General features: G+C 67.4%; 55 protein-coding genes (2 of these 55 running past the window's edge). 36 read left to right on the top strand and 19 right to left on the bottom strand.

Annotated features, from left to right (window positions below; genetic code table 11):
• A protein-coding gene (locus tag F0U60_RS07475) for a S46 family peptidase (protein WP_395815862.1) crosses the window boundary here: on the bottom strand, positions 1–1,199 show its 5' portion. 796 nt of this gene lie to the left of the window's left edge; only the first 1,199 of its 1,995 coding nucleotides appear in the window; the start codon lies at positions 1,197–1,199; its stop codon lies beyond the left edge, outside the window.
• 199 nt (positions 1,200–1,398) lie between these two features.
• Between F0U60_RS07475 and F0U60_RS07470 the strand changes: the two genes are divergently transcribed.
• From F0U60_RS07470 to F0U60_RS07430, 9 genes are all read left to right on the top strand, one after another.
• The gene (locus F0U60_RS07470) at positions 1,399–2,535 is read left to right on the top strand and encodes an esterase/lipase family protein (protein WP_395815860.1); all 1,137 of its coding nucleotides are present in this window, start codon (positions 1,399–1,401) and stop codon (positions 2,533–2,535) included.
• Between the two features lie 36 nt (positions 2,536–2,571).
• A complete protein-coding gene (locus F0U60_RS07465) occupies positions 2,572–3,303 on the top strand; it encodes an esterase/lipase family protein (protein ID WP_395815858.1) in 732 nt (243 codons plus the stop codon).
• A gap of 156 nt (positions 3,304–3,459) precedes the next feature.
• Positions 3,460–4,014, top strand: coding sequence for a DNA starvation/stationary phase protection protein Dps (dps, locus tag F0U60_RS07460; protein ID WP_395815856.1), 555 nt, complete (start codon positions 3,460–3,462; stop codon positions 4,012–4,014).
• A gap of 85 nt (positions 4,015–4,099) precedes the next feature.
• Positions 4,100–4,963 (top strand): SDR family oxidoreductase, encoded by an 864-nt coding sequence (locus F0U60_RS07455; protein ID WP_395815854.1) that lies wholly within the window; start codon positions 4,100–4,102, stop codon positions 4,961–4,963.
• Positions 4,964–5,056: 93 nt separating this feature from the next.
• The gene (locus F0U60_RS07450; protein WP_395815852.1) at positions 5,057–10,444 is read left to right on the top strand and encodes an AAA family ATPase; all 5,388 of its coding nucleotides are present in this window, start codon (positions 5,057–5,059) and stop codon (positions 10,442–10,444) included.
• Positions 10,445–10,539: 95 nt separating this feature from the next.
• The gene (locus tag F0U60_RS07445; protein WP_395815850.1) at positions 10,540–11,016 is read left to right on the top strand and encodes a hypothetical protein; all 477 of its coding nucleotides are present in this window, start codon (positions 10,540–10,542) and stop codon (positions 11,014–11,016) included.
• Positions 11,013–11,561: an inorganic diphosphatase gene (locus F0U60_RS07440; protein ID WP_395815848.1), complete on the top strand. Its 549-nt coding sequence runs from the start codon at positions 11,013–11,015 to the stop codon at positions 11,559–11,561. The genes F0U60_RS07445 and F0U60_RS07440 overlap by 4 nt, the downstream gene beginning before the upstream one ends.
• A gap of 15 nt (positions 11,562–11,576) precedes the next feature.
• Positions 11,577–12,467 carry a CHAD domain-containing protein gene (locus tag F0U60_RS07435; protein ID WP_395815846.1) on the top strand — a complete coding sequence of 297 codons (891 nt, stop codon included), beginning with the start codon at positions 11,577–11,579 and terminating at the stop codon, positions 12,465–12,467.
• 149 nt (positions 12,468–12,616) lie between these two features.
• The gene (locus tag F0U60_RS07430; protein WP_395815844.1) at positions 12,617–13,867 is read left to right on the top strand and encodes an Hsp70 family protein; all 1,251 of its coding nucleotides are present in this window, start codon (positions 12,617–12,619) and stop codon (positions 13,865–13,867) included.
• Between the two features lie 12 nt (positions 13,868–13,879).
• On the opposite strand, the gene F0U60_RS07425 is transcribed toward F0U60_RS07430, so the two are convergent.
• The 3 genes from F0U60_RS07425 to def all read right to left on the bottom strand — a co-directional run bounded on the left by F0U60_RS07425 (position 13,880) and on the right by def (position 17,411).
• Positions 13,880–15,304 (bottom strand): hypothetical protein, encoded by a 1,425-nt coding sequence (locus F0U60_RS07425; protein ID WP_395815842.1) that lies wholly within the window; start codon positions 15,302–15,304, stop codon positions 13,880–13,882.
• Positions 15,305–15,435: 131 nt separating this feature from the next.
• On the bottom strand, positions 15,436–16,671 hold the full coding sequence (locus F0U60_RS07420; protein WP_395815840.1) for a cellulase family glycosylhydrolase: 1,236 nt from the start codon (positions 16,669–16,671) through the stop codon (positions 15,436–15,438).
• 149 nt (positions 16,672–16,820) lie between these two features.
• Entirely contained in the window at positions 16,821–17,411 is a 591-nt protein-coding gene (gene def / locus F0U60_RS07415; RefSeq protein WP_395815838.1) for a peptide deformylase, read from the bottom strand.
• A gap of 60 nt (positions 17,412–17,471) precedes the next feature.
• On the opposite strand from def, the gene F0U60_RS07410 reads away from it, so the two are divergent.
• On the top strand, positions 17,472–18,494 hold the full coding sequence (locus tag F0U60_RS07410) for a M28 family peptidase (RefSeq protein ID WP_395815836.1): 1,023 nt from the start codon (positions 17,472–17,474) through the stop codon (positions 18,492–18,494).
• 58 nt (positions 18,495–18,552) lie between these two features.
• Positions 18,553–18,969 (top strand): SRPBCC domain-containing protein, encoded by a 417-nt coding sequence (locus tag F0U60_RS07405; RefSeq protein WP_395815834.1) that lies wholly within the window; start codon positions 18,553–18,555, stop codon positions 18,967–18,969.
• A gap of 4 nt (positions 18,970–18,973) precedes the next feature.
• Here the strand turns inward: F0U60_RS07405 and F0U60_RS07400 are convergent, their stop codons facing one another.
• Positions 18,974–19,339, bottom strand: a complete 366-nt coding sequence (locus F0U60_RS07400; protein ID WP_395815832.1) for a helix-turn-helix domain-containing protein — start codon at positions 19,337–19,339, stop codon at positions 18,974–18,976.
• Between the two features lie 157 nt (positions 19,340–19,496).
• On the opposite strand from F0U60_RS07400, the gene F0U60_RS07395 reads away from it, so the two are divergent.
• Positions 19,497–20,708 carry a cyclic nucleotide-binding domain-containing protein gene (locus F0U60_RS07395; protein WP_395815830.1) on the top strand — a complete coding sequence of 404 codons (1,212 nt, stop codon included), beginning with the start codon at positions 19,497–19,499 and terminating at the stop codon, positions 20,706–20,708.
• A 15-nt stretch (positions 20,709–20,723) separates the two neighbouring features.
• On the opposite strand, the gene F0U60_RS07390 is transcribed toward F0U60_RS07395, so the two are convergent.
• Positions 20,724–21,323, bottom strand: coding sequence for a chalcone isomerase family protein (locus tag F0U60_RS07390; protein ID WP_395815828.1), 600 nt, complete (start codon positions 21,321–21,323; stop codon positions 20,724–20,726).
• 140 nt (positions 21,324–21,463) lie between these two features.
• Here F0U60_RS07390 and F0U60_RS07385 point away from each other — a divergent pair, with 140 nt between their 5' ends.
• The 6 genes from F0U60_RS07385 to F0U60_RS07360 all read left to right on the top strand — a co-directional run bounded on the left by F0U60_RS07385 (position 21,464) and on the right by F0U60_RS07360 (position 27,541).
• The gene (locus tag F0U60_RS07385; RefSeq protein WP_395815826.1) at positions 21,464–22,828 is read left to right on the top strand and encodes an erythromycin esterase family protein; all 1,365 of its coding nucleotides are present in this window, start codon (positions 21,464–21,466) and stop codon (positions 22,826–22,828) included.
• A 46-nt stretch (positions 22,829–22,874) separates the two neighbouring features.
• Positions 22,875–23,651, top strand: coding sequence for an alpha/beta fold hydrolase (locus F0U60_RS07380; RefSeq protein WP_395815824.1), 777 nt, complete (start codon positions 22,875–22,877; stop codon positions 23,649–23,651).
• Between the two features lie 32 nt (positions 23,652–23,683).
• Complete coding sequence (locus F0U60_RS07375; RefSeq protein ID WP_395815822.1) at positions 23,684–24,436, top strand: ZIP family metal transporter; 753 nt, start codon at positions 23,684–23,686, stop codon at positions 24,434–24,436.
• A gap of 70 nt (positions 24,437–24,506) precedes the next feature.
• Complete coding sequence (locus F0U60_RS07370; RefSeq protein WP_395825118.1) at positions 24,507–25,370, top strand: hypothetical protein; 864 nt, start codon at positions 24,507–24,509, stop codon at positions 25,368–25,370.
• 41 nt (positions 25,371–25,411) lie between these two features.
• Positions 25,412–26,686, top strand: a complete 1,275-nt coding sequence (locus tag F0U60_RS07365) for an alpha/beta hydrolase family protein (RefSeq protein WP_395815820.1) — start codon at positions 25,412–25,414, stop codon at positions 26,684–26,686.
• A 63-nt stretch (positions 26,687–26,749) separates the two neighbouring features.
• Positions 26,750–27,541, top strand: coding sequence for a hypothetical protein (locus tag F0U60_RS07360; RefSeq protein ID WP_395815818.1), 792 nt, complete (start codon positions 26,750–26,752; stop codon positions 27,539–27,541).
• Positions 27,542–27,546: 5 nt separating this feature from the next.
• Here the strand turns inward: F0U60_RS07360 and F0U60_RS07355 are convergent, their stop codons facing one another.
• Positions 27,547–27,996, bottom strand: coding sequence for a nuclear transport factor 2 family protein (locus F0U60_RS07355; RefSeq protein WP_395815816.1), 450 nt, complete (start codon positions 27,994–27,996; stop codon positions 27,547–27,549).
• A 163-nt stretch (positions 27,997–28,159) separates the two neighbouring features.
• Between F0U60_RS07355 and F0U60_RS07350 the strand changes: the two genes are divergently transcribed.
• Both F0U60_RS07350 and F0U60_RS07345 read left to right on the top strand, forming a co-directional pair.
• Entirely contained in the window at positions 28,160–29,794 is a 1,635-nt protein-coding gene (locus tag F0U60_RS07350; RefSeq protein ID WP_395815814.1) for a sigma 54-interacting transcriptional regulator, read from the top strand.
• A 114-nt stretch (positions 29,795–29,908) separates the two neighbouring features.
• Entirely contained in the window at positions 29,909–30,136 is a 228-nt protein-coding gene (locus F0U60_RS07345; RefSeq protein ID WP_395815812.1) for a hypothetical protein, read from the top strand.
• 64 nt (positions 30,137–30,200) lie between these two features.
• Here F0U60_RS07345 and F0U60_RS07340 read toward each other — a convergent pair whose 3' ends face one another.
• Positions 30,201–31,304: a succinylglutamate desuccinylase/aspartoacylase family protein gene (locus F0U60_RS07340; protein WP_395815810.1), complete on the bottom strand. Its 1,104-nt coding sequence runs from the start codon at positions 31,302–31,304 to the stop codon at positions 30,201–30,203.
• Between the two features lie 249 nt (positions 31,305–31,553).
• On the opposite strand from F0U60_RS07340, the gene F0U60_RS07335 reads away from it, so the two are divergent.
• From F0U60_RS07335 to F0U60_RS07310, 6 genes are all read left to right on the top strand, one after another.
• On the top strand, positions 31,554–31,985 hold the full coding sequence (locus F0U60_RS07335) for a carboxymuconolactone decarboxylase family protein (RefSeq protein ID WP_395815808.1): 432 nt from the start codon (positions 31,554–31,556) through the stop codon (positions 31,983–31,985).
• A gap of 1 nt (position 31,986) precedes the next feature.
• Positions 31,987–32,874, top strand: coding sequence for an RNA polymerase sigma factor SigJ (sigJ, locus tag F0U60_RS07330; RefSeq protein ID WP_395815806.1), 888 nt, complete (start codon positions 31,987–31,989; stop codon positions 32,872–32,874).
• A 2-nt stretch (positions 32,875–32,876) separates the two neighbouring features.
• On the top strand, positions 32,877–33,293 hold the full coding sequence (locus tag F0U60_RS07325; RefSeq protein WP_395815804.1) for a RidA family protein: 417 nt from the start codon (positions 32,877–32,879) through the stop codon (positions 33,291–33,293).
• Positions 33,294–33,348: 55 nt separating this feature from the next.
• Complete coding sequence (locus F0U60_RS07320; protein ID WP_395815802.1) at positions 33,349–35,952, top strand: hypothetical protein; 2,604 nt, start codon at positions 33,349–33,351, stop codon at positions 35,950–35,952.
• 95 nt (positions 35,953–36,047) lie between these two features.
• Positions 36,048–36,479: a hypothetical protein gene (locus tag F0U60_RS07315; protein WP_395815800.1), complete on the top strand. Its 432-nt coding sequence runs from the start codon at positions 36,048–36,050 to the stop codon at positions 36,477–36,479.
• Between the two features lie 123 nt (positions 36,480–36,602).
• A complete protein-coding gene (locus F0U60_RS07310; protein WP_395815798.1) occupies positions 36,603–37,058 on the top strand; it encodes a hypothetical protein in 456 nt (151 codons plus the stop codon).
• A gap of 223 nt (positions 37,059–37,281) precedes the next feature.
• On the opposite strand, the gene F0U60_RS07305 is transcribed toward F0U60_RS07310, so the two are convergent.
• From F0U60_RS07305 to F0U60_RS07290, 4 genes are all read right to left on the bottom strand, one after another.
• Positions 37,282–37,896 (bottom strand): PH domain-containing protein, encoded by a 615-nt coding sequence (locus F0U60_RS07305; protein WP_395815796.1) that lies wholly within the window; start codon positions 37,894–37,896, stop codon positions 37,282–37,284.
• Between the two features lie 139 nt (positions 37,897–38,035).
• Complete coding sequence (locus tag F0U60_RS07300) at positions 38,036–38,980, bottom strand: TolB family protein (protein ID WP_395815794.1); 945 nt, start codon at positions 38,978–38,980, stop codon at positions 38,036–38,038.
• 163 nt (positions 38,981–39,143) lie between these two features.
• On the bottom strand, positions 39,144–39,941 hold the full coding sequence (locus tag F0U60_RS07295; RefSeq protein ID WP_395815792.1) for a LytR/AlgR family response regulator transcription factor: 798 nt from the start codon (positions 39,939–39,941) through the stop codon (positions 39,144–39,146).
• A complete protein-coding gene (locus F0U60_RS07290) occupies positions 39,938–41,074 on the bottom strand; it encodes a sensor histidine kinase (RefSeq protein ID WP_395815790.1) in 1,137 nt (378 codons plus the stop codon). The genes F0U60_RS07295 and F0U60_RS07290 overlap by 4 nt, the downstream gene beginning before the upstream one ends.
• Before the next feature lie 319 nt (positions 41,075–41,393).
• Here F0U60_RS07290 and F0U60_RS07285 point away from each other — a divergent pair, with 319 nt between their 5' ends.
• The 6 genes from F0U60_RS07285 to F0U60_RS07260 all read left to right on the top strand — a co-directional run bounded on the left by F0U60_RS07285 (position 41,394) and on the right by F0U60_RS07260 (position 46,571).
• The gene (locus tag F0U60_RS07285; RefSeq protein WP_395815788.1) at positions 41,394–42,416 is read left to right on the top strand and encodes an aldo/keto reductase; all 1,023 of its coding nucleotides are present in this window, start codon (positions 41,394–41,396) and stop codon (positions 42,414–42,416) included.
• A gap of 86 nt (positions 42,417–42,502) precedes the next feature.
• The gene (locus F0U60_RS07280) at positions 42,503–42,862 is read left to right on the top strand and encodes an ArsR/SmtB family transcription factor (RefSeq protein ID WP_395815786.1); all 360 of its coding nucleotides are present in this window, start codon (positions 42,503–42,505) and stop codon (positions 42,860–42,862) included.
• Complete coding sequence (locus F0U60_RS07275; RefSeq protein ID WP_395815784.1) at positions 42,859–43,677, top strand: SRPBCC domain-containing protein; 819 nt, start codon at positions 42,859–42,861, stop codon at positions 43,675–43,677. The genes F0U60_RS07280 and F0U60_RS07275 overlap by 4 nt, the downstream gene beginning before the upstream one ends.
• A gap of 240 nt (positions 43,678–43,917) precedes the next feature.
• Positions 43,918–44,388, top strand: coding sequence for an Lrp/AsnC family transcriptional regulator (locus tag F0U60_RS07270; protein ID WP_395815782.1), 471 nt, complete (start codon positions 43,918–43,920; stop codon positions 44,386–44,388).
• Positions 44,389–44,390: 2 nt separating this feature from the next.
• Positions 44,391–45,599 (top strand): PLP-dependent aminotransferase family protein, encoded by a 1,209-nt coding sequence (locus F0U60_RS07265; protein WP_395815780.1) that lies wholly within the window; start codon positions 44,391–44,393, stop codon positions 45,597–45,599.
• Between the two features lie 84 nt (positions 45,600–45,683).
• The gene (locus F0U60_RS07260; RefSeq protein ID WP_395815778.1) at positions 45,684–46,571 is read left to right on the top strand and encodes a RimK family alpha-L-glutamate ligase; all 888 of its coding nucleotides are present in this window, start codon (positions 45,684–45,686) and stop codon (positions 46,569–46,571) included.
• Positions 46,572–46,577: 6 nt separating this feature from the next.
• On the opposite strand, the gene F0U60_RS07255 is transcribed toward F0U60_RS07260, so the two are convergent.
• The 3 genes from F0U60_RS07255 to F0U60_RS07245 form a co-directional block, all read right to left on the bottom strand.
• Positions 46,578–47,831: a proline dehydrogenase family protein gene (locus tag F0U60_RS07255; protein WP_395815776.1), complete on the bottom strand. Its 1,254-nt coding sequence runs from the start codon at positions 47,829–47,831 to the stop codon at positions 46,578–46,580.
• A 172-nt stretch (positions 47,832–48,003) separates the two neighbouring features.
• Positions 48,004–48,291, bottom strand: coding sequence for a hypothetical protein (locus tag F0U60_RS07250; protein ID WP_395815774.1), 288 nt, complete (start codon positions 48,289–48,291; stop codon positions 48,004–48,006).
• 77 nt (positions 48,292–48,368) lie between these two features.
• Positions 48,369–48,602, bottom strand: coding sequence for a hypothetical protein (locus F0U60_RS07245; protein WP_395815772.1), 234 nt, complete (start codon positions 48,600–48,602; stop codon positions 48,369–48,371).
• A 208-nt stretch (positions 48,603–48,810) separates the two neighbouring features.
• Here F0U60_RS07245 and F0U60_RS07240 point away from each other — a divergent pair, with 208 nt between their 5' ends.
• On the top strand, positions 48,811–49,026 hold the full coding sequence (locus tag F0U60_RS07240) for a hypothetical protein (RefSeq protein WP_395815770.1): 216 nt from the start codon (positions 48,811–48,813) through the stop codon (positions 49,024–49,026).
• 89 nt (positions 49,027–49,115) lie between these two features.
• On the opposite strand, the gene F0U60_RS07235 is transcribed toward F0U60_RS07240, so the two are convergent.
• Positions 49,116–50,018 (bottom strand): AEC family transporter, encoded by a 903-nt coding sequence (locus F0U60_RS07235; protein WP_395815768.1) that lies wholly within the window; start codon positions 50,016–50,018, stop codon positions 49,116–49,118.
• A gap of 199 nt (positions 50,019–50,217) precedes the next feature.
• On the opposite strand from F0U60_RS07235, the gene F0U60_RS07230 reads away from it, so the two are divergent.
• Both F0U60_RS07230 and F0U60_RS07225 read left to right on the top strand, forming a co-directional pair.
• A complete protein-coding gene (locus F0U60_RS07230) occupies positions 50,218–51,138 on the top strand; it encodes a hypothetical protein (protein WP_395815766.1) in 921 nt (306 codons plus the stop codon).
• 252 nt (positions 51,139–51,390) lie between these two features.
• Positions 51,391–52,434, top strand: a complete 1,044-nt coding sequence (locus F0U60_RS07225) for an ATPase (RefSeq protein WP_395815764.1) — start codon at positions 51,391–51,393, stop codon at positions 52,432–52,434.
• On the opposite strand, the gene F0U60_RS07220 is transcribed toward F0U60_RS07225, so the two are convergent.
• The 3 genes from F0U60_RS07220 to F0U60_RS07210 all read right to left on the bottom strand — a co-directional run bounded on the left by F0U60_RS07220 (position 52,422) and on the right by F0U60_RS07210 (position 54,464).
• Positions 52,422–53,390 (bottom strand): hypothetical protein, encoded by a 969-nt coding sequence (locus tag F0U60_RS07220; protein ID WP_395815762.1) that lies wholly within the window; start codon positions 53,388–53,390, stop codon positions 52,422–52,424. The two genes, F0U60_RS07225 and F0U60_RS07220, sit on opposite strands and share 13 nt — an antisense overlap.
• A 39-nt stretch (positions 53,391–53,429) precedes the next feature.
• Positions 53,430–53,882, bottom strand: coding sequence for an ABA4-like family protein (locus F0U60_RS07215; RefSeq protein ID WP_395815760.1), 453 nt, complete (start codon positions 53,880–53,882; stop codon positions 53,430–53,432).
• 156 nt (positions 53,883–54,038) lie between these two features.
• On the bottom strand, positions 54,039–54,464 hold the full coding sequence (locus tag F0U60_RS07210; protein ID WP_395815758.1) for a hypothetical protein: 426 nt from the start codon (positions 54,462–54,464) through the stop codon (positions 54,039–54,041).
• A 158-nt stretch (positions 54,465–54,622) separates the two neighbouring features.
• Between F0U60_RS07210 and F0U60_RS07205 the strand changes: the two genes are divergently transcribed.
• Positions 54,623–55,759, top strand: partial view of an MDR family MFS transporter gene (locus tag F0U60_RS07205; protein ID WP_395815756.1) — the 5' portion only. It continues 123 nt past the right edge of the window; the window shows 1,137 of its 1,260 coding nt (coding positions 1–1,137); its start codon is at positions 54,623–54,625; its stop codon lies beyond the right edge, outside the window.

Here is a 55,759-nt window from a genome sequence, read left to right as displayed (position 1 = left end):
CGAAGCAGCTGCTGGCGCAGCGCCGGGAGCTGACCCTCGGTGTACTCGCGCAACCGCTCCGTGTTGGGCTTGGGCCGCTCGTCGGCCGCGCGCACGAGGTGTCGTGCGATGTCGAAGAGCTCCGAGGCGAAGCCGTAACCGACCTCTTCCAGCCGGTACTCGGCCACCAGGGGGCGGTAGGCGTCCAAGGCGCGGGCGATGGCATCCCAGGCACCCGCGTGCTCCTTCAGCTTCGGGTCCGCGGCCACCTTGGCGCGCAGCTCCGCCTCGGCCTTGCGCTTGCTGGCGAGCAGCGAGGGCTCGGCCAGGGCCTGATGCCGCCCCCTCAGCCCCTTCAGCGCGTTCTCCACCGAGCGAAGCCTGGCGCGCGTGGTGCGGAAGCGCTCCGGCGAGGAGGAGGCGTACTCGCGCAACAGGCCCCGCCGCTCCGCCATGTAGAGCAGCGAGAACGGGAGCGACACGTCCCGCTCGAACTCCAGCTGCGCCACGGTGCTCTGGCGGTCCGTGGCACCCGGGTGGCCGGAGACGAAGACCAGGTCCCCCTCCTTCGCACCGTCCTTCGCCCAGGGCAGGTAGTCCTCGGTCTTCAGCGGCTGGCCGTTGGCGTCCCACACACGCAGGAAGGCCGCATCCAGACCGAAGCGCGGGAAGTTGAAGTTGTCCGGGTCCCCACCGAAGGCGGCCATGGAGAACTCGGGCGCGAAGGCCAGGCGCACGTCCTGGAAGCGGCGGTACTTGTAGAGCTGGTACTTGCCGCCGTTGAAGAGCGTCACCACATCACAGCGCAGCTCTGGCCCGGTGGCACACTCGCTCTCGATCTTCGACATCTCCGCCTTGAGGGCGGTGTTGAAGGCAGGGCCGCTCAGGCCCTTGGTGACGCCCTGGAGGCGCGCGGTGACGTCCGTCATCGCCACGAGCTGGTTGGCCTCCACCTTGGGACAGCGCAGCTCGTCCTTCAGCTCCTTCGCGAGGAAGCCGGTGGCCAGGTAGTCACGCTTGGAGGAGGACAGGTCCTGCACGCAGGAGCGAATGCAGTGGTGGTTGGTCATCACCAGGCCATCCGGCGACACGAAGCTCGCCGAGCACCCGCCCGCCAGCCGGACCGAGGACAGCCGCATGCGATCCAACCAGGCCTGCGAGGGCTCGAAGCCGTAGGCGGCCTTCACGGCCTCGCGGGGAAAGGCGTCATAGGTCCACATGCCCTCCTCCGCGGCGGCGGGAAGGGTCCAAAGGAAACCAAGAGCAAGCAATCGTCGCACGAGCGAGCATTCCTTCCGGTTTTGAGGAGAAAGGCGGGTGCCCGTTCTTGCCTGGGAGTGAAGCGACGTCAACCCGAGCGGACGGAAGGATGCACGTGGGGCTTGAGTTGGAAGCCGAGACCCCGGAAGGTTGGGAAGAATGGCGACGAAGCACCACATCTATTTGGTCCCCGGCTTCTTCGGCTTCGCCAACCTGGGAGAGCTGCTCTACTTCGGGCACGTGCGCGACTACTTCGTGGCGGAGATGGCGCGCCGCGGCGTGGAAGTTGAGGTGGTCCAGGTGCTCTCGCACCCCACCGGCTCCATCCGGACGCGCGCAGCAGATCTCTTCAAGGCCATCGAGGCCAGCGGAGCCAAGGACGACGACGGCCCCATCCACCTCATCGGCCACTCCACGGGAGGACTGGACTCGAGACTCTTCGTCAGTCCGAATGTCTCGCTGGGTGAAGGCATCGACGTGGAGCCCTACGCCCGCCGGGTGCGTACGGTGGTGACGGTGTCCACCCCGCATGCGGGCACGCCGCTGGCGTCCTTCTTCCTGGGACTCTTCGGGCAGAAGCTGCTGCAGCTGCTGTCGCTCTTCACCGTGTACGTGCTGCGCTTCGGGCGACTGCCGCTGACGGTGGCCTTCCGGCTCGGGAGCCTGCTGACGCGCTGGGACGAGCAGCTCGGGTTCCGCCCCACCATCCTGGACCAGCTCTTCGAGCAGCTCCTGGGAGACTTCTCCGTCGAGCGCCGGGAGGAGCTGGTCCGCTTCCTGGGCGACGTGGGCAACGACGCCTCGCTCGTCCCCCAGCTCACGCCCGAGGGCATCGACCTCTTCAACGCGAGCACCCATGATCGACCCGGGGTGCGCTACGGCTCGGTCATCACCCAGGCCCGGCCGCCGTCGTTCCGCGCACGCTTGAGCGCGGGGCTGGACCCCTACGCCCAGCTCACACACACCGTGTACTCGTTCCTCTACGGGCGTACCCAGAACATGCCCCTCACGGCGATTCCCCTGCACACGCCGGCGCAGATGGCGGCGCTGGTGGAGGCCTACGGGGCGATGCCGGGCCCGCAGGCGTGTGATGGCATCGTCCCGACGCGCTCACAGGTGTACGGGCGGGTGCTAGCGGCGGTCCGCGCGGACCACCTGGACGCCATCGGCCACTTCGACCAGCCAGCGCACCGGCCCCCGCACGTGGACTGGCTCATCTCGGGCTCCGGTTTCCGCCGGCTCCAGTTCGAGCGCCTGTGGAGCACGGTGGTGGATTTCGTCCTGCTGGAGACCTGATACACAACGGGCCCAGCCGTCGACCTGGAGTCCCGCATGTCCCCCTCTCTCCGTGACCTCACTCCGCCTGCTCGCCGGGCTTCGCGGGCGCTCGTGCTGGCGCTGCTCGCTGTCGTGACGGGCTGTGCCAGCGTGCCCGAGGCCCGTCCCACGCCACAGCCTGAGCACGTGCCCGTGCTGTTCGTGCACGGCACCGACGAAACACCGGGCTCCTTCTTCGCGATGAGGGATGCGTTCGAGGAGGCGGGGTGGCCGAAGGAGCGACTCCACGCGGTGCGGCTGCACCCCAACAACGGCCAGCTGCCCATCGAGGTCATGGCCTATCAGATCCGCCGCGCGGCGGAGGGCCTGCGCAAGCGCACCGGCGCCGAGCGCATCGACGTGGTGGCGTTCAGCCAGGGGACGCTGTCCTCGCGCTACTGGATGCAGGAGCTGGGAGGCCAGCCCCGCGTGCGTCGCTTCGTCTCCATCTCCGGGCCGCACCACGGCACGAGGGCGGCATACCTGAAAGCGGACCCCGCACTGGTCCAGATGCGCCCGGACAGCGACTTCCTGCGCGAGCTGAACCGCCGCGAGAACCCGTTCGGCGACACCGAGGTCTTCTCCTTCTGGACGCCGCTCGACAGCACCGTGGTCCCCGCCGACAGCGCGCGCCTGCCCGGCGCCACCGAGCGCACCTTCTTCGTACTCGCGCACCAGCTGATGCTGACCAACCCGGCTGTCATCTCCGCGACCGTGGAGGCGCTGGCGAAGAACTCGCCCCCGTAGCCCGCAGCAAGGGCTTGGTTGGTTGGCCCCTATCCTGCCTGGGCCCGCCGGTCCTTCGGGCGGACCCGCCCCGGGTTGGCGCGAGCCCCATTCGTCCCCACCGTCTACGACGAGACTGCCCACGGTCCTGCCGTGCGGAACCATGACGAGGGACGTATGACCACGAAGTTCCCCAGCCATATCAACCTGGCACGAGAAGTCCGCGAGGAGCTCGTCGAGCTGCTCAACACCTGCCTGGCCACTGCGATCGACCTGCACTGGCAGGTGAAGCAGGCCCACTGGAACATCCGTGGCCGCGACTTCATCAGCCGCCACGAGCTCTTCGACGATATCGCCGACCATGTGCGCAAGCATGCCGATGACTTCGCCGAGCGCGCAGGCAACTTGGGCGGCTACGCCGAGGGCACCATCCGTCTGGCCGCCAAGAACAGCGAGCTCGAGGAGTACGACCTGAACGCGGTGAACGGCGATGACCACGTCCGTGCGCTCGTGGACCGCGTCTCCAACTACGCCTCCGTCGTTCGCGCGGGCATCGCTCGCTGCGACGAGGTGGAAGAACCGGTCACCTCGGATCTGCTCACCCGCATCCTCGGCGAGGTGGAGCAGGACCTGTGGTTCCTGGAGAGCCACCTGTACGGCTCGGCCACTACCGGACGCGAGGAGGTCGCTCCCTCCATCATCCGCGAGGATCGCCCCTCCCCTATCGCCTGACCCGCTCCCGGCCCGCTCGCCCCAGCATGCGCGCGGACCTCCCGGCGGATTATAGAGGGCCCTCGTTTCTGGAGGGCCATATCGGATGACGTCGGGATACATGCAAGAGAAGGTCTGCCTCATCACTGGAGCAACCTCGGGGCTCGGGCTGGAGTCGGCACGAGCGCTCGCGAGCCAGGGGGCCACGGTGGTGCTCTCTGGACGTGACAAGGGCCGCGGCGAGGCCGCGCTCGCGGAGGTGCGCCGTACCGTCCCCAACGCGAAGCTGGACCTGATGCTCGCGGATCTCACGTCCCTCACCTCCGTGCGCAAGCTCGCGGAGGACTTCCAACGCAAGTACTCGCGGCTGGACGTGCTGCTCAACAACGCGGGCCTCATCATCGATCGGCGCAAGGTCACGCCGGACGGCTTCGAGGCCACCTTCGCCACCAACCACCTCGCGCACTTCCTGCTGACGAACCTGCTCCTGGACCTGCTCAAGTCCAGCGGCGCCTCCCGCGTGGTGAACGTCTCCTCAGAGGCCCACCGCATGGGCTCGCTCAACTTCCTGGATGACCTGCAGGCCGAGCGGGGCGGCTACAGCGGCACGCGGGCTTACGGCAATTCGAAGCTGGCCAACATCCTCTTCACGCGGGGTTTGAAGCGGCGGCTGGAAGGCACGAAGGTGACCACCAACAGCCTGCACCCAGGCGTCGTACGCTCCGGCTTCGGTCTCAACTCCGAGGGCCTCTTCAAACACCTGGTGAAGCTGGCCGCGCCCTTCATGCTGTCAGCCGAGGACGGCGCACGTACTTCCGTGTACCTGGCCGCCTCGCCCGAGGTGGAGGGCGTCAGCGGCAGGTACTTCATCAAGAGGAAGGTGGCGAAGGAATCCAAGGCCGCCCAGAGCGACGAGGCCGCGGAGAAGCTCTGGCAGAAGAGCACCGAGCTGACGGGAGTGGGAAGATGATCGACCTGTAAATGTTCACCTCTCCCAACGGGTGAAGAGCGCGGTGGTACCATCGCTGTCTTCGCCGCTCGAGCGCTGGGGGAGCAAGGGCCGATGAATCCAATCGCGGGGTATTCAGTCAGGGAGACGCTGTTCACCAGCGCGAAATCGCTTATCTATCGAGCGACCCGAACTGCCGATGCGCGGCCGGTCATCCTCAAGGTCCTGAACACGGAGTTCCCCAGCACCGAGCAGGTTGCCCGGCTTCATCGCGAGTACCGGCTGACGCGGGAGCTCGCGATGGAAGGCATCATCGAGGTTCTCGCCCTGGAGCGGTTCGGCACGAGCGTGGCGATCGTTCTCGAGGACTTCGGCGCGGAGTCCCTGGTCCGCATCCTGAAGGGCCGCCCCATGGAGCTCCCGCGCTTCCTGGAGCTGGCGCTTCGGCTCGCGGAGTTCCTGGGGCGTGTCCACCGGCGCCATGTCATTCACAAGGACATCAACCCCTCCAACATCATCTGGAACCCGAGCACCGACGAGCTCAAGCTCATCGACTTCGGTATCGCGACAGAGCTGTCTCACGAGGCACCAGCTGTCTTTGGCCCGAAGGGGCTCGAAGGCTCACTCCCCTATGTGTCCCCGGAAGCGACGGGCCGCATGAACCGGTCCATCGACTACCGCACCGACTTCTACTCGCTTGGGGTCACATTCTATGAGCTCCTCACCGGGCAGCTCCCCTTCACGGCGACCGATCCGATGGAGCTCGTGCACTGCCACATCGCCCGTGTGCCGGTGCCCCCACGCGAGCTCGTGCCTGGAATTCCGGCCGTCGTTTCCGACATCGTGCTGCGCCTGATGTCGAAGCGGGCAGAGGACCGCTACCAGAGTGCCTTCACGCTCGTCAGGGACCTCCGGCGATGTCTCGAGGAGCTGCGGGCAACGGGCACCATCTCCTCCTTCGAGCTCGGGCGCGGAGACATCTCCGAGCGCTTGCAGCTCCCGCAGAAACTCTACGGGCGCCAGCGCGAGAGCGAACAGCTCCTCGCGATCTTCGATCGTGTGGCCGAAGGCAGGGCGGAGCTCGTCCTCGTGGCCGGCTACTCGGGCATCGGGAAAAGCGCGCTCGTCCACGAGGTGCACAGGCCGATCGCCAAACGCCGTGGATACTTCATCTCTGGCAAGTTCGATCAGCTCAGCCGGAACATCCCCTATGAATCCCTCATCCAGGCCATCCAGGAGCTCGTCCGGCAGCTCCTCTCCGAGCCCGCGGAGCGGCTCGCACACTGGAGGGAGAAGCTCCTGGACGCGTTGGGCCCGAATGCCTCGGTGATCATCGATGTGATCTCCGAGGTGGAGTTCATCGTCGGGCCGCAGCCAAAAGCTCCCGAGCTGCCCCCCCTCGAAGCGCAGAACCGCTTCAGACGTGTCTTCGAGAGGTTCGTCCGCACCTTCGCGGGGCCGGAACACCCGCTCGTGGTGTTCCTCGACGATCTCCAGTGGGCCGACCTGCCGTCCCTCGAGCTGCTCGAGCAGCTCCTGACCGACGCGAGCATGAAGCACCTGCTCCTGATCGGCGCCTATCGCGACAACGAAATCGACGCGGCGCATCCACTCTTCGCGACACTCGCGGGACTGGACAGCGCCGGCGCAATCACGAGCACGATCTCCCTGGGTCCGCTCGAACGAGCGCACTGCATCGAGTTCCTGGCCGACACGCTGAACCGCGCTCCCGCGGACGTCGAGCCGCTCGCGGACATCTGCCTTCGGAAGACGGCTGGCAACCCCTTCTTCATGGGTCAGTTCCTGCTCTCCCTCTACAAGGAGGGGATGATCCGCTTCGACAGCCAGGCGGGCGGCTGGACGTGGGACATGGACCGGATCCCTCACTCTCCGATGACCGACAACGTCGTCGCGCTGATGGAGTCGAAAATCCAAAAGCTTCCGGAGGAAGCCCAGCGCGTCATCAAGCTGGCGGCCTGTATTGGGAATACCTTCGAATTGAAGACCCTTGCCCTCGTCGAGGCGGGGACCCCCCAGCAGTTGGCAGACTCGCTCTGGGCAGGGCTGCGCGAGGGACTGCTCCTGCCATTGGGGGACGCATACAAGTTCATAGAGGATCACTCCGCCGCCGCGGATTTCGTCATGGAGCGCAAGGACACGGGCGCGCAAGCCGCCTCGGAGACCAGGGCCGCCTACCGGTTCCTGCACGATCGCGTGCAGCAGGCGGCCCGCTCACTGCTTCCCAACCTGGAGCGGTGCGAGATCCACCTGCGCATCGGCCGGCTGATGCGCTCGGGGCTCAACCCCGCGGAGCAGGACGAGGCCCTCTTCACCATCGTGGGCCACCTCAACCTCGGTTCGGAACTGCTCGGCCAGCAAGAGGAACGGGACGAGCTCGCGGCGCTCAATCTCGCCGCAGGGCGAAAGGCACAGTCCTCGGCCGCGCATGTCGCCGCACTGGGCTACTTCGAGGCGGGGCTCTCGCTCCTCGGAGAAGAGCGTTGGACGCGTCGCTACGAACTCGCGCTCCAGCTGCATACCCAGGCCGCTGAGGCGAGCTTCCTAAGCCGGAACTTCCAGCGGATGGAGCATCACGCTAGCGAAGTGCTCGCGCACGCCCATGGACTGCTCGATCAGTGCAAGGTCTATGAAGTGAGGAGCCTTGCCTTCATCATCCAGAACCGGCTCGAGGATGCGGTCCTGACCCTCCGACAGAGCCTGGCGTTGCTCGGCGTCGAATTTCCGGCGCAACCAACCCAGGAGGACATAATCGCCGCGCTCGTCGATGTCGGGTCCGCCATTGGGGATTATCCCATCGAAGAGCTCATCGAGCTGCCTCCGATGACAGATCCCGTGAAGCTGGCGGTGATGCGCCTGCTGGCGATCCTCTCCTCCGCCGCATACGTCGCCGCGCCGCCGCTCTTCCCACTTGTCGTACTCCGCGAGCTCACGCTCGTGGCGAAGTACGGCAACACCGGGGCGCTGGCATACGGCTATGCCATGTACGGCCTCATCCTCGTTGGAGCCGTCGGGGACATCGACTCCGCCTACGCGTTCGGGAAGCTGGCCCTCCGTGTCCTCGAGCGCTACGAGGCCCGCGAGTACGCAGTGCGTACGCTCTTCATCTGGAACATGCTGAGCGGGCACTGGAAGACGCACATCCGCGAGAGCCTCCGCGGCCTCGAGGAAGTCCACCGGATGGCACTGGAGTTGGGGGATCCCGAGTTCGCCGGGTGGGCAGCGAACTGGCATGTGATCAACGCCTTCTTCATGGGGCAGCAACTCGCCGAGCTCGACCGGCGCACCGGTGTCTGGCTCCAGGCCATCATCCAATGCAAACAGGAGAGCGCTCGCTATTACACGCTGATCTTGCACCAGACGATACAGAACCTGCGGGGACTGTCCGAGGAGCCCTGTAGGCTCGTCGGGGCGGTGTACGACGAAGAGAAGATGTTGCCGCTCCACCTCGCGGCGAACGATGCATTCGGTCTGGCTTCGCTCGCTCTCTACAAGCTCCAGCTCTGTGTCTTGTTCGGACGTCATGCCGAGGCGCTCGAACACTCGGTGGTCGTCGATCGTCTCGTGGGAGCGGTGACGTCCAACGTCCGCCTGCCGATCTTCATCTTCTTCGATGCACTCGCGCGCCTGGGGCTCTACGCCAAGGTGACCCCCGAGGAGCGCGAACGCATGTTCAAGCGCGTGAATGAAGGCGTGGCGAAGATGAAGGCCTGGGCCGGACATTCACCGATGAACTACGGGGCGAAGCATGCGCTGCTGCTGGCTGAGCGCCACCGGGTGCTCGGCGAAACGGAGTCGGCCCGGGCGGAGTACTACCGGGCCATCGACCTGGCCCGGGAGCACGAGTTCCGCAATGACGAAGCCCTCGCAACAGAGCTCTTCGCCTCGTTCCTGCGCGAGCGCGGGGAGCAGGAGGTCGCGTTGCTCTTCATGACCAAGGCGCGCCACCTCTACCATCTGTGGGGCGCTGAGGCGAAGGTGCGGGAGTTGGATCACACCTTCCCGGAGCTGCTCGCCAGGGTGACTCGCGGGAGTGGGGAATCCCGTACACCGAGCTCCACGGAGAGCACGACCACCCAGGACTCCCACTCCTCGCAGGCGCTCGATCTCGTGAGCGTGCTCAAGGCCTCGCAGGCCATCTCGGGCGAGGTGGTGCTCACCCAGCTCCTCGAGAAGCTGGTGCGAATCGTCGTCGAGAACGCCGGGGCACGCTGGGGCCTGCTCGTGCTTCAAGGGGAGCGTCCCCTTGTCGCGGTAGCGGAGAGCTCACCTGGAGCCAAGGTGGGAAAAGTCTCGCTTCACGAGAGCACTGAGCAGGTCCCGGTTGAGTTCTCACGAGCGATCATCCGCTACGTGGAGCGCACACACGAGGTGGTGGTGCTCGGCGATGCGTCCGAGGCGGGAGCCTTCCAGTTGGAAGCCAACGTGTTGGCACGGCGACCGAAGTCGGTGCTGTGTATGCCAATTCTCCACCAGAAGAAGCGCGTGGGCATCCTCTACCTGGAGAACGAGCTGCTGGCGAACGCCTTCACACCGGAGCGCTGCGAAGTGCTCGAGCTGCTCGCCGCGCAGGCCGCCATCTCGCTGGAAAACGCCAAGCTCTACGACACGCTCGATGCACGGGTGAAGGAACGGACGCAGGAGCTCTCCGAAGCACTCCAACGCCTGCGGGAGACCCAGAAGCAGCTCGTCCTCCAGGAAAAGCTCGCGGCACTCGGCAGCCTGACCTCGGGGATCGCACACGAAATCAAGAACCCGCTCAACTTCGTGAACAACTTCGCTGAATCCACGGTGACACTGGTCTCCGAGCTCCAAGAGGAAATCCACCTCCAACGAGCCAGGCCGACAAAGGTGGGCGCCGAGGCCGTGGACCAACTCCTCGGTGAGTTGTCGATCGCCGCGAAGAAGATCTCCGAACACAGCGGGCGTGCGGACCGAATCATCCGCGCGATGCTCGATCACGCCCGGAGCGGTGTTGGGGTGGCCCGGAGGGTGGACATCAACGCTCTCGTGCAAGAGCACGTGAATCTCGCGATGGTTGGCCATGACGCGCGAAAGGGAGCCCTCGTGCTCGCGGCCACGCTTCACGCGGACTATGACGAGGCGCTCGGGAGCGAAGTCATCGTTCCAGAGGAGCTCGGGCGCGTCATCCTTAACCTCCTCAACAACACCCTCTACACACTCGAGCTCAAGAAGAGGAGGCTGGGGGATGCCTTCACTCCGATTCTCGAGGTGAAGACCCGGAGCCTGGAGGATCGGTTCGAACTCCGCATCCGGGACAATGGAGAAGGGATTCAGGCGGCGCAGAAGGACAAGATCTTCACCCCCTTCTTCACCACCAAACCCCCAGGAGAGGGAACCGGGCTCGGCCTGTCGATCAGCCACGACATCGTCGTGCAGGGCCACGGCGGGTCCCTGGTCTTCACGTCCGAGGAGGGCGAGTTCACGGAGTTCGTGATGACGCTGCCGAAGCGCACGAGCTGATTCATGGCCTGCCAGGGCCCCTCGCCTTCCCACCAGACAAGCATCCACCGTGAGTCCGGTATACGGTGGTCCGGGTGCCTAGCTTGAGGGGCACCATGAGTGAGCTCGTTTCCCAGCCCCGCGGATTCCTCCAGTCGCTCGGCCCCGGCTTCGTGGGCGCCGCCTCCCTCACGCTCGTCCACCAAGGCGCGCGCGCCTTGCTCAAACACCCGCCGCGCATGGACGTGCTCGGTATGCGCTCGCTGAAGAAGCTCTCCCGCTGGCTCGGCCGGAGCCCGGCCCATGGCCGAGAGCTGTACCAGCAGAGCCTCATCGGCGACCTGGTGAGCAACACCCTCTACTACGCCCTGGTCGCCATGGGCCGCCCGCGCCGCATCTACCTGCGAGGCGCCCTCCTCGGCGTGCTCGCGGGCGTCGGGGCCGTGGTGCTTCCGCCCTACCTCGGGCTCGGCGAGCGCCCCAGCCGCGCCAGACGCTCCACCGCGTTCCTCACCGTGGCCTGGTACACACTCGGAGGACTCGGTGCAGCGCGCGCCGCCAAGCGTTCGCTCCTGGCATCCGCCACGCCATGACCACGGACCTCACCCGCATTCCCCTGCGCGGCAAGGGTGGCGCCTTCCACGTCGTCGTCGAGTCACCCCAAGGCGCCACGGTGAAGCTCAAGTACGAGCCGGAACTCGGAGCCTTCACCGTGTCCAAGCCGCTGGTGCACGGGCTGCGCTACCCCTTTGACTGGGGCTTCGTCCCCAGCACCCTGGCTCCGGATGGAGACCCACTCGACGCGCTGGTGTACTGGGACCAGTCCACCTATCCCGGCGTGGTGCTCCCCTGTCGCGCGCTCGGCGTGCTGAAGGTGGACCAGAAGAAGAAGCGCGGCGGCGGCCGGGAGCGCAATGACCGGTTGCTCGTCGTTCCCATCATCGCGGCACGGGCGGAGAACCTGAACTCCCTCAAGGACCTGTCCCGCCGGGAGCGCGAGGAGCTGGAGCACTTCTTCACCGCCGCCGTCGCCTTCGCGGACAAGGACGTGCGCATCCTCGGCTGGGAGGGGCCGGAGGCCGCCGAGCGGATGGTCCAGGAGGCCGCCACCGAGTACGAGCAGAAGAACCGGCGTTAGAGTGAGGGAGGAGTCATGCCCCGCCCTACCCCCACCCGCGGTCTCGGACCCCGGAGCCGATTGTCGGAAGCCGCCCGCCGCCTGCTGGCCAGCCGGGTGGCGGACGTGCGCCACGAGGAGGACGCACTCGCCGAGGCGCTCACCGAGGACGGGGTCCACGACATGCGCGTGTCCACCCGCCGTCTGCGCGCGGCACTGAAGGTGTTCCGCGGCCTGGGCGACCTGGCACCGCTGGAGCAACAGGTGAAGAAGCTCCAGGACGCGCTCGGCGAGGTGCGCGACGTCCACGTGCAAGGGGCCTGGCTGAAGCAACTGGCCCGGAGGGAGAAGCCACCGAAGCGGGCCAGGCTGGAGGCCCTGCGCTCGAGGGTGGAGTCCCAGCTCGGCGCGAAGGAAAAGAAGCTGCGGCGCGAGCTGAAACGCTGGGGAGAGAAGACGGTGCCCGCGCTGCTGGACGAGGCCAGGCGGTTGAAAGGCCCTGGTCGCTACGGAGGCCAGCGCGTCCGCCGGCAGCTCCGCCGTCGACTGCGGAAGGTGGAGCAGCTCATGGAGGACTACTCGGCCGCTCCGGATGCCCTCACCGCCCACGAGCTCCGCAAGGACGTGAAGAAGCTCCGCTATGAGGCAGAGCTCTTCCGCCCCGCCATGCGCCGAAGGATGGAGGCCCTGCTGGAAGCGCTGGTGCCCCTCCAAGAATTGCTCGGAGAGCTGCACGACTCAGACGTGCGTCTGGAATTGCTCGAGGGCTTCGCCGCGGAGGGCACGGCCACTGAGCGCACTGCCGCGCGTGCACTGCTGGAACACGTACGCGAGGAGCGTGCCGGGCGCGCCGCTCGGACAGCTCGGGAGTTGCAACGCTGGCACGCGGAGCAACTCACCCGAGGCCTGCGTCACCTGCTGGAGTGAGCCCACCGGTCCCCCAGCAGGCCTACGTACGTTCGACGTGTTGGACGGCGAGCTTATGAGACCCAGACGCCGGCCCCCTGCCCGCCTGGCAGGAGCCCTGGATTCGATGCTCCCGAAGCAAGAGGGGATGTAGTAGAGGTCCGCCCCCCATGCCCGCCTGCGGACTCGACTTCGGAACCAGCAATACGGCCATCGCTCTCCCGGACGGGACGGTGCTCCCCATCTCGCCCGGCTACAGCGATCCGCGCCTCTATCGCTCCGTCATCTTCTTCCCCGAGGACGAGCGCGAGGTGTACACCGGCGCCCCCGCCATCACCCGCTACCTCGAGGACCACTCCGGCCGCTTCATCCAGTCGGTGAAGTCCTTCCTCCACAGCGCCTCCTTCCGCGCCACCCAGATTCGCGGCCGCACCTGGCTCATCGAGGACCTCGTCGCCCTGCTGCTGCGCCGCGTGCGTGACGCCGCCGCGTCTCAGATGGGCGAGGCCCCCGAGGCCGTGGTGCTCGGCCGCCCCGCTCTCTTCTCCCCCGACCCCGAGGCCGATGCGCTCGCCGAGCAGCGCCTGCGCCGCGCCGCGGAGATCGCCGGCTTCACCCACATCCAGTTCCTCATCGAGCCCATCGCCGCCGCGCTCTCCTACGAGTCCCAGCTCACCCGGGACGAGCTGGTCCTGGTGGCTGACTTCGGCGCCGGCACCACGGACCTCACGCTGATGCGGCTGGGGCCCTCGCGCCGCGGCAACCCGGACCGGCGCGCGGACGTGGTGGGCTCCACCGGCGTGCGCATCGGCGGTGACCGCTTCGACGCGGAGATCATGCGCCACAAGCTGCTGCCCCGCTTCGGCGCTGGCTCCACCTACAAAGTGAGAGGCTTCAGCGACAAGCGGCTGGCCGTGCCGCAGCACGTGATGTCCAAGCTGCTCTCCTGGCATGAGATGTCCTTCATCCGCGAGAAGTCCACCCAGGAGCTGCTGGAGCTGATGCTCGAGTCCAGCGACAAGCCCGCCGAGGCCGAGGCCCTGTATGACCTCGTCATGGACAACTTGGGCTACCGGCTCTTCCGAGCCATCGAGGCCGTGAAGGTGCAGCTCTCCTCGCGCGAGGAAGCCACGCTCGACTTCGACGAGGCCCGCATCCACCTGCACGAGCCCATCACCCGCGCCGAGTTCGAGACCGCCTCCGAGTCGCTCCTCACCGAGCTGCGCGAGGTGACCGAGGGACTGCTGAAGCGCTGCGAGGGCGCCGGTGAGGTGGATGCCGTCTTCCTCACCGGCGGCTCATCGCAGATTCCTGCTGTGCGCCGGCTCTACACCGAGCGCTTCGGCGAGGCGCGCGTGCGCACCCGGGACGCCTTCACCTCCGTGGCCGAGGGCCTCGGGCGGGCCGCGGCGTCCCTCTGAGCCCGCCGCGCCTCAGTGGCGCTGCACCCAGTCCAGGATGGGCGTCCACACCAGCGCCTCGGCGTCGTCCGCCAGGAACAGGTCCGCGTGGCCGTACTCCACCGGGCGGGCAGCGTCGTCCTCGAAGCGCTGCACCACGTACGAGGTGACATCCTTGCTCCCCAGCAGGGAGAGGCTGTGAAGGCCGTAGGTGCCCATGCCGCCCGCGGCCCCCACATACATCACCGGCACCTTCACCTTTTTCAGGTGGTCGTCATACGGGACATCCGGCGTACCGCACCACATGGCCAGGGTGTCCACCTGCTCGCCAATGCTCTGGTAGGGCGCCGCCTGCACCATGCTGTCGACGAAGAGGCGCTCCTGCGTCCACACCAGGCCGGTGGGAACCACCCCGCTGAACATCGCTCCGGCCCAGTGGTAGCTCGGAATGATGACCGGGTTCTGCAGCATGTACGTGGCCCCGCCAAACGTCAGCGCGGCCTGCCGGTTCGTGAACCCCGGCACGAAGAGCGAGGGCTCGTCCGGCTGGGTCATGGCGAGCTGCCCCAGGGTCTTGACGAGGACCCCCAGCTCGCCGCCCTCGTACTCCCCCATCTCCTGGAGCAGGGCGAGCGCATCATGGAACGCACACGCCGCCTGGCGCTCCGTCGTGTTTCCCGGCGCGAACGTGTAAGGCATGTCCACGGGGATGAAGCCACTCACATGACGTTTGATCGCTGGCAGCTGCGACTCGGCGTTCAGGTACGCGTAGGAAACCGTGGCACCCCGGCTCCACCCCAGCAGCACCATCTGCCCCGCGCCGCTGCCGGTGAGCAAGCGCGTGCTGCGCGCCAGCTTCAGGCCCGTGCGCACATCCTGCGCATGCAGACCCAGGTTCCAATCCTTCATGAAGGAGAAGTTCGTCGTCCCGGCCGGCACGTGCACCCAGCGCAGGTCAATGCCCCACACGTCCACGCCATTCCGCGCCAGGAAGACGGCGATGGACTGCCGCCGCGGCACCGCCACGCTCCCGGCGCTGGCCATGAAGGCGCTCCGGAAACCCAACAAGTCCCCATGCACGAAGAACACCGACTTCGGCGTGGGCCTCGGCGTCCCCAGAACCGTCTCACGCACCACGCGGTGGAGGGAGATGACATCGTAGGCGCCAAGCCCCACTCGGACACGGTAGGTGTATTCGAAGACGTCGTCGACGATGTGCCGGCGCTCGGGAAGCCCTAGCCTGCAGGGCGCCTCGTCATCGTCATCATCGTCATCATCATCGTCGTCATCGTCGTCTTTATCGTCGTCTTTCTTGAGCTCGTCGCCGTCCTCATCGCACGGCTGCTCAAGCTCGAACGGGAGCCCGAGCAACGACATCGCATCATCTGCGCGAACCTGCGCCCCAAGCCCCAGCGTACCGATACACACCCACGCGGCCATCCAGCTTGGAATTCTCATACCACTGTCCTTCCAGATAAAACTGCCTTCATTGAAAATCTGACCATTCGCGCCAATCCTGACAACCCCAATGCAGCTTTTATTCGGGGCAACGAATGGGAAGCGGAGAGGAGGAACGCGAGATGGGCGCCTCAGGGCCTGCCAGAGAGTGCCGCGGCCTCGATGACGAGGTCCGCATGACGATTGCGTGAATCCGCCGGCACGGTGCCGTCGCGGTAGTAGAAGGTGAAGTCGTCCCACTCGTCCGGCCGGGCATCGTTGGCGAACATCCACGGAGCGCTGGCGCCCACACCGGAGCGCCACGCACAGCGGAACCAACCGCGGTACAGGGCGCGCCGCTCGTCGAGCGTGAAGCCCTCGCGGTTGCGCAAGGCGAACTCGCCAATAAACAGCGGCTTGCCCAGGTCCCGAGCAATGGCCGCGTGCTCGAAGAACCAGTGCGCGCCCGCGCGGGCCGTCTGCTCCCGCCCTATGCCATAGGCCTCCGGGTAGAAGTGCACACTGGCAAAGTCGATGACGGGCGAGGCCGTGTTGCGGCGAAAGCTGATGCCTCCCTCGAAGAAGGAGGGGGAGGCCGCATCGCGCCAGAAGAGCTCGTCATAGCCCGCGGAAGAGGTGTCGAACCCCTCCTCACCTGTCCCCACCAGGTGCCCGGGCGCGTACGTCTTCACCACCGTGGCCACCTCATCCACCCAGGCGCGCATGGCCGCGCCGTCCGGGTCCAACCCCTTGCCGCGCGGCTCGTTGAGCAGCTCCCAGGCCAGCACCGCCGGGTGCTCACCGTAGCGAAGCCCGTCGAAGGTGTTGACGCGCGAGAGCAACCGGGCGATGTGCGCCTTGTAGTGGTCGATGACGGCGCGCTCGGTGAAGAACCGCGCGTCTCCCTGTACCGAAGAAGGCAGCCCCGCCCACTCCACGTATTGCCGTGCCCCTCCATAGGCATCCCAATAATTGCCCAGCGGAAGGACGAGCTTCACCCCATGCGCGGCGGCCCGGGTGAGGACCAGGTCCAGCCCCCGCAGGGACAGCTCGTCATACTGCAGCGGGGCCACCTGAATGGTGGTGTCGCCCCGCTTCTCGGCCGCGTCGTTGTAGCCATTGGTGCGAATGGCCCACGCTCCGAGCGCCGCCGCCTTCGCGAACGTCTCCTCCACGGAGGGCGATTCCGCGCGGCCCCGCCGCAAGTCCCGCGTGGCATCCTCCTGGAGGTAGTACGCGTTGAGCACCACGGCCGCGGAGGGCGCCGCGCCGAGCTGCATCGCGGGTAGCGCGGGACAGTCCGAGGCCTCTTCCTGGAGCACCTCCAGGGCATCCTCGCCACAGGCCATCACCGTGAGCAGCAACACCGACAGGACAGGAGCACGCATGTACGGCTCACGTCGGGAGGGCCCCATGCCCGCCCCATCGGAGCATCGCAGCCACCTTACCCGGAACCCTGACGCATCCGTGTGCTCTGTTGGCGTCCCCTGTTAACGGGCATGCACGCCCTGAAGGGAGGGACTCCGTCATCACGTTATCAGGACAGTCCGAGCGCCTGACGCACCTCGGCCACCTGACGCATGGCCCAATGGCGGCGGTGGTTCTCCAGGGTCGTGAAGCTGCGGGGCTCCATCCGGTCGATGTACAGCGTGCCGTCCAGGTGGTCGATCTCATGCTGGAGGATGCGGGCATACCAACCCCGCGCCGAGACGGAGAGGGCCTGGCCGTTCTCGTCGAAGGCCTCCACGCGCACCCCACGCGCCCGCCGCACCAAGGCGGAGAAGCCGCTGACGCTCAGACAGCCCTCGTAGAACTCCACCTCGGTGGGGTCCTCCACCACGAGGCGCGGATTGATGAGGACATGAAAGTCCACGGGCTTGCGCTCGCGCGCGGCCAGCTCCTCCGCCGGAACACCCGCCTGGTATTCCGCCCGGTCCTCAATGACCGCAAGCCGCACGTCCACGCCCACCTGCGGCGCGGCCAGCCCCACGCCGGGCGCGTCTCGCATGGTGTCGCGCATGAGGGCGATGAGCTGCCGAACCGCGGGGCTCGTCATCTCCTCGGGGGTGAGGTCTCTCGCACGCCGGCGCAGCACCGGCTCTCCCGCCTGGACAATCTTCAGCATCATGGCCCGCGAGGATACCGCGCCGGACTGGCGGCCTCCCCATATTCATGGCTTCGTCGCCCCATGGACTTCCTTCGCAATGTCCGGAGACGCACCCTCGTGCTCGGCGCGCTCGCTGGGCTCGCCGCGGTTCTCGCTGCTGCCGCGTGGCTGGGACGCTCCGCCCCTGCGCCGGTGGCCACCACGCGCTGCACTCCCGGCCGCGTGGACCCTGAGCGGCTGAAGACGCACGTGCAAGCCCTGAGCGAGACGTTCCATCCGCGCGACAACGAACACCCGGAGAACCTCGAGCGCGCCGCGAGCTACATCGCCAACGCGCTCGCGCGAGCGGGCGGACGGGTGAGCTCGGAGCCGTATACGACGGGTGGGAGGAGCTACCGCAACGTCATTGCCACCTTCGGCCCGGACAGTGGGGAGCGGCTCGTCATCGGCGCACACTACGACGCGGCGGAGGGAGCCCCTGGCGCGGATGACAACGCCAGCGGGGTGGCCGGCCTGCTGGAGCTCGCGGTCCTCCTGGGCGCGAACCCTCCACCGGTGCGGGTGGACCTCGTGGGCTTCACCCTGGAGGAACCGCCCCACTTCCGCCGGAGCACCATGGGCAGCAAGGTCCACGCGCGGGCGCTGCGCACGCAGGGCGTGAAGGTGCGCGCGATGATTTCGGTGGAGAGCATCGGCTACTTCTCCGACACGCCTGACAGCCAGCGCTACCCGGTGGCCGCGCTGAAGCTGCGCTACCCCTCCGAGGGCAACTTCATCGCCGTGGTGGGCCGGGGTGACGAGAAGGCCTTGATCAACACGGTCCACCAGGCGCTGCGCGCCGTGAACGACCTGCCCTCCGAGTCACTCGCCGCTCCGCGAGGCCTCGAGGGCGTGGACTTCTCAGACCATGCGAGTTTCTGGGACGAGGGCTACCCAGCCGTGATGGTCACCGACACCGCCCTCTTCCGCAACCCGCACTACCACACGCCGCAAGACACCTGGGACACGCTCGACTACGCCCGCATGGCCCGGGTCGTCCAGGGGCTCCAATGCGCCGTCGAGGCGCTCGTCACACCAACGACTACCTCCCCGCCAGCGCAGTAAACGGACCGGACGAGAGCGCTTGGCATCCTCCCCGAAATAGGCTCTTAAGCGGAAAACCATGAGCCAGAATCTCGAGGTCCGCAACGTGCAGCAGACGGTGGAGCTGTCGGCTCCGCCGGACGCCGTATACGCCGCGTTGATGGATGCCCAGCAGCACGCCGCCTTTACCGGCTTCGATGCGGAGATCGACGCGCGCGAGGGGGGTGCCTTTGCCACGGGAAGCGGGCTCAACAGCGGCTATACGCTGGTGCTCGTCCCTGGACGCCGCATCGTGCAGGCGTGGAGACACCGGGATTGGAGCGAGCACCACTACTCCATCGCCACCTTCGACCTGGTGCCCATGGGAAGGGGAACACGCCTCACCTTCACGCAGGTAGGTGTGCCGGCGGACGCCTACGAGTGGATGGACGAGGGCTGGCGCACCACCTACTGGAGCCCGCTGGCGCGCTACCTCGCCATGCGGCGCCGGGCCTAAGCGCTCACTTGCGGTGGGCGATGGCGGAGGCAAGCGCTCCCAGTGTACGGAGCGCGTCGGGTGGGAGCTCGCGCAGGAGGTCCGTGAGGCGACGCAGCTCCGGGGGTAGAATCGGCTCCGAGGGAAGAGCCTCGGCCAGCAGCTTCTCGGCGCCGAGCCCCAGGAGCGCATCCGCGGAGATGTGCAGCGACAGGCAAAGTTTGTACAGCGTGGGCACGCTGGGCAGCATCTGCCCGCGCTCGATGCGGCCGTAGACGGCGGGCACGAGCCCCACCATGGAGGACACATCCGCCTGGGTGAGGCCTGAGCGCTCCCGGACTGCCAGGAGCGCTGCTCCCAGGTCGCGCTTCACTTTTTCAAGGTCATCCATGTCCCGGCCAACACTACTTCAAAAAACGGCCCGTGGAGAACGACTCACGAGGTTGGGACCGTACCTGGCACCCCCTGTGCCTTTACCCAGCCCGCCATCTCGCCGATCATGCGCCCGCCGCACCGTCGCACCCGTCACATCCCGTCAGGAGGTTCCCGTGGCGCTCCCCCCCACTGAAGCGCAGCAGCTCGTCCGCCAACACAAGGACAGCGCCGCCGCCAACATCCTTCAGGGCAAGCCCGCGGAGGCGCTCGCCGACTACCGCAAGGTGGTGGAGCTCTCCCCCCACGACTCCGCTGCGCGCCTCAAGGTGGCCGAGCTCCTCGCCCAGCTCGGACAGCGCCAGGAGGCCGTCCGCGAGTTCCACTACCTCGCCATCCGCTACGCCGCCGAGGGGCAGACCCTCCACGCGATCGCCGCCTGCAAGCTCATCCTCGCCATCGACCCGGAGCACCAGGAGACGCAGGAGAACCTGGCCAGCCTCATCGCGATGCAGAGCGCCGAGCAGAGCACCGGGGCCTCTCCCCCCGAGAAGCCCGCGCCCACACCTCTCTTCTCTCAGCTCCCCCGGGACGTCTTCGTGGCCTTGCTCGGAATGCTGGAGGTGCGCCGGGTCTCCGGCGGTGAGCCCATCATCACCGAGGGAGAACGCGGTCACTCCATGTTCATCCTCGTCCAGGGCACGGTGCGCGTGGTGCACACGCCCGAGAACGCCCTGCCGCGCACGCTCGCCGAGATAGGCGAGGGCTCCTTCTTCGGCGAGATGGGGCTCATCTCAGATGCCCCGCGCACCGCCACGGTGATCGCCACCCGGGACTGCACCCTGCTGGAAGTGACGCGCGAGATGCTCGCCCAGCTCAGTGCCCGCTTCCCCTCGCTCGAACTGGTGGTGCAGCAGTTCTACAAGGATCGGCTGCTCGACAACCTGCTCAAGTCCAACCCCGTCTTCCAACCGCTCTCCGACGCGCAGAAGCGGGCCATCTCCCAGCGCTTCCAGAGCCGCTCCGTGGAGCCGGGCACCGTGCTGCTCCAGCAGGGTCAGCGCAGCAACGCGCTCCACCTGCTGCTGCGCGGGCGCTGCTCCGTGGTGCACCAGGACCCCGAGGGCTCCGAGCGTCCCTATCCGGACATGACGGAGGGCTCCGTCTTCGGGGAGATCTCCTTGCTGCTCGACCTGCGCGTCACCGCCACCGTGCGGGCCGCCACCCCGTGCCTCCTGCTGATGTTGGATCAAGAGACCGTCAAGGAGCTGGTGCTGCCCCACCCCGACGTGCGCCGCGCGCTCACCCAGCTCAGCCGCGAGCGCCTGGACCGGACAGCCGCCCTGCTCTCCGACGGTGCCGAGGTCCAGGGCTCCTTCCTCATCTGAGCCCCGCGCCGCGCGTCAGCGGCGCTCGTAGATGGGGTTCTCCTGTAGCCAGGCGGTGAAGAGCACGTCCGCGAAGGCCTTGCCGGGGATCACCGCGCCCCGGCTCGCGTCACCGGAGATGAGCAGCCCCTTGTCCGGCAGATAGGTGATGAGGAGCGTGTCGCCCTTGCTCACGCCGCGCAACGACTGGACGAGCTGCTCCGCGTAGCGCTTCATCTCCGGCGAGCGCATCGCCGCGCTGTGGGAGAGAAAGCCACGGAAGGCCGCTACCAACTGCTCCCGGTTGATGTTGCGCCGGAAATGCAGGTGGAGCTGCTTGGGCCCATTGAAGGCAATGGCCTCCTGGGTCGAAGCCGGCGTCTGCTCCAGATAGAGCCCCCAGACGTAGACCTCGAAGAAGAGCCGCTTCTTGAGCGCCATGTGATCTAGCAGGAGCTCCTTGCCCTGGAGGCGGATGGCATCCGGCATCCGAACTCCCGCGATGGCCTTGGCCTGCGCCGCCGTTCCCACGAGCAGCGTCATCGCCAGCACCAGCCCCCAGACACTGCGCACACCCTTCCCCGTCCGAGCCTTCTCTTCTTCTCGCCTGTGCTCCATGTCGCCCAAAGTGGACATGGCCTTTCAGGGCGAACAGCCCCGTTTATTCCGGAGTTCGTGAGCAAGGGCTCGCCCGCTCGCTCGGGAAGGGCCAGTCAACCCTCCAGCTCGGTCGCTCGCCCTGGGCACGCCCCGGTCTCCTGTCCACTTTCAAAGACATGAATCCGTTCGATGAAGACAAGGGAAACACCCGGGACTTCCGTCCGGAGCTCATCGAGGGCGTGCGTACCGCAGCCATTGCGTTGAAAGACGAGGACTCGGACTTCGACGCGCTCCTCGAGGGGATCGGCGACGCGCGCTTCGTGCTGCTGGGCGAGGCCACCCACGGCACGCATGAGTTCTACAAGGCCCGCGCCGCGCTCACGCGCCGGCTCATCGTCGAGCGGGGATTCAGCGCGGTCGCCGTGGAGGCAGACTGGCCGGATGCCCTGCGGCTCAACCAGTACGTGCACGCAGAGGAGCTGGGCGAGGAGGCGAGAAAAGCGCTCGACACTTTCGAACGCTTCCCTCGGTGGATGTGGCGCAACCAGGAGGTGCTGGAGCTGGTGGAGTGGCTGCGTGCCCACAACGCCGCGCGGGGCAAGGACGCTCCCAAGGTGGGCTTCTACGGGCTGGACCTCTACAGCCTTCATGCCTCCATGCGCGAGGTGGTGCGCTACCTGGAGCCGAGAGATCCCGTGGCGGCCGCACGAGCGAGGGATCGCTACGCCTGCTTCGACCGCTACGGCACGGACCCACAGGCCTACGGCCACGCCTCGGCCTATGGCTTCGCGGACACCTGTGAGTCCGCAGTCGTCTCTCAGCTGATGGAGCTGCGTGAGCGCGTGGTGCGGGACGGAGTGCGAGAGGAGGACGCGCTCTTCTACGCGGAGCAGAACGCGCGGCTGGCGCGCGACGCGGAGGCCTACTACCGGACCCTGTACGCGGGGCGTGACGAGTCCTGGAACCTGCGCGACACGCACATGGCAGACACCGCGGATGCCTTGGCCGAGTACCTCGGCCACCGTCATGGAAACCCGGCGCGCCTGGTCATCTGGGCGCACAACTCCCATCTGGGTGATGCGCGCGCCACACAGATGGGGGACCAGGGCGAGCTCAACCTGGGGCAACTCCTGCGCGAGCGTCACGGCAAGGAGACGTACAACGTGGGCTTCACCACGTACTCGGGCACCGTCATCGCCGCGCGCGAGTGGGACATGCCGGGCCTGCGGCGGCGGGTGCGACCGGCGCTCGGGGGCAGCTACGAGGCGATCTTCCACGAGGTGGGCCTCCCTGGCTTCCTCTTGAGGATGGAGGACCTGGGCGAGGCGGGCTCGGGCCTGCGCGAACGGCGGCTGGAGCGGGCCATCGGCGTCATCTACGCGCCCCACAGCGAGCGGCACAGCCATTACTTCTACGCGGACCTGCCCGCGCAGTTCGACGCGGTGCTGCACTATGACGTCACGAGCGCCGTCCACCCCCTGGACCGGGACGCCGGCCACGAGGAGGAGGATGCAGCGGACACCTGGCCCTTCGGGATGTGAGCGAAGGCGCTGCGCAAGAGGGGCTCTCGGGCTATAGGAGGCGACCGTGATTCTCGAGAGCTTCCAGATAGGAGAGGGGCAGCGGCCCACAGTGCTGCTGCATGGCTTCCTCGGTACGGGGCGCAACCTGCGCTCGCTGGCGACAGCATGGAGCGAGGCGGACAAGAGCCGCCGCTTCCTGCTGGTCGACATGACGGGCCACGGCGCCTCGCCGCGGCTGCCGCCCGGGGCCACGCTGTCCACGGTGGCTGGGGACGTGCTGGAGACGGCGCGCGCAGCGGGACTCCAGGGGCCGTTGGAGATGGTGGGGCACTCACTGGGGGGCCGCGTGTCGCTCGCCGCGAGCCTGCGCTCCCCCGCGGAGGTGGCCAGCGTGACGCTGCTGGACATCTCCCCCAGCCCCATTCCCACGAGCCAGTCCGAGAGCGGCAAGGTGATGGAGCTCCTCCTGACCGCGCCCACCAGCGCACCCGACCGCAAGGCGATGCGCGCGGAGCTGACGGGACGCGGACTGTCCGGCCCGCTGGCGGACTGGCTCGTCATGAACCTGGAGTCAAACCCCGAGGGCGGGGTGCGCTGGCGCTTCGACCGCGAGTCACTCGCCGAGTTCCACGGGCGGGTGAATGGAGAGAACCTGTGGGCGGCGCTGGAGCGCCCGGGCGCGAAGGTGCGCTGCATCCGCGGCGGCCGAGCCCACTATGTCACCGACGCGGACCTGGCGCGGATGGAGGCCCTGGGCCACCCGGTGGCCACGCTCCCTGAAGCGGGCCACTTCGTCCACGTGGACGCGCCGGACGCGCTGTTGCGCTGGCTCCTCTCATGACCTCCACCCCGCTCCTCATTTGGCTGGCGGTCTTGGCCGACGGCCTTGCGGGGCTCGCGGGTGGGCTCCTCTCGGAGCGCTGGTTGTCGCGGCACTTGTCGGCCTTGGTGGCCTTCGCGGCCGGAGCGCTGCTGGGAGCGGTGTTCCTGGACATCCTCCCTGAGGCCGTCGAGACCGCGGGCTCGGCGGCCTTCCACTGGGCCCTCGTCAGCTTCCTGGCCCTCACCCTCCTCGGGTGGTTCCTCGGGCCCCACCACCACGACCACTCCCATCACAAGCCGGGCCATCCTCACCACCACGAGCACCTGGGCCCCTCCTCGCCCGTGGTGCCCTCCCTGCTGGCCGCGGACGCGCTGCACAACATTGGAGATGGCGCGGCGGTGGCGGCGGCCTTCCTCGTCTCACCCCAGGCCGGGGTGGCCACGGCCGTGGCGGTGATCGCCCACGAGTTGCCCCAGGAAGTGGGGGACTACGCGCTGCTCCGGGCCACGGGGATGTCGCGGGCGCGAGCCCTGCTGCTGCTCGCGGGCGTGCAGCTCACCGCGGTGGCCGGAGCCGGCGCGGTGCTGCTGGGCTCGCAAGCGGTGCAGGGCCTGGAGGGCATCATCCTGGCGCTCGCCAGCGGCACCTTCCTCTACATCGGTGCCACGGATCTGCTCCCGGAGCTGCGCCATGGCGCCACACCGCAAGAGGCCCGTGGCCGCCTGTTGGGCTTCCTGCTGGGTCTCGCGCTCGTGGCCACGGCCGGTGTGGTGGAGCGGCAGGTGCTGGGCACGCACCATTAGCGAGCGGCGAGCCAAGGGCTTGCCCGGATGCCTATCGCCGGACACGGGCCGCATGGTCACGGTTGCGAGCATGCAGCTCGGGTCCAAGCGCATGCTAGGGGAGATCTTGATGGAGCTAGGGCTGATCGACCGCGCCCAGCTCCGTCTCGGTCTAGTGCACCATCACGAGACCCACGTTCCGCTCGGGCGGGCGCTGGTCCGTGAAGGGGTGTGCACGGAGGCCGACATTCTGCGCGCGCTCTCCCTTCAGCTTGGCATTGAAGCCATCGACCTCGATCGAGAACCCCTGGACGCGAAGCTCACCCGGCTGGTGCCCAAGCGCATCGCCCGGCAGTACCGGGTGGTCCCGCTGCGGCTCGAGAAGGGCGAGCGCGAGGTGCTTCACGTCGCCCTCCCCGCTCCGGCCTCGCTCGAGGCCCTGGACGCGGTACGAGCGGTCTCCGGCAAGCCTCGTGTCGAGCCGCACCTCGCCTCGGACACGGCCCTGACCCACGCGCTCGGTGCGCTCTACGGCCTTCAGGACGACCTCCAGGAGCCGGCCGTTGGCTCCACTCCGGAGCGGGGTCCGGATCCGCCCCTGCTGCTCTATGCCTGGCCCCCCGTCACCGCCACGCTCATCTCGCGAGCGCTCGCGCGGCACGGCATCCGGACCCGAGTCGCCACGCCACTGGAGGTCATGCACACGACGGCCGCGGACCTCGTGTTCGCCCCGGTGCAGGCCATGGAGGGGCTGCTCGCGGGTGAGGCGCGGATCGCCGGCTCGCTGCTGCTCTCCGGCACTTCGGAGGACGAGGACCTCGAGCGGGCTCACCAGCTCGGAGCCAAGGGCTACGTCTCCAATCCGCTCGATGGCGAGCTGCTGTTGCGAGCCATCCGCCGACTGCGCCCCGGTCCCGGCGATACCTCGCAGCCGCTCTCGGGCCCCAACGGCTGACCCTCCCCACCCGGAGGTATGACCCTGCCGGAGGTGTGACCATGAAGGTGTCTACCCGATTCCACGAGCGGCACTCCGCCGTGACGTTCGTTCTCGGGGCGGCGGCGCTCACCTGGCTGTTGCGTCGGCTCCGCACCCAGCTCTTCCCGGTCAACCTCCCGGAGCCGACAGGTCCCTATGAAGTGGGCCGCGTCGCCTTCGACTGGGTGGACGCTCGTCGCGAGGAGCCCTATTCGCGCAGCGGGCACCGGCCGCGCGAGCTGTCCGCCTGGCTCTGGTACCCCGCCGAGCCCGTACCGGGAGCGAAGCCCGGTCCCTACCTGCCCGCGGGATGGCGCCTCACCAGCCTCTTCTGGCGCTTCCAGGCCTCTCGCGTGCGCGCCCATGCGGTGCCGGGAGCACCCGTGGCCCGTCCCCGAGTCCGCCATCCCGTGCTCGTCTTCTCGCCCGCGGGCTTCCCCCCGCTCTACTACTCGTCCCTCTTCGAGGAGCTGGCGAGCCACGGCTACATCGTCGCGGCCGTGAGCCATACCTACGAGGCGCTTCCCCTGTCGGCGTTCGCGGATGGGCGACTCCGGCTGTTCCGTCCGGCGAGCGTCGGAGGCGCCCTGAAGGTCTCACGCACCTCGCATGAGGAGGACGTGCGCAAGCGGGCCGAGGTCGTCCGCGTGAAGGCCGAGGACCTGAGCTCCCTGGTGGACGAGCTGAAGCGACTGGACGCGGGCTCCGGACTGCTCGCTGGGAGGATGGACCTGAGCCGGCTCGGTGCCTTCGGACATTCGATGGGCGGCAACGCGGCGGTGGAGTTCTGCGCGCGGGATGAGCGGTGCCAGGCGGTGGCCGATCTGGACGGAGGAGTGTGGAGCGCGGTGGGCCAGGAAGGAGTTCCCAAGCCGCTGCTGGAGTTGTTCGCCGAGCATCCGGAGTACGTGCGGCCCTGCGACGAGTCGGTGGGCCAGAAGGCCTTCTCGAGCGTCGAGTACTGCGAGGCCAACCGCGAGTTCACGATAGGAAGCTGGCAGCGGCTGTATGCCCGGGCTCGGCCTGGCTACAGCGTCCAGATTCGCGGGGCGGGCCACGCCAGCTTCACGGATTGTGGCTTGCTGCCTCTGAAGCGCGGCTCGTTCGCTCGGCAGGCGCTGGGCACCATCGACGGCCACCGGATGTGGCGCGTGCTGAGCGACTACCTGCGGGCATTCTTCGATCGGCACCTGCAGGAGGCCCCCGCTCCCCTGCTCGAAGAGCCCTCTCCCTTCTACCCGGAGGCTGTCCTCGCTCCGCCGGAGACGCTCTTCTCTCCGACCTCGGGGGTATGAACGCCGCACGCGCCTCCAGTAGAGTCCTCGCACTCCTGATTTCATCCCGTGCGAGGGGAAGAGATGAACCCGAAGTGGGTTGTAGCCAGTGGTTTGCTCACGATGTCCTTGCTGGGCGGTTGCCCAAACCCGAACCGTGCACAGCACCGTGAGGCGTCCTCACAGCCCGCTCCCCCGGCGCTGAAGAGCACCTCGGCACCGCTGTCGTCCGCTCCGGCCTCCAGCGGCTCCAGCCACCCCGTGACCGAGGGCCGCCTCGTCGACTCCGGGCTCATCATCGAGACCTTCGCGGGGAAGTTCGGGAGGAAGGGCCTCCAGCAAATTCCCTCGGAGGTGATTGAGAACGGCATCCTCCGGTATGTCCCCTACCTCTCGTACGAGGCGGAGCAGTACCAGCTCAACATCTACGGAGACCCCCAGCACCCCGCTGCGGTGGAGATCGGCGTCTACGCCAGCAAGAACAGCACCAAGCAAGAGGTCCGGAGTGTGATGGCCGGACTCCTCCAGAAGGCGGCGGACCGGGAGCTGGTCCACGGCCTGTCGCTCGAGAAGGACCAGCTCGAGCGCGCCGGCCTCACGTTCGAGGTCACCCCCTCCACCGCGGACGATGCCTTCGGGGGATGGTGGATCTCCATCTATGACAAGAGCGCCCTCGACAAGGCGCGCGCCTCCACGGATGAGATGAAGACGATCACGGTCAGCGTGCCCGAGCCCAAATCCGAGAGCGCACCCCTTCAGGAACGAAGGAAGGCGAAGCGGGCGAAGAAGCCCTCTAGCGGGAAGAAGGCTTCCGATCGCATCTACATCGAGGACTACACCAAGAAGGACGGCGCCTACGTCAATCCGGATCTCTGACCGGGCTAGCGGTAACGGCGCTCGGACTCCTGGATGGGGTAGTCATTGGCACTCATGTCCCGGCGGCGCATGAGCCCGGAGTCATCGAACTCCCAATGCTCGTTGCCGTGGGTGCGCATCCACTGCCCCGTCTGCGCATCGCGCCACTCGTACTCGAAGCGCACGGAGATGCGGTTGCCCGTGTATGCCCAGAGCTCCTTCATCAGCATGTAGTCCAGCTCCTTGGCCCACTTGCGCCGCAGGAAGGCCTTGATGGCCTCGCGCCCGCGGAAGAACTCGGTGCGGTTGCGCCACTCCGAGTCCTCCGTATACGCGAGCGCCACCCGCTCGGGGTCTCGTGAATTCCAGGCGTCCTCGGCGGCCTTCACCTTCGCCCGCGCCGTCTCCTCGGTGAAGGGAGGGCGAAGGATGACGGGAGCCGAGGAGGGAGCAGCAGCGGTGTGTGTAGAGGTCATGGAAGGTTCCGATAGCAGTTCCCATGCCCAACACCCCTGAGGGCCCCAACCCCTGTCGAATCCGCGGGTTGGCCCTCCGCGTGGGCCTGGAGGGGGACCACGAGAACTCGTGGCCCACGAGATATCGTTGCAACTGCCCCGAACTCTCGTGCACGGTGCTCGCATGCTCCCGGAAGAACTCCAATCCATCGCACTGGCGGTGGCGCAGGTGCGCGCGGTGGACGAGGTGCTGGATGCCGTGGTGCGCGGACTGGCGGCCCAGCCGGAATGGGCGCTCGCCCGCCTGTGGTTGGCGCGACCCGGCGACCTGTGCGCGTCCTGCCCCATGCGCGCCGAGTGCCCAGACACCTCGCGCTGCCTGCACCTGGTGGCCAGCGCGGGCACGCCGCGGCAGGCGCGCAAACAGTGGACACGTCTCGATGGCCGCTTCCGACGATTCCCGCTCGGCGTGCGAAAAGTGGGACGCATCGCCACCACGGGACAGGGCGTGCTGCTGCAGCGGTTGGACGGAGACTCGGGGTGGATCGTCGACAAGGCCTGGGCGGAGCGCGAGGGCATCCGCGCCTTCGCCGGACAGCCGCTCGTCTTCCGAGGCGAGGTGCTGGGCGTGTTGGCCGTGTTCAGCCGCCGCGAGCTCAGCGCGCGCGAGTTCTCCTGGCTGCGCACCTTCGCGGACCACGCGGCAGTGGCCATCACCAACGCGAGGGCCTTCGAGGAGCTGGCGCGGCTGCGCGAGCGACTGGAGCAGGAGCGGGACTACCTGCGCGAGGAGGTCCGGGACGCGCTGTCCTTCGGGGACATCGTGGGACGAAGCGCGCCGCTGCAACGCGTCTTCCAGCAGCTCGAGCCGGTGGCAGCCACGAACGCCAGCGTGCTCATCCTCGGGGAGTCGGGCGTGGGCAAGGAGCTGGTGGCACGTGCGCTCCACGAGCGAGGCCCTCGGCGAGGCCGGCCGCTCATCCGCGTCAACTGCGCCTCCATTCCCCGGGAGCTCTTCGAGAGTGAGTTCTTCGGCCATGTGAAGGGAGCCTTCACGGGGGCGCTGAAGGACCGTGCCGGACGCTTCCAGCTCGCCGATGGGGGCACACTGTTCCTGGACGAGGTGGGAGAGATTCCACTGGAGCTCCAGGGCAAGCTGCTGCGAGTGCTCCAGGAGGGAACCTTCGAGCGAGTGGGCGAGGACGTGACGCGCCGGGTGGATGTGCGCGTCATCGCCGCCACGAACCGCGACCTCCCGAGTGAAGTCCAGGAGGGCCGCTTCCGGAGGGATCTCTACTACCGGCTGAGCGTCTTCCCGATCGAGGTGCCGCCGCTGCGCGAGCGAAAGGAAGACCTCCCGCTGCTAGCGGCCCACTTCGTGCGCCAGGCCTGCGCGAGGCTCGGCCGCCCCACCCTGACGATGGGTGCGGAGCAGCTCGAAAACCTCCAGCGCTACGACTGGCCAGGCAACGTGCGCGAGTTGGAGAACGTCATCGAGCGGGCCGTCATCCTCTCGAACGGAGCGGAGAGACTGCGCCTGGACCTGGCCCTACCGGAAACAGCGAGACGCTCGCGAGCAACCCCACCGAGACCCACAACGCCCCCGGTGCCAACCTTCGTCACGGACGCCGAACTCCGCCGTCGGGAGAAGGAGAACCTCCAAGCCGCGCTGGATGCGGCGAGAGGAAGGATCTACGGCCCCGAAGGAGCCGCGGCACTCCTAGGCCTGAAGCCGACGACACTGGCCTCAAGAATGAAGGCACTCGGAATGCCCAAACCGCGCGTCCTCCCCTCTCCCGCTGGGAGAGGGACGGGGTGAGGGTATCTCCCCACCGTATTCAACCTCCGTGAGCCACCGCTCCCCCGCGAGCTAGGGAACCGTGCCTTGCGCGAGTCTCCGAAGGTGAAAACCGTGCAGGGAGGGAGCCCCGTCATGCTGAATCTCCGTGCACTGCAAGCCTTCCTCTGGTCGCTCTTCTTCACGCCGGCGCTGGCGCTCGCCCAGTCGGCCGAGCCCATCGAGCCCTATGAGCTGTACGAGTCCACCCGATGGGGCCTGGGCTGGCTGTGGCTGGCGGTGCTCGCGATCATCATCGTGGCCCTGGTGGCGTGGGGCCTGTCGAGAGACCGGACCCATCAAGGACCGCCGCTGACACACTGAAGAACCAGCCAGCTTCACGTTCGCAAGCCAAGCCGTCAGACGGGCTAAAGAGAACTCCCCCTGCTCAAGGAGCCTGCGCGGGAGCAGGGGCCGGGTCGTGCACCTCCCCGATGACAGCAACAGTCTCGCCTGAGCGTACAGGCGGGGTCCCGAAGAAGACGAGCACGACGCCACCGTGGGGCGCCCGGTGCTCGGCGATGCGATTGCCAAAGAAGTCGGTCACATAACCCACCAGCGAGCCCGTGCGCACCCACTGTCCGACCTCGACAGTGGGGTAGAAGAAGCCCTCCACCTCGCTCTTCAGGTTCGCGCGTCGCTCGATGAAGATCGGGTGCTCCACGGGAGAGGGCTTCCCCTCGAGCATCCGCAGGTGCCGAAGCAGGCTGAAGACACCACGCTCGATGAGGGCGAGCTGCTCGGGGGTCGCCCGTCCAAGCCCGCCCACCTCCACGTCGAACGAGGGCTTACCGAGCGCCACCGCCGCCGCGCCCGTGTAGAGGGCCTTCTCGAAGCTCAGGTTCTCCATGGGAAAGAGCACGATGTGATCCACTCCGAAGGCAATCGCCAGCTCACGCGAGCGGGCGATCACCTCGGGAGTCCCATGCTTGGCGTAGTAGCCGGTCCAGGGGCGGAGGGCCTCGTTCGCGTCTCCGGCGTGCAGGTCCACCACGACGTCGGCGCGACGGAGGATCTGCTCTCTGAGCACATACGCGATGCGCTCGGTGACGGTGCCCTCGGGATTGCCGGGGAAGCTCCGGTTCAGATTCTTCCCATCCACGGGGCCGGTGTAGATGGTGCGGCCGAGGAACGCCGGGATATTGGCGGCATGCACCAGGATGACCGTCCCCGCGAGCCGAGCAGGCTCGAGTAAGGGCCGCACGCGCTGGAGCGCCAGGATGGGCGCGTACTCGGAGCCGTGCACACCGGCGATCAACGCCAGCACGGGGCCCGGCCGCGAGCCATGGACGAGGGTGATGGGGATGAAGGTCCCCGAATCCACCCCCTCTGGGACGGGGAGCCGGCCGGATGCGGCAGTGCCAGGCCTGGCCACGATGGGCCCGAGGGAGAACTCCCCGCGAGGCGCCCGGGCGGAGGCGACCCCCGCCAGGAGAATCACCACCAGGCCCCACCACCGGGCCGCGTGAGGCCCCCAGGAAAATCGCGACAACACCCCACCTCTCGCATGGCAGACCATGTCCCGAGAATAGAGGCGGTCTTCACCCATTGCACTCGATTTGCACCTGCAACTTCCTTTCAAGATGAGCCGACGCCCTGTGCTCCAAGTGCCTGAAAACACGTAGGAATCTACCGGGTCTGGCAGCGACCACCGTGTGGCGCTCGCCGCACGTCACAAACTCCGGCCCTCAATCGTTCGAAGGTTGTCGCGGCACATCGCCGCCAGGTAAAGGAGCACACCTTGAGTGAAACAAGCGCCGTCAAGTATGAGCGGGAGATCCCGAAGGTCTTGCAGGCCATGGCGGACGTGAACCGAGCCATTGACACCCACGGTTTTGATCGAGCGCTCTATCACCTCATCCAGCTGCGCGCGTCGCAGATCAATCGATGCGCCTATTGCATCAAGATGCACACCCAGGAGGCGCGGCGGGACGGAGAGACCCATGAGCGACTGGACCGTTTGATCGTCTGGGAGCACGTGAACGACTTCAGCGAACGCGAGAAGGCGGCCCTTGCCTGGACGGAGGCACTGACCGTGCTCGACGGGAAGGCCGACCTCGGAGCACTCCGGGCCCGCTTGAGGGCGCACTTCACCGACCAGGAGATCGGGGTTCTGACCTCGCTCGTGGCCATGATCAACCTGTGGAACAGACTCCAGGTATCGAGGCACTGAAATGCCGAATCGTGACGACACAGCCATCTTCGAGCAGCTCAGGCCCACACTCCTGGGGCTGGCCTATCGCATGCTTGGGTCACGGGCCGACGCCGAGGATGCTGTCCAGGACACGTTCATCAAGTGGCAGAGCGCCGACACGGACAAGATCGAGAATCCGGCATCGTGGCTCACGGCCCTCTGCACGCGCCGGTGTATCGATCTCGCCAGGTCCGCCCATAGAACCCGGGTGGACTACCTCGGACCCTGGCTGCCCGAGCCGCTCCATACACCGAGCGAAAACGAGGCTGAAAACGCCTTGTCGCTGGCGTCATCCCTGACGACCGCGTTCTTGTTGATGCTCGAACGGCTCACTCCGAAGGAGCGGGCCGCCTATCTGCTCCACGAGATCTTCGACGTCTCCTACACGGAAGCAGCGAAGACCCTCGATATCCAGGAGAGCACCTGCCGCAAGCTGGTTTCCAGAGCCCGCGCCAGCATCGATCAGGCGAAGGTCAGGCACCTCACTCCGGTCGACAGGCAGGAGCAGCTACTCACCGCCTTCAAGGCGGCCGTCGTCGGTGGCGACACGGCTCAACTGGCGCTCCTGCTCTCGGACGATATCGAGCTCAGCGCCGACGGGGGAGGCAAGGTGCCTACCGTGCTCCGTGTGCTGCACGGCAAGGCTGAAGTGTTGGAGTTCATCACGCAGAAGCTCCGCCAGTATTGGAGCGCCTATCAATGGAATGCCTCGGACATCAACGGTGGCCGAGGAGTCATCCTTCACGAAGAGGGTCTAGCGACGGTGGCCGTCTCTTTTGCCTATGACGAAGCAGGCAGGACGACGAACATCTACATCGTGCGCAACCCCGACAAGCTCTCCCATCTAGATGGATTGCTCAAACAATAGCCATGACTCAAGAAAACAAAAACACCTCGAATCTGCGTTTTCTCAATCCCCCAGCCCTGACGAAGCCACCAGGTTACACCCAGGTCGTGGAGATGACCGGACCCGGCCGGACGATCTGGATTGCCGGCACCATCGGCACCAACCGCGACGGCAAGCTTGGCGAGGATTTCCGCGCACAGGCCGTGCAGACCTTCGAGAACTTGAAGGCGGCCTTGGAGTCGGTTGGGGCAAGCTTCGAGCAGGTCGTCAAAGTCACCAACTACCTCGTGGACTTCGGGCATCTGCCCGTGTTCTACGAAGTTCGAGACCGATATGTGAACACGTCCGCGCCCCCCGCGAGCACGGCGGTTCAGGTGTCAGGTCTTCCACGCGGCGCACTGCTGGAAATCGAAGTTGTCGCCGTGCTGCCGCTGAAGTAATCGCCCCCTCGTAGGAGGCGGTGGGAAAGGTGGCTAATCTCGCGAGCCACCTGACATGGCGACCTCCAGATTGAGAGTGCCCCATCCCTGGCTTCGGTTGGTGCTGACGTTTGGGGCCTTGTTGTTGATGACCCTGCTCCTGATGCAGGCGAGGCTCCGCACCCATCCCAGCTTGGCGGAGCCGTCGCGGGACTCCGTACTCTCGTTGGAGCCCCCGCTCCCCCGCTGGATGCCAACCCCCACCTCGCTCGACATCTCGGGGCGCTGTGCGTTGGACACCCGCCGCGTCGAGCTCTCCCTCAATGGCACAACGCTCACCACGGAGGCCTCCTCCGGGCACTTCCGCTTCCAGGGAGTGCCGCTCGCGCCAGGTCGCAATGTGCTTCAGTTCACCGCGGGTACTCCCCCACGGGTAACCGTCCAGAAGGTCGAGGTCCTCGGCATTCCTCCCCCTCGCCGTGTCCTGAGCCTGGAAGCGGTGAAGGAAGGCAGCATTCTCCGGGTGGAGTCTGTCTTCCCCCGGGAGCAGGCTTCGTCGCTGGACTTGTTGTCGGACGACACGAACGACGTCCTCGCCCGCGTGTTCCAACCCGTCCTCCTCAACTCCGTTCCGCTCGACCACCTCATCCGGCAGAGCCCGCTCGCACCAACCCTCGCTGTCAGCGATTCTGGAGCCACGCTCTCGAAAGCCATTGTGCTGTCTCGCCGCGCCCATCCAGTCTTCGAGGGGCTGGTGCTCCGTTCGCGGGACGGATTTCCCTTCTCGCGAACCACGGACGAGTTCATCGTCAAGAGCCCGGGGCTCGCGCTGCGCTCGGTCCATCCCTTGCCGAATGTGCTGGAAGACGGAGTGGGCAGGTGGAAGGCCACCGGGGAAGGCCCTGCTCGCGAGGCGGAGATCCGCCTGGCCTTCTCTGGCAAGACAGGGCCCCTGTGGCCGCTGAGTCGATTCTCCCAACAACTGGCACGGCTGCGTGCGGCCCTCCCCGCCATCCTGCTCGCGCCCGGTCCGGAGCTACTCCTGCTCGTTGCCGCCTTCTTCTTGCTGGCGCTCCGCCAGGTTCGAGCCGCGCTCCCCGCGAAGTCCCCGGTCCCCAGGAGCCTCGTCCAGCTCTTCGACACGGAGCTTCCTCAGGCCAGACGGACGCTGCTCCTCGTGGAGTGGCTCGTCGCCTTCGCCCTGGTCGTCCCGCTCATCGAGCTGCTGCTCCTGCTGAAGGGCCCCCTGGGGCGTCTTCCTCCTGTCCTCTGGCCCTTCATGGTGGCGCTGGTGACGCTGGTGGGAGGATTGATGGTGCGCGGGCTCTTCCCGGCCTTCCACTCGCGTTGGGGAGGCCTCCTCGCTGCTCCCTGGAGGGCCTCGGCATTCCTGCTCCTGGTGACGCTCCTCCTGCCCACGCCCACCGAGCACGCCCTGTGGGGGCTGCGACTGTTCATGGCCTCCAGCCTGCTCGGGCTCGCCCTCTCACCGTTGGTGCTCCAGCGCCCGGGTCGGGCACGGCCCGGAGGAGAATGGCGCCGGCTCGTGCTGCTGCCAGGACTGCTCGCCTATGCCCTCTCCATGCCTGCCCTGAGTGCCCAGGCCCGGGAGCAACACCTTCCCCTTGTATGGGAGGCACTGCGCTCCTCCACGGCCCTTCCCGAAATCCTGGGGCATGCCCTGTTCCTGGGGCTGCTGGCCTTGCTAGCCAACGCCTCCGAGCAGCAGGAGCGGAGGTCCGCGCCGTGGGTGGGGGCCTTGCTCTTCGCGGGCTACGTGGCCGGTCTGCATGATCGGGTGGGGGGATGGGCACTTCCAGCCTTGCTGGGCCTCGCGCTCTTTCCCACCGTCCTGCTGCTTCCTCCTCCGCGGAGGGAGGCCCTGCTCGCCGGACGGTCAAAGGTGCTGGCATTGCGCAAGCGGTGGCTGGAGGAGCTCCCCGTGACGTGGCTGCAGCAAATGCATGCGGCCATCGAGGTGCTCGGCGGGAAGCTCGCGAAAGGAGAGCTGTCGCTGGACGACTACCGGGAACGCGTATCGAAGCTCGAGCAACAGCTCGCCGACGTGGAGAAGAAGTTCTCGTTCGAGGGGACCGCAGCCAGGGAGCTGGTGTTGGCCCATGGCCCCCTCCCGGGTGACTGGGAGAACGCGAAGCTGGCCATGCGACTGGGGGTCATCTTCTCCCTCCCGGTGACCCTGGCCTACTCGGCGTGGGGGCTGACCCACTCCTTTTCATTGAAGGGCCTGGGCTTCCTGCTGATCTTCTACTCCGTCAACGTGCTCGCCTCGGCGGCCCTGTTCGGGTTCTTCTTCACCTGCATCCGAGGGCGCACGGGCCTGCGCAAGGCACTCTGGGCCTCCCTGGTGACGCAGCTCTGCCTGTTGCCCGCGTGGCTGGACGTGCTCTCCCGCACGAACGATCTCACCCTCTTCCTCTTCTCGCTGCTGCACTCGATGATGATCTTCCTCATGCTGGGGCTGTGCTTCGATTGGCTGGTGGCACGCCAGGCCTGGGGAGATGACTTCCGCTGGCGCAACTTCCTCGGGCTCTCGGGCCTCTCGACGGTGGCCGCATCCCTCTCACTGCTCGGTGCGAGCCTCGCCACCACCTTCGGCTCGGCGCTGACGGGACAGCTCTCCAAGACGGTCATGCAGTTCGTGGGGATGGCGGCCGGGTAACGGCGCCGCTGGCCGGCAAGACGACCACACCCCATCGACAACGACTGGACGACACCTCCATACTCTCCGCACTCAACATCACACCCGAGGTTCACATGAGCGACGGAATCGACACCGAAATTGAGCAACTCGACGCGCCCCCGCCTATCTCCGCCGAGCTGCGCGCGAAGATCCTTGCTGATCCCAACGTGGCGAAGATTGCCGCGGAGCTCGAGATGAGCCTCGACGAGTTCGTCAACTCCGTCGGGTACTACCTGAACAACCCGGGTGTGGAGCCCGCGTTCCTCGTCGTCAGCGATGAGAATCTGAGAAAAATGGGTGTCGAGCCGCCCACCGCCGAGGCGATCGAGGCCAACGTGCGCGCCAGCGTCGAGGCCATCAAGGCCGGCCAGGCCCCGAGCGGTTTCGAGGCCGCTCGCAAGAAGACCGTGGATCTGGCTGCCCAGGGCGGCGAGGCCGTAAAACCCAAGGCAAATCCCGACCTCGAGGACTCTTTGAAGAAGGGTCGAACCAACCTAAAGGGTTGATTTCACTGGATTTTCAAGAAATGTTTCGCCCGCTGACAACATCCTACCGCGGCTCTCGATAATCCCTTCAACGCAGCACCTTTCCACAACAGCACTTCACTTTCCACACAAGAGGGGTTCGCCATGGGCTTCATCAAGGGCATCGGTAAGGCGTTCAAGAAGATCGGCAGCTTTGCCAAGAAGGCGGTTGGCTTCGCGAGCAAGATTCTGAATGGACCCCTCGGGAAGATTGCCTCGTTCATCCCGGGCGTGGGCCCCTTCGTCGCGGCCGCCTCGAAGGTTGTTGGCATCGCGAACAGCGTCATCAACGGTGGTGGCCTCAAGGGCATCATCGGCGGCCTCGTGGACAACTTCGCTGGCGGCCTGCTCGGTAAGGCCGGTTCGCTCCTGAGCAAGACGGGTCTCGGCTCCGTCATCGGCCTGGGCTCGCAGACCAACAGCACGGGCGGAGTCCTGGACCTGGTCAAGGGCCTGATGAGCACCCGCAAGGGCGACGCGTCGCCTGCCGCCCAGGGCGACAAGTACAACCTGGGCCAGTTCGCGGCGTTCCAGGTTGCCAACCTGCTCCGCGCCGCCTGATCAGCCGGTCTCTGCTTCACGCAAAGGGGTGCACGCTCACGGGCGTGCGCCCCTTTTCATTTCCTGCCTACTTCATGCGAACGGACACCGAGTTGGTGGCGGCGGTGTACGTGATGAAGCCCTTCTGGAACTCACCTGGGCCCGCTCAGCGGCATCATCTGGAGGACTCTGACCGAGGCACACGGGCGGCACCCTCGGCGCCGCCCGGTTTTGTTTCACACCCTCAGGCCTTGATGTACCGCTCGAACACGGAGCCGAAGTCCTTCACAACGTACTTCTGCTGAGCGCCGATGAGCCACGCGAAGGCGGCCTGGTTGAGCTCCTTGAAGGACTCCACGAGCGGAGTGGAGCCAGCCTGACCGCGGCCGAGGGTGGTGGAAGCAACCTCGATGCTGGCCTTGGCGTGGCTGAGTGCCACTTCGTTCTCGAGCATCAGCTCGGAAATGCGGAACAGGGCCTTGTAGAGGTCCTTCACCTGCTCGAGGTGCTTCTTGTGCACGTCGATGGAGAAGTCCTTCGAGCCGAGGCTGAACTTGATCTCCACGTCCATGTCGATGTTGCCGGCAGTCTCGAGCAGCACGTGCGAGACCGGGTGAGCGCTGTAGTTGTAGCGGCGCAGCGTGCGCTTCTTGCTGGCGGCACTGGTCCCGTCGAGGTGGATGAGCGCCTTGTTGGTGAAGCAGTACTCGTCGGACTTGGACTTGATCAGAAAGAAGATCTTCTCCTGGTCCTCGTGCATCACGTAGTCGTCGGCGTCCACCTTGTTGTAATCCGTCGGGGCGATGACCGAGCCGATGTCGCTGAGGCCGAGGGCGTCGGCGGCGATTTTTCCGAACATGTGCATTCTCCCGGGGTAGGTGCTGCATCGGACTGCTGCGAGGTGCTCTCGCGGTCCTGCGCCAGCATAGGAGAAGTGGAACGGAGAGGCATCGAAGACCCGTGTCCAGAGGCCTCCCAGCTTCAGGGCAAACCTGTCGTCAGTCCTCCTGGTCGGCGTACGGGCCCACCCCCCAGGTGTACACGCCCGCGGCACGGGCGCTCACGTGGTACAGCTCACCAGGCACGAAGGGCTCATACTGATGGCGCACGAAGAAGAGGGTGCGCCTGTCGGCGGAGAGGGACGGGTGGTACTCGTCCAACGCCGTGTTCACGCCGGGGCCCAGGTTGCGCGCGGGCTTCCACTCCCCGTGCCGGCGCTCGGCCACGTAGAGATCTCCCGAGCCAAAACCGTCCGGCCGGTCGATGGAGGCAAAGAGCAGCGTATTCCCGTCCGCCGTCACGGTGGGGTTGAACTCCCAGAAGGACGTGTTGAGCGCGGCGCCGAGGTTCTCCGCGGGGCCGTAGGAGCCATCCGCCCGCCGGCGCGAACGCCAGAGGTCCCAGCCTCCGAAGCCACCCGGCCGGTCCGAGCCGAAGTACAGCGTGCCCCACGCATCCACGCTGGGGTACAGCTCGTCCGAGGTGCTGTTGACGGCGGCCCCCAGGTGTCGCGGCTCGCTCCAGCCCGAGCCCTGGCGCTCCACTACCCACAGCTCGGCGTCCTCGCGGGCCACGCCCTCCACCGGCCGGATAGACGAGAAGAAGAGGTAGCGACCATCCGGCGACACGAATGGATCAATGTCGCTGAACTCGCCGGAGAAGGGAGCCACGCGCGGCTCGCTCCATCGGCCGTGGCGCCACTCGGAGAAGACAATGGTGGACTGGCGGGAGATGGGGAAGAAGTCGGTGCTCACCCCCCAGAAGGCGGTGCGTCCGTCGGGGGTGAAGACAATGCGGTACTCCTCCTGCTCCGGCAGCGAGACGAAGCCGGGGGCGAGCACCTCTGGGACACACGGCGCGGCGGCTTGCTGAGCAAGTGCGGACGTGGCCAGGGTAAGCAGCGAGAGCAGCATCGGGGAACGGACGAGGGACAACACAGACATGACAGGCTCCTCCTGCGATGAGTGCATGCGGCGGGGCAGGGTCTTCTCCAACCGCCACGAACGCAGAGGTAGCGAATCAGCGAGGGGCTGTCTGGGAGGTGGGGACGAAGCGCGAGCAACGAGGGACGGAGTGCGCGGGCGGAGGGACGGACGCAGCGGACCGTCAGTCCGGCACCAGCCCCAGGGCCTGCTCCACACGGGCGCGGTGGGCGCGACCGGTGCGCAGCGCGACGCCGCCGGAGAGGGACAGGAGGTATTCGCCCTGGGACAGCGGCTCGAGCTCACGAACATGGTCCAGGTTGACCAGCACCGAGCGATGGATGCGCAGGAAGCGGCGCGGATCCAACCGCTCCTCCAGGTGCGTCAGCGTCTCGCGCATGACGAGCTGCTCGCCGCCCGTGTGCACGCGCACGTAGTTGGCCTCTGCCTCCACATGGGTGATAGCGGCGCAGTCCACGAAACGGATACGGCCGTCTGCCTTGATGGGCAACCGCCGCAGCGGTGCGTCCGCCTGGGCGAGCGCGGAGAGCATCTCTTCCAACCTGCCAGGAGGAGCTTCCGCCCGGCGCACGAGCCCCACGTGCTGACGAGCCCGCACCAGCGCGGCCCGGAAGCGCTCCCGGTCATAGGGCTTGAGGAGATAGTCCAACGCCTGCGCCTCGAAGGCCTGGACCGCGTAGCGCTGCCAGGCAGTGACGAACACCACCACCGGCACCTGGCCGGGCGGCAGCGCGCGCAGCACCTCGAAGCCATCGCCTGAGGGCATCTCGATGTCGAGCAGCAGCACGTCCGGTGTCGTGGAGAGCACCACGCGCACCGCCTCCGCACCGCTGGCCGCCTCCCCCACCAGCGCCACGTCCGGCTCGTCCGCCAACAGCGTGCGCAGTCGCTCTCGAGCCAAAGGCTCATCGTCCGCCGCCACCACGCGTAAGGGCGCTGCTTCCGCGGTGCCACCGCTCACGCCGTCACCTCACGGTGCGAGCCTGTTGTGGAGGGCAGCGGCAGGCGCAGCTCGGCCACTGTGCCACGAGGCTCCCCGGGGCGCAGCTCCAAGGCGGCGCGAGAGCCATAGAGGGTGGCCAGGCGCGCACGCAGGTTGGACAGGCCCACGCCTCGCCCGTGCCGGGGCAGCCCCGCGGGTGGCAGACCCACGCCATCGTCCCGCACCTGCACCTGCAGCGAGTCCCCGTCTCGCTCGGCGCTGATGAGCACTCGGCCGGGCTCGGCCCGTGGTGCGAGCCCATGGCGGATGGCGTTCTCTACGAGCAGCTGTAGCGCCAGGTGAGGGATGCGCGCATCGAGCACGTCGGGAGCGAGCCGCCACTCCACCGCGAGCCGCTCGCCGAAGCGCGTGCGCTCGATGTCCAAGTAGGGCGCGAGCGCCTCCAACTCCTCGCGCAATGTCACCTCCTGGCGGCCGGAGGACTCCAGGCTGTGGCGCAGCAGGTCTCCCAGCCGCACGAGCATGCGCTCCGCGGCGTCAGCGTCCTTGTGCACCAAGGCCGCCACAGCGTTGAGGGCATTGAAGAGGAAGTGAGGCCGAAGCTGAGTGGCAAGAACCTGGAGCCGAGCCTCGGCGAGCCGGGCCTGTAGCCGCGACGCGCGCTGCTGGCGTACATGGGCGCGACGGGCGAGTCCCAGCGCATGAGCCCCAGCGGTCATCAGCACGAAGGGCAACACGTTGTTCACCACGCTCTGCGCCAGCACGGTGCCGAAGCCCGGCGGGCGTGCGTACCAGCCGAAGACATCCTGGGTGAGGACAACGAACGTCGCACGCCCCAGCACCACGGCGACGAGCGTGGCGAGGTGCACAGCGCCCGCGCGCATCCACCTGGAGCGGTGGAGCGGGAACCACTCGGACAGACGCAGGCACAACACCGTGATGGGGACCCACAGCAGCGAGCTGCCCAGCGCCATGCGCCACAACAGTTCCTCGCCGGCGGGCGCCTCACCCGCGTGTTGCAACAGCCGCACCTGGCTGACAGTGACCAGCGCGTCCGCCAGCCACCACCCCAGGGCTCCGGTCCACAGCGCCCAGGAAGGGAGGGGCGGAACCTCATCGGGCTCGTGAATCGGCTCGTCCTGCTCGTGCATGGACTGGAAGGCTAGCGAAGGGCTCGGGACGGTCGCTACACCCCCTGGGACGAACGGAGCGCTGGCGGGGACGAACCGCTCCAACAGTCAGCCAAGCCGGTGGGCCGCCGCAATCGGTGGAGCGTGGACCCTGACAGGCTCAGGTGGCCTCGAACCAGCTTTGGGCCAGGCCCGTCTCATCGGGCGCGCGGGCAATAAAAACGGCGGAGGACCGGGAGCAGGAGCCTGGGCGGAGGTTGGTGAACACTCCAGCGGCTCTTCTCTTGTGGACCTTGGCTTGGGGCCCTTCACTCCTCGGAGCCTTCAAGAGGAGCCAGACATGAACTACCGCATCCTTGGACGGACCGGCGTCCGTGTGAGTCCGCTGTGCCTCGGAGCCATGATGTTCGGCCAGTGGGGCAATCCGGACCACGACGACAGCATCAAGATCATCCACCGGGCGCTCGATGCGGGGATCAACTTCATCGACACCGCGGACATCTACTCGCGGGGTGAGTCCGAGGAGATTGTCGGCAAGGCTCTGGCCGACGGCCGCCGCGACAAGGTGATTGTCGCCACCAAGTTCCATGCCTCCATGGGAGACGACCCCAACCAGCAGGGCAACTCCCGCCGGTGGATCTTCCAGGAGGTCGAGGCGTCCCTGCGCCGGCTGAGGACGGATTGGATCGACCTCTACCAGGTGCACCGGCCCTCGGCGGACACCGACATCGAGGAGACGCTCGGAGCACTGAGCGATCTGGTCACCCAGGGCAAGGTGCGGTACGTGGGCTCCTCGACCTTCCCAGCGTCGCAGATCGTCGAGGCGCAATGGACCGCGCGAGAGCGGAGGCTGACGCGCTTCGTCTGCGAACAGCCGCCCTACTCCCTGCTCGTGCGAGGCATCGAGGCGGACATCCTGCCCACCTGCCAGCGTCACGGCATGGGCGTCATTCCCTGGAGTCCGCTCGCGGGCGGGTGGCTGTCCGGCAAGTGGCGCAAGGACTCAGCGCCTCCCTCCACGTCGCGAGCCGCACGCATGCCCGCCCGCTACGATCTGTCGCAGCCCGTCAATCAGCGCAAGCTCGAGGCGGCCGATGCACTGGGGCGGCTGGCCGACGCGGCGGGGATGTCGCTCGTCCACCTCGCCATCGCCTTCGTCATCAAACACCCGGCCGTGACCTCGGCCATCATCGGTCCCCGCACGATGGAGCAGCTGGAGTCGCAGCTCGGCGCCGCCGACCTCACGCTGGACAGCGCGTTGCTGGACCGCGTCGATGAGATCGTCGCGCCCGGGACGAACATCAACCCAGCCGACGCAGGGTGGGAGAACCCAGCGCTCGCCCCCGCCGCACGCCGCCGCTGAGGCAGCATCGAAGCGAGTGGACTGGTCGGACCGAATCCGCCTTATATGCCTTGACAGGCATATGCCTCAATCAGCATATAAACGTCATGTTGAGCGCGTTCGAAGTCGTGGCGGAGCCGAACCGCCGCCGCATCCTGGACCTCCTCCGAGAGGGGCGCCGCCCTGTCGGGGAGTTGGTGGATCGGCTCGGGTTGACGCAGCCCACCGTGTCCAAGCATCTGCGCGTGCTCAAGGATGCTCGGCTGGTGGACGTGGAGCAGGACGCTCAGCGGCGGCTGTACCGCCTGCGTCCGGAGCCCTTGCTGGAACTCGACGACTGGCTCACGCCGTACCGCGAGCTGTGGTCCCGACGACTCGACGCGCTGGAGCGCCACCTGGACACCATGGCGGACGATGAGCCCGCCCCCACCCGCCGGAGCCCGGCCCCAAGAAGGAGGAAGCGATGAAGCATGGAACCCTGACGACCCGGGGCAATCGTGTCGAGCTCCGGTTCGAGCGACGCCTCACCCACCCGCCCGAGAAGGTCTGGCGCGCGCTCACGGACAGCAAGGAACTGGCCCATTGGTTCCCCGCGCGCATTGAAGGCGCTCGCGAGGCCGGCGCCGAGCTGCGCTTCTTCTTCGAGGAAGGCGATCCTGGCACCGGCAAAATCTCGGTGTTCGACCCGCCGCGCGTCCTCGAATACACGTGGGAGGGAGACCTGCTGCGGTGGGAGTTGCGGCCTGACGGCGCGGGCTGTCTGCTGGTCTTCACCACCATCCCGGCGGACCGCGCGAACGTCGCCCGCGACGCCACGGGCTGGCACTTCTGCCTCGACAACCTGGAGGCAGCGGTCGACGGGAATCCCGCCGCCGGGTTCGACAAGGAGCGCTTCTCCGCACTCAACGCCGAGTACGCCGCGCGCTTCGGCCTGGGCAGCTTCCCCGCCTTCCTGACAGGCCCGGCGAACCGCGTCTCGGAGGCCTCACTGCGCCTCCCCGGCGTCGAGGCCTACGTGTTCGACGGTGCAGATGGCACCCAGCTCACCCTCTGCCACGCGAAGAGCGACGCGGACACCGGTGAGCAGTGGCGGGACTTCGACGAGTACCTCGTGGTGCTGGAAGGCAGCTACACGCTGACCATCAATGGCATGGACATCCAGCTCGGCGCCGGGCGGGAGTTCGTCATCCCCAGGGGCGCGCGAATCTCGGGACGGTTCACCGCCGGCACGCGAACCCTCCATGCCCTCGGCGGCCGGCGTTTCGAGCGGGCCCCCGCATAGACTCACAGGCCAGGGGCGCTCCACCTCGGAGCCTGCCTTGTGGATGGCGCCCGCGCATGCATTCCGCGAGCGCCATTCGGTCACAGGCCTGTGCCGTCCAGCTTGAACGAAGGTCCCGGACGAGCCCCCGCGAGAAGCGCTCGACTGTCTGCTTGCTCCCTCTTGCATGACTCCCAGGAGGCATTTATCTTATCGGCGTTCCAACCTTCGGACTTATAAAAATAAGGCCACTTCGCTTCCATGGACGAGCTCGACTACCGCATCGTCGACCTGCTGCAGCGTGACGGCCGCGCCACGCAGCTGGAGATTTCCCGGACGGTGGGGCTGTCGCAGCCCGCGGTCGCCGAGCGCATCCGCAAGCTCGAGGAGCGAGGCGTCATCACCGGCTACGCTGCGCGAGTGGACGCGGCGAAGCTGGGCAAGGACATCACCGCCTTCATCGGCGTGAGCATCGAGCATCCGAAGTACTTCGACGGGTTCGCCAAGAAGGTGCTGGCCATGCCCGAGGTACTCGAGGCCCACCGCGTCGCCGGTCAGGACTCGTACATCCTCAAGGTGCGGACCTCGAACACGAAGACGCTCGACACCCTTTTGGTGGAGACGCTGCGGACCATCTCCGGCGTCACCCGTACTCACACCACCATCGTTCTGTCCTCCATCAAGGAGGAGACGTACGTCCACGCCTCGCCCGAAGTGTTGAAAGGAGCCTGACCATGACCGCGGCTGTCAGCATTCCCGCCCCTGCGGCGTTCCCGCTCGCCAAGCGCATGTCGCGGATGAAGGCCTCCGCCGTGCGAGAGATTCTCAAGGTGGCCGAGCGTCCTGACGTGCTCTCCTTCGCCGGAGGTCTCCCCGCGCCCGAGCTGTTCCCCGTGGAGGCGATCGCCCAGGCGCACGCCGAAGTCTTCGCCGAGGAGGGTCGCGCCGCGCTGCAGTACAGCACCACGGAGGGCTATGGCCCCCTACGCGAGTGGATCTGCTCCCACCTGGCCGAGCGCGGCCTGCACGCGGCGACGGATCAGGTGCTCATCACCAACGGCTCGCAGCAGGGCATCGACCTGGTGGCCAAGGTGATGCTGGACCCGGGCGACCTGGTGGTGGTGGAGGACCCCAGCTACCTTGCCGCGCTGCAGACCTTCAGCGGCTACGAGGCCTCCTTCGCCGTCGTGGGTAGCGACGATGACGGTATGCGCGTGGACGAGCTGGAGCGGATAGTCACCGGCCGCAAGCCCAAGCTCATCTACCTGGTCCCCAACTTCCAGAACCCCAAGGGCACCACCCTGTCGCTGGAGCGACGGCACGCACTCGTGCGCTTCGCCCAGAAGCACCGCATCCTCGTCCTCGAGGACAACCCGTATGGCGAGCTGCGCTTCCGGGGCGAGCACCTGCCCTCGTTGGCCTCGCTCGACACCGAGGGCGTGGTCATCACCCTGGGGACGTTCTCGAAGACGCTGGCACCTGGCTTGCGCATCGGCTGGGCCGTGGGGCCGCGCGAGCTCATCCGCACCCTCACCGTCGCCAAGCAGTCGGCGGACCTGCACACCGCCACGGTCGCGCAGCGGGCCACGGCGCGGCTGCTGTCGCGCTTCGACTACAACGCCAACCTGGACAAGCTGCGCGCCATCTACGGGGAGCGGTGCCTGGCGATGCTCGCCTCTCTGGAGAAGCACATGCCCGAGGGGACCCGGTGGACGCAGCCGGATGGCGGCATGTTCCTGTGGGTGGAGCTGCCGCGCGGCATGAGCGCGGATGTCCTCTTTCCGCTCGCGCTCGACAAGCGCGTCGCCTTCGTGCCCGGCTCGCCCTTCTTCGCCGGCACGCCGCGCAGTGAGTTCATGCGCCTGAACTACTCCAACCGCCCGCCGGAGCTGATCGAAGAGGGCATGCGCCGGCTCGGCGCGGTCATCGCCGCCCAGCGCTGAAAAGGCTCTCCCGCTCGGACGTGAACCCAGCGTCCGAGCGATTTCCATGTGCGCTCCGCGACCGGGCGGCTATCTAGAGCGCCCATGTCCACGAACTGGAACTCCTTCGACGTTGCCCTCGTCACCTCGTCCACCTATCCCGAGTGTCTGCCCGACGAGAAGCTCCTCGCCGATGCGCTCGCCGCACGGGGGCTGAGGGCGGGACCGGTCATCTGGGATGACCCCGCCGTGGATTGGAGCCACTTCCGGCTCGCGCTGATCCGTACCGCCTGGGACTCGGACAAGCGCCGTGACGAGTTCGTGGCCTGGGCCGAGCGGGCTGGTGCTCGCTGCCCGCTGTGGAACCCCCCCGAGGTGATTCGCTGGAACACGCACAAGGGCTACCTGCGCGACCTCGAGGCGCGTGGCGTGGCCATCGTGCCCACCCTGTGGCTGGAGCGCGGCTCGAAGGTGGACGTGAAGGCGCTGCTCGCCGAGCGCGGCTGGAGTGACGCCGTGGTGAAGCCGACGGTGTCCGCGGGCGCGCGCGACACGTTCCGGGTACGCGGGCCCCAGGACATCTCCACCGCTCAGGCGCTGGTGGAGCGCGTCCTCCCGCTCAAGGACATGATGGTGCAGCCCTACCTGTCCTCGGTGGAGAGCTACGGCGAGCGCTCCATCCTCTTCCTGGGCGGCGAGCACACCCACGCCATCAAGCGGCCGGCGGCCTTGTCGGGGAACCCGGGCTACGATGCCACCGCCGCCGAGCCAGCTCCCTCAGCCGAAGACGAGCGCGCCTTCGCCCGTCAGGTCCTCGCCGCGACTGGCTTCGAGCTGCTCTACGCCCGGGTGGACGTGGCGCGGGACGAGCGGGGCACGCTCCTGCTGATGGAGCTGGAGGTCACCGAGCCCAACCTCTTCCTCCGGCAGGGAGGACCCCGCGCGGTGGAGCGACTGGCGGACGCCATCGCCCACAAGACCCGCGCGCGCTAGACACCCTCACTGCACTTGCTGGCCGGGGCCGAGCAGGGCCTTGGCCTGCTTGCGCCGCCGCAGCTCGCCACGGATGAGCCGGGCCTCGCGCCCGCCCTGCCCCGCGATGGCGCTGTTCTCCTGCGCGCGACGGATGAGGTACGGCAGCACGGCGCGCACCGGGCCGTAGGGCAGATACTTGGCAACGTTGTAGCCGGCCTTCGCCAGGTTGAACGAGATGTTGTCGCTCATCCCATAGAGCTGGCTGAAGAAGACGCGCGGATCATTCGCGGCAATGCCGCGCCGACCGAGCTCCTGCATCAGCAGCTGGCTGCTGGCCTCGTTGTGCGTACCGGCACAGAGCGCCATCCGGTCGAGGTGGTCCAGGCAGAACAGCACGGCGCGATCATAGTCGGCGTCGGTGGCGGCCTTGTCCGGTTGGATCGGATCCGCGTAGCCGCGCTCCTTCGCGCGCTGCCGCTCCTTCTCCATGTACGCGCCGCGCACCAGCTTGGCGCCGAGGAAGTACCCCTTGCTCGTAGCGCGCTCCAGCGCCGCGCGCAGGTTGCCCAGGCTCGCGATCCGGTACATCTGGTAGGTGTTGTAGACGAGGGGCCGCTCCCGGTTGAAGCGGGCCATCATCTCCTCGCCCAGGCCGTCGATGACGTCCTGGATCCACGTCTCCTCGCCGTCGATGAAGATGCGCACCCCCAGCTCGTGGGCACGCTGGCAGATGCGCAGCACGCGCTCACGAACCCGCTCCCACTCGGCCTGCTCGTCGGCGCTGAGCGTCTCTCGCGCGCCGAGCTTCTCCAGCAGGCCGAAGCGCGCCAGGCCCGTCACCTTGAAGACGCTGAAGGGGATGTGCGGATGCGTCGCCGCCCACTCAATGGTGGCGAGCGTCTCGCGCGTGGTGGCGTCGAAGCCGGCCTCGGACTTCTCTCCCTCCACGCTGTAATCGAGAATCGATTGGACCCCAAAACGTCCAAGCGCCGCGATGGCCGCGTCACACTCCTGAATGCTCTCGCCTCCGCAGAAGTGCTCGAAGACGGTGTGCTTCACGAGCAACCGGACACCGGGGAAGCCGATGCGCAGCAGCCAGGCCGACAGGGGAATGCCGGCGCGCACCAGCACCGGCTGCTCCAATGAGGAGAAGAGCAGGTGGGCCTTGCGCATCTGCGCATCGCTCTTGGTAGCGAAGGCAATGGCCGTGTTGTCGAACGAGACCGGAGGCGGAGACCCCACGGGGTGCTCAGGAGAGGAAGAGGCGAGTGCGGACATCGAACGCCGGGCTACATGGTTTTCGTGGCCGCATCAAGCCGAGGGGGGTGGGCGGCAGGTTCGCGGCACAAGCCTGGCTGCACGAACTGAACACACGCCCACACTTCCCGTCATGCCCTGCTGTCACTCCTCCGTGACGCCGCACTGCGACAAACGCCACGGGGAGGACGGACTACTTGGACTCGGGCTTGGCGCCCTTGGGCAGCGCGGGAGCGGCAGCGGCCACGGGGAGGCGCGGAATCACGAGGTTCCGGTACTCGGTGGCGAGCGTCTCCGGCGTCATCTCCTCCTGCCACTGCTTGGGGTTGGTGTTCCAACCATAGTCGGCGGGCACCTTGCCGCCGCCCTGGCTCGTGTAACCAATCATGTCCGGGAACTTCGAGGACCAGCGGCCGGCCGGATCCGACTCACGGGTGATGGGCTCGCGGTTGGACCGGGGCGTGTAGTTGCTCTTGCTCATGAGACGTGACTCCTAGCAGGTGCGCAGCCTCTCCGGAACCCCCACGCGGTGCCGGAGGATGCCCAGGCCGTGCTCACCTACGCGGGCCCGCTCGCTGCCCTCTCGGAGGAGGGGCCCCCGGCCCGGGAGCGCCGTCGGCTCCGCTGCGACACCGGAGGCAGCCACCGCGGCCCGAGCTCGAAGACGGCCGCGAAGTAGCGCGCCTGCGCCTCGCTGCCGTAGCGATAGCGCCGCACCTCTCCTTCCTTGAGGGTTACCTCTACGCCCCAGTTCTTCCTATGTCGGCGAAGCGTGACGCGAGAGATCTCCATACCCACCCTTCCCCTCCTGGAACGCCCCCTCCCTTGAAAACGACGTGCCAAATGGAACGCCTGAACTCGCCGGGTTGGGGTGTGTGGCTGTGAACAGGGAGGAGAAGGACAGGAGGAGCTACAGGCTCGCCTGCCTGCTCTCCGAGGGTGCACGAAAAGCGAGGCACGGCGACTTGTGGCCGCCGATTGCTGCGTTACGTGAAAGGGCATGAACGCATCAACTGAGAAGAACACGGGTGACACCGTTTCCGAGTTCACGCTGCCCGAGGGCTGCATGCTGTGCGGCGGCGCGGTGACCATCCGCAGCACGCCGGGTGGTGGCGCGCACAGCTACTGCCCGCACTGCCACTGGCTGTCGCGCACGCGGCTGCGCATGCACAAGGGAGGACTGGAGATCGCCTACGCCACGAAGGCGTTCGCGTAAGCAGCAGGAGGCTCCGAGCCGGGCCCCTCCACACGGAGAGCCGCGCGCCCCTCGGAGCCGGGTACGTCGTACAAAACCCCCGCCAGCACTCAATGCAAGAGCCACAGGGCGCAAGGCACCGTGGCGAACGAGAGAGGAATGCCCAGCCCCACCATGAGGGCGGAGAGCTCGGGGTCCAGGCCGTGGTCCGCGGCGAGGATGGCTCCGGTGACCATGGGGGCCATGGCGGCCTGGAGCACGGAGACGTCGAAGGTGAGACGGCTCATGCCAGGCACCAGCAGCAGCAACAGCGCGATGGCGAGCGGAGCAAGCGCCAGCTTGTAGCCAAGTCCCAGCACGAGCGCGCGCACCCGGCCCTTCACCTGGGAGAACCGGAGCTGGAAGCCCACGGAGAAGAGCGCGAGCGGGGTGAGCAGGTCTCCCAGCCGGCCGAGCACCACGTCCACCCAGGCGGGCCAGGCCCACGGGTGCAGCAGGAACGCGATCACCAGCGCGATGAAGGGCGGAAAGCCCAACACCTTCTTCAGCAGCGTCCGCGGCCGAGCGTCCTTCGCGGCGGCGCGCGCGGCGAACAGCGTGGCCACCGTGCCCAGCGCGAGGAACGAGCCGAGCTGGTCGATGACCACCGCCACCTGCAAGCCCTCGCGGCCCATCAGGCCCTCGATGAGGGGCAGGCCCACGAACGCGGTGTTGCTCAATCCTCCCGTGAGGACGAGTGCCGCCACCGTCTGGGGCGTGAAGCCCAGCCGCGGGCCCAGCGTGCGGAAGAAGAGCCACGCGCCGCCGAAGACGAACCAGGGCGTGACAGCGGCGACGAGCAGTTCGGGGACGAGCGTCAGCCGGTGCACCGAGCGCAGCACCAGCGCGGGCAGCGCCACGTTGAGGACGTAGGCGTTGAGCACCAGCGCCGTCTGCTCTGGGAAGCGTCCGCTGCGCCGGGCAATGGCTCCGAGGATGAGGCTGGCGGCGAGCACACCAACGAGCTGACTCACGAGGCGCTTCTCCTGGATTCACGTGAGCGGGCGAGAAGACAGCGGGGGGCGCTCACACGCGCCTTGTGCTGCAAATCCGGAGCGAGCACCAGAACATCGCAAGGGGCCGCGAAACCCCCTGAGAGGGCGGACCCCTCTCGTTTGACAAGAATCTGACGGTTTCTATAGGGTACGAAAATCCTTTCTCAAAGGAATATTCGTGCGATTGTGGAATATCGGCGCGTGTGTCCTCGCGCTCCTGGTGGTGTCTTGTGGTGGGACAACCGATGGGGTGGAGGTGGAGCAGCAGAAGGCGGGCACGCTGCGACTTCCGCTGATTTCGCCGTCTCCGGACGGCAAGCTCTACCGGCTGGTAGGAGCGACGTTCGACATCACCGGACCCCAGACGGTCACCCTCACGGACACGTCGGCGGAGACGGTGCAGACGACGCTGCTGGCCGGGTCCTACACCATCGAGCTCAAGGGCGCCTGGCACCTGGAGAGCATCGACGCGCCTGGGACGGCCGTGCCCGCCCAGATGCTGTCGCCCAACCCCCTGCCGTTCTTCGTCACCAAGGGGGAGACGTCCGAGGTGCGCTTCCTGTTCAAGATGCCCGGGAAGGGCGACGCGAACGTGGGCATCAAGGTGGACAACGGGGGTTGGCTCGCCGGAACCCTCCACTTCACCCAGCGCGAGGATCCGACCTCCGGGCCGAGCGTCTTCGATGAGCTGATGGGCCAGAGCATCCCCTTCGTCATCAGCTTCGAGTCGGCCACGCTCACCAAGAGCAACTGGTCGTTCAAGGAGTTGATGGTGGAGGCCGATCCTCCCCACACCATCCAGTTCGGGGGGCCGCATTCCGCGCTGCTGGAGCGCGTGGCCTCGTCCATGAGGGACGTGCCGTTCACCTTCACGCTGAGGGCCACTCCGGAGGGGTTCGTCCAGTTCAACAACATGAACATGTGGGGCCCCGCCTTCATGATCCAGATGAACGAGAGTGCTCCCTTCGCAGGAAAGTTGGACGCCGAGGGCTTCCCCACCGCGCAGTACTTTGAGGTCGAGTCCAACACGTTCATCCGGAGCGTCTCCGCCTATTACGACGGGGTGATGGGCCCGGCGAACGTGAACGGCTCGCCCTGAGCCCCCCAGTGCCTGGAGTCCTTGGGGCCGGTCTCCGCTTCAAGCGGGGCCGGCCCTTCGGCTTTGCGGGCTCGGAGCTCGCGACCCGGTGGTGGTGACCGCAGTCATCAGGTGGTGAGTCGCGTCACCGCCTCGTGCGAGTGAGGGTCGAGCCAAGCACCCGAAAACAGAGAGGTTCTTGGCAAGCTGATGCCCTCCAGGCCTGGCATGCCGCGCGCAATGGGACGGTGCACACCACCTGAGGGCGCGACAATGCGGAAGAAACGGCTGGGTGACCTGCTTCGGGAGAACGGACTCCTGGACGAGCTGCAACTGCGTGCGGCGCTGGGTATCCACAACAAGTGGGGCGTCCCCCTGGGCCAGGTGGTGGTGGACATGGGCTTCTGCACCGCACACCAGGTGCTCGACGTCCTGGCCAGCCAGGCGCAACTCCCAACGGTGGACCTGGACGCGGAGCTGTTGGACCCACGACTGGTGGACGTGCTGCCCGTGCAGGTGGCGGAGGCCCACCGGATCATCCCCCTCCGGCTGGAGGGACCTCGCGACTCCGTGTTGGTGGTGGCCACCGCGGCTCCGGCCCATCTCCCCTCCCTGGATGAGGTGGCGCACGTCACCGGCAAGGCGCGGGTGGTGGCGCTGCTGGCGACCGACGCCGCCATCTCCCAGGCTCTTGAGCGGCTCTACTACCCCCATCTGCTCGGCGCACGCCGCCCGGTGGAGCCCATTCCCCTCCCCGAGGCGGATGAACACCTGCCGCTGGTAACAGATCGCGCCGAGTACCTGATGATGGTGCAGGGCGGTGTCCTGGCCTCCACCGTCGAGCAGGGCGGCTTGCCCGTGATGACGCCGCTGACGGAGGAGCTCCCGGCCCATGCCCGCCTCACCGAGCCGGAGCTGCCACGGGTGGAGGTGGCGCCCAGGCCCGCGCAGACGTCGAGGCCCGAGGAGGAGCCCGCGCCGGAGGTCTGGGTGTACGGCTGGGGTGTCAAGGCCACCCGTGGGTTGTTGAAGCTGCTGGAGGACGAGGGCCTGCGGACGCGGGTGGCTCGCACCGAGGACGTGCGGAACGCGACTGAGTGCGCGGTGGTCCTGGCGCCGCTGCAGTCGGTGGAGAGCGTGAAGCGGCGGGGGCTCCGGGCGCGGCTGCTGCTGGCGGGCCGGGTGCGTGACGAGGAGCGGGCGAGGACCCTGGGCGCACGGGCCTTCCTCTCCGGACCCCTGCGCTCGGACCTGTTGATCGACGCGGTCCGCGAGCAGGTGAACGCCGGCCGCACGGCGCTGCGTCAGGTGGGCTGAGCCCCCAGCACGAGCTTGCGCGTGAGGCTCGCCCCAAACGTGGCGAGGCTCGCCAGGGCCACCACCGCCAGGCTTGCAACACCGGTCGCATCCCACTGGAGGAGGGGCAGACCCCGCAGGGCCTGAAGCGCAAGCACCACCGTCAGGCCCAGGTAGGCCACACCCGCGGCCCGAACCACGGCCAGGCGGCGAGACTCGGACAGGGCCCGCCGCCTCGCGAGCAGCACCGCGAGCACGGGCAGCACCTGCATGCCGTGCAGCCCCAGGAAGTGCGCTGGCCGCATGTCACCCACCGTGGTGCTCCAGCCAACGAGCGGCAGGCCCGGTCCCCCGTCCTTGCCCCCGAAGGTGTGCGCGCCAGACTCCACCGGCTTGCCGACCTTCATGCTCGCGATCTGCTCGGCGCGCGGCGACGTCATGAAGTACCCCAGCCCCGCCCCCAACACTCCCACCACCAGGCCCACACGCAGCGCCGAGGCCAGGGGGCGATCCTGGAGCTTCGTCCGCAGCAGCACGAAGGCGAGCACCATCATCGTCCCCCACAGCACCGAGATGACAATTCCCATGCTCGAGAAGACGAAAGCATCGAAGGGCGTCGCGATGTTGAAGTGGCTGCGTACCCCGCGCGCCGCCTGAAGCGTGATGGCCACCATCTCGAGCGCGCCGCACACGGACAGGATGTTGCCCACGATGCGCACGAACCGCTGGCGCTCGTGAAGGAAGCCGAGAAAGTACAGGACGGTGGCGTTGTAGAGGGCCAGCGAGACGTAGAACTTCAGCGGCTTCAACCAGAGGGGCTCGCCCAACACCTGGCGCGAGTCGAGGAAGAGTCCGGCCGCGGAGAGCAGGGCGCCGAGGAGCATCACCGCGGTGCCAAGAGCGAGGGCCGGCGAGAGGGCCCAGGCTCGACTCCAGAGGGTGCGCGAGGAGGACGAGGCTGTGGTCATGGTGGACATGGGGTTCTCCAGGGATGGCGAGGAGGGGAACGAAGAAGCTCAGGTGCCGGGAACGGGAAGCGGAGCCACGGCCGAGCGGAAGCGGCGCGACACCAACCGGACGCCCGCGTAGGCCAGGTAGCCCACGGGCCCCAGCATGAAGGTCATCAGCAGGCACGGCACGACGAGCAGATGCGAGATGCCCCGGCGCTGGGCATCCGCGAGCACCACCCTGCCCACCAGGAAGTCGAACGCGAGGTAGTGGATCCACCCCGCCAGCAGCATTCCGGGGCGATGGAGCGCCACATCAATGTGCGCCAGCGTGTCGAACTCACGCAGCAGGCCCGGCAGGTGGGGCGCGACCAGTGCCAGGTACAGCACACCGATGCCCAAAGGCACCACGTCGCTCTCCAACAACCACCGCGTCACACGGGCCCGGGGCGCCAGCACCATCGCCAGCCAGCCCAGCAGCACCGGGACGTTCAACACACTCAGGATCAGCTCTTCGTTCACGGACTACCTCGGGGGAACGCGCGGACGTGGCACCACCGCGCCGGATGTTGACAACGTAAACACCAAAGTAGTCGCTGTCAACATCCCTGCCGGGCTCAGGCCTGGAGGCCCCTCCAAAACCGTCCAAGGCCCGAGCCCGGCAGTCCCCCTCCAAGCTCAACGGCTGTCGCCGCGACGCGCGAGCACCTCGCCCGCGGGAGACACGGCATAGGACTCGAACCAGCCTGGGAACCGGTTCCTCGCCCCCCCGCACCGGTCGAACCGCTCATCCACGGTGACGTAATAGAGCTCGCGCCACTTGAAGACCCGGACGTCCAGCGCCTCCGCGGGGCTCGAGCACTTCGCGAAGACGTCGCTCTGGGCACTGAACGACTGGATGACCTCTCGAAGGGCCGCACTGGCGGCGAGCGCCGCTGGACCATCCATGGCACCCAGGTTCGAGACCTCCGCGACGTCCTTCCTGCTCGGCCAGGCGACGTTCCCTCCAGGCTTCCGGGAGCCATCCGTGACGGAGGAAGTGGTGGCACACGCCACGCAGCCGAGGACGGACATCACTTGGAGGAGCAAGAGAGTGCGAGTCATGGCGAGGCCACCTCCATCAACGAGACCTGGCCATCATCTGGCAGCACCCGCCCGCCGAGCATCATGCGGGGACACGCTCTTCATCATGATTTCATCATGAACCCCTCCCGGTCTCCCCCTGGTAAGCACGCCGGGCTTCACGCAAGCTGCGCCCCGATATGAAGCACCTGTTGGGGCGACTGGGGTCAGAGCTACGGGCGACGGCGGGAGGCCTGCCGAGTACGTACTGGTATCTGTGGACAGGCACGCTGGTGAACCGGCTGGGCGCCTTCGTGGTGCCCTTCCTGGCGCTGTACCTCACCCGGGAGCGCGGCTTCCGCGTAGAGGAGGCCGGGCTGGTGGTGTCACTGCACGGCGCGGGAGGCGTACTGGCGGGGCTGGTAGGAGGGACGCTGTCGGACCGCGTGGGCCGGAGAAGGACGCTGCTGGCGGGGCTGTGGCTGGGCTCGGCGGCGATGCTGTCCTTGGGCTTCTCACGCGCCACCTGGCACATCTGCGTGTCGGCCTTCCTGCTGGGCCTGCTGGGCGAGCTGTACCGGCCGGCGGTGTCCGCGGCCATCGCCGACGTCGTGAGGCCCGAGGACCGCCCGCGCGCCTATGGCTTGCTGTACTGGGTGGTGAACGTGGGCTTCTCCATCGCCCTGCCACTGGCGGGACTGGCCTCGCGCTTCGGCTTCCTCACCCTCTTCGTGGCGGACGCATGCACCACCTTCCTCTATGGACTCATCGTCTGGTGGAAGGTGCCGGAGACGCGCCCCACTGTCCCCACGGCGCAGGCCGCGCCCTCGCACCGGCTGCCTTCCCTGGCCCCCTTCCGGGACACGGTGTTCCTCGCCTTCGCCCTGCCCATCCTCCTCACCGCGCTCGTCTTCACCCAGCTCAACGTGACGCTGCCGCTGGACCTCACGTCGCAGGGCATGTCACCCGCGACCTTCGGGACGGTGCTCGCGATGAACGGTGTCCTCATCGTGCTGCTCCAACCCTTCGTGGGCCGGGCGCTGGCGACCATGCGACGCGCCACCGCGCTGGCCTGGGCCTCGGGACTGACGGGACTGGGCTTCGGGATGCATGCGCTTGGCGCGAACGTGGGCCTGGCGACGCTCGCGGTGGTGGTGTGGACGCTGGGTGAGATCGCCCAAGCACCCGTGGCCTCAACGGTGGTAGCGGACCTCGCGCCCGCGGAGCAGCGCGGCACCTACCAGGGCGCCTACTACATGCTGTGGGCCCTGTCCTCGTGCATCTCCCCGACGCTCGGCTCGTGGGTGCTGGGGCACTTCGGCTCCAAGGTCCTGTGG

Source organism: Archangium minus, from assembly GCF_044360475.1.
GTDB lineage: Bacteria > Myxococcota > Myxococcia > Myxococcales > Myxococcaceae > Archangium > Archangium minus.
Note: the sequence above shows the minus strand (reverse complement) of the source record. Positions and strands in the feature narration are given on the sequence as shown.

Excerpts from the sequence above, each read along its gene's own strand:
- F0U60_RS07420 (WP_395815840.1), bottom strand. The coding sequence starts at position 16,671 with ATGCGTGCTCCTGTCCTGTCGGTGTTGCTGCTCACGGTGATGGCCTGT.
- F0U60_RS07300 (WP_395815794.1), bottom strand. The coding sequence starts at position 38,980 with ATGTCTGTGTTGTCCCTCGTCCGTTCCCCGATGCTGCTCTCGCTGCTT.
- F0U60_RS07325 (WP_395815804.1), top strand. The coding sequence starts at position 32,877 with ATGACTCAAGAAAACAAAAACACCTCGAATCTGCGTTTTCTCAATCCC.
- F0U60_RS07350 (WP_395815814.1), top strand. The coding sequence starts at position 28,160 with ATGCTCCCGGAAGAACTCCAATCCATCGCACTGGCGGTGGCGCAGGTG.
- F0U60_RS07270 (WP_395815782.1), top strand. The coding sequence starts at position 43,918 with ATGGACGAGCTCGACTACCGCATCGTCGACCTGCTGCAGCGTGACGGC.
- F0U60_RS07305 (WP_395815796.1), bottom strand. The coding sequence starts at position 37,896 with ATGTTCGGAAAAATCGCCGCCGACGCCCTCGGCCTCAGCGACATCGGC.
- F0U60_RS07400 (WP_395815832.1), bottom strand. The coding sequence starts at position 19,339 with ATGGATGACCTTGAAAAAGTGAAGCGCGACCTGGGAGCAGCGCTCCTG.
- F0U60_RS07405 (WP_395815834.1), top strand. The coding sequence starts at position 18,553 with ATGAGCCAGAATCTCGAGGTCCGCAACGTGCAGCAGACGGTGGAGCTG.
- F0U60_RS07225 (WP_395815764.1), top strand. The coding sequence starts at position 51,391 with ATGCGGAAGAAACGGCTGGGTGACCTGCTTCGGGAGAACGGACTCCTG.
- F0U60_RS07470 (WP_395815860.1), top strand. The coding sequence starts at position 1,399 with ATGGCGACGAAGCACCACATCTATTTGGTCCCCGGCTTCTTCGGCTTC.
- F0U60_RS07365 (WP_395815820.1), top strand. The coding sequence starts at position 25,412 with ATGAAGGTGTCTACCCGATTCCACGAGCGGCACTCCGCCGTGACGTTC.
- F0U60_RS07240 (WP_395815770.1), top strand. The coding sequence starts at position 48,811 with ATGAACGCATCAACTGAGAAGAACACGGGTGACACCGTTTCCGAGTTC.
- F0U60_RS07290 (WP_395815790.1), bottom strand. The coding sequence starts at position 41,074 with ATGCACGAGCAGGACGAGCCGATTCACGAGCCCGATGAGGTTCCGCCC.
- F0U60_RS07210 (WP_395815758.1), bottom strand. The coding sequence starts at position 54,464 with ATGACTCGCACTCTCTTGCTCCTCCAAGTGATGTCCGTCCTCGGCTGC.
- F0U60_RS07275 (WP_395815784.1), top strand. The coding sequence starts at position 42,859 with ATGAAGCATGGAACCCTGACGACCCGGGGCAATCGTGTCGAGCTCCGG.
- F0U60_RS07265 (WP_395815780.1), top strand. The coding sequence starts at position 44,391 with ATGACCGCGGCTGTCAGCATTCCCGCCCCTGCGGCGTTCCCGCTCGCC.
- F0U60_RS07315 (WP_395815800.1), top strand. The coding sequence starts at position 36,048 with ATGAGCGACGGAATCGACACCGAAATTGAGCAACTCGACGCGCCCCCG.
- F0U60_RS07220 (WP_395815762.1), bottom strand. The coding sequence starts at position 53,390 with ATGTCCACCATGACCACAGCCTCGTCCTCCTCGCGCACCCTCTGGAGT.
- F0U60_RS07410 (WP_395815836.1), top strand. The coding sequence starts at position 17,472 with ATGGACTTCCTTCGCAATGTCCGGAGACGCACCCTCGTGCTCGGCGCG.
- F0U60_RS07245 (WP_395815772.1), bottom strand. The coding sequence starts at position 48,602 with ATGGAGATCTCTCGCGTCACGCTTCGCCGACATAGGAAGAACTGGGGC.
- F0U60_RS07385 (WP_395815826.1), top strand. The coding sequence starts at position 21,464 with ATGAATCCGTTCGATGAAGACAAGGGAAACACCCGGGACTTCCGTCCG.
- def (WP_395815838.1), bottom strand. The coding sequence starts at position 17,411 with ATGATGCTGAAGATTGTCCAGGCGGGAGAGCCGGTGCTGCGCCGGCGT.
- dps (WP_395815856.1), top strand. The coding sequence starts at position 3,460 with ATGACCACGAAGTTCCCCAGCCATATCAACCTGGCACGAGAAGTCCGC.
- F0U60_RS07450 (WP_395815852.1), top strand. The coding sequence starts at position 5,057 with ATGAATCCAATCGCGGGGTATTCAGTCAGGGAGACGCTGTTCACCAGC.
- F0U60_RS07320 (WP_395815802.1), top strand. The coding sequence starts at position 33,349 with ATGGCGACCTCCAGATTGAGAGTGCCCCATCCCTGGCTTCGGTTGGTG.
- F0U60_RS07390 (WP_395815828.1), bottom strand. The coding sequence starts at position 21,323 with ATGTCCACTTTGGGCGACATGGAGCACAGGCGAGAAGAAGAGAAGGCT.
- F0U60_RS07465 (WP_395815858.1), top strand. The coding sequence starts at position 2,572 with ATGTCCCCCTCTCTCCGTGACCTCACTCCGCCTGCTCGCCGGGCTTCG.
- F0U60_RS07280 (WP_395815786.1), top strand. The coding sequence starts at position 42,503 with ATGTTGAGCGCGTTCGAAGTCGTGGCGGAGCCGAACCGCCGCCGCATC.
- F0U60_RS07435 (WP_395815846.1), top strand. The coding sequence starts at position 11,577 with ATGCCCCGCCCTACCCCCACCCGCGGTCTCGGACCCCGGAGCCGATTG.
- F0U60_RS07285 (WP_395815788.1), top strand. The coding sequence starts at position 41,394 with ATGAACTACCGCATCCTTGGACGGACCGGCGTCCGTGTGAGTCCGCTG.
- F0U60_RS07360 (WP_395815818.1), top strand. The coding sequence starts at position 26,750 with ATGAACCCGAAGTGGGTTGTAGCCAGTGGTTTGCTCACGATGTCCTTG.
- F0U60_RS07310 (WP_395815798.1), top strand. The coding sequence starts at position 36,603 with ATGGGCTTCATCAAGGGCATCGGTAAGGCGTTCAAGAAGATCGGCAGC.
- F0U60_RS07355 (WP_395815816.1), bottom strand. The coding sequence starts at position 27,996 with ATGACCTCTACACACACCGCTGCTGCTCCCTCCTCGGCTCCCGTCATC.
- F0U60_RS07250 (WP_395815774.1), bottom strand. The coding sequence starts at position 48,291 with ATGAGCAAGAGCAACTACACGCCCCGGTCCAACCGCGAGCCCATCACC.
- F0U60_RS07455 (WP_395815854.1), top strand. The coding sequence starts at position 4,100 with ATGACGTCGGGATACATGCAAGAGAAGGTCTGCCTCATCACTGGAGCA.
- F0U60_RS07260 (WP_395815778.1), top strand. The coding sequence starts at position 45,684 with ATGTCCACGAACTGGAACTCCTTCGACGTTGCCCTCGTCACCTCGTCC.
- F0U60_RS07255 (WP_395815776.1), bottom strand. The coding sequence starts at position 47,831 with ATGTCCGCACTCGCCTCTTCCTCTCCTGAGCACCCCGTGGGGTCTCCG.
- F0U60_RS07430 (WP_395815844.1), top strand. The coding sequence starts at position 12,617 with ATGCCCGCCTGCGGACTCGACTTCGGAACCAGCAATACGGCCATCGCT.
- F0U60_RS07445 (WP_395815850.1), top strand. The coding sequence starts at position 10,540 with ATGAGTGAGCTCGTTTCCCAGCCCCGCGGATTCCTCCAGTCGCTCGGC.
- F0U60_RS07370 (WP_395825118.1), top strand. The coding sequence starts at position 24,507 with ATGCAGCTCGGGTCCAAGCGCATGCTAGGGGAGATCTTGATGGAGCTA.
- F0U60_RS07425 (WP_395815842.1), bottom strand. The coding sequence starts at position 15,304 with ATGAGAATTCCAAGCTGGATGGCCGCGTGGGTGTGTATCGGTACGCTG.
- sigJ (WP_395815806.1), top strand. The coding sequence starts at position 31,987 with ATGCCGAATCGTGACGACACAGCCATCTTCGAGCAGCTCAGGCCCACA.
- F0U60_RS07440 (WP_395815848.1), top strand. The coding sequence starts at position 11,013 with ATGACCACGGACCTCACCCGCATTCCCCTGCGCGGCAAGGGTGGCGCC.
- F0U60_RS07345 (WP_395815812.1), top strand. The coding sequence starts at position 29,909 with ATGCTGAATCTCCGTGCACTGCAAGCCTTCCTCTGGTCGCTCTTCTTC.